This is a genomic window from Halomonas gemina (assembly GCF_023554995.1).
GTDB lineage: Bacteria > Pseudomonadota > Gammaproteobacteria > Pseudomonadales > Halomonadaceae > Halomonas > Halomonas gemina.
Window position 1 is genome coordinate 55,503 of record NZ_JAMJPK010000001.1, and the last position, 52,630, is coordinate 108,132.

At 65.5% G+C, this 52,630-nt stretch carries 62 protein-coding genes and 4 tRNA genes (1 of these 66 running past the window's edge); 22 read left to right on the forward strand and 44 right to left on the reverse strand.

The annotated features are described in order from the left end of the window. Nucleotides 1-400 precede the first annotated feature (400 nt). On the forward strand, nt 401-589 hold the full coding sequence (locus tag M8009_RS00280) for a hypothetical protein (RefSeq protein ID WP_250058770.1): 189 nt from the start codon (nt 401-403) through the stop codon (nt 587-589). A 27-nt stretch (nt 590-616) separates the two neighbouring features. On the opposite strand, the gene M8009_RS00285 is transcribed toward M8009_RS00280, so the two are convergent. The 8 genes from M8009_RS00285 to M8009_RS00320 form a co-directional block, all read right to left on the reverse strand. Next, a complete protein-coding gene (locus M8009_RS00285; protein WP_250059467.1) occupies nt 617-1,717 on the reverse strand; it encodes a pyridoxal phosphate-dependent aminotransferase in 1,101 nt (366 codons plus the stop codon). Nucleotides 1,718-1,771: 54 nt separating this feature from the next. Further along, nucleotides 1,772-2,215 (reverse strand): GNAT family N-acetyltransferase, encoded by a 444-nt coding sequence (locus M8009_RS00290; protein WP_250058771.1) that lies wholly within the window; start codon nt 2,213-2,215, stop codon nt 1,772-1,774. Continuing rightward, a complete protein-coding gene (locus tag M8009_RS00295) occupies nt 2,212-3,144 on the reverse strand; it encodes a DMT family transporter (protein ID WP_250058772.1) in 933 nt (310 codons plus the stop codon). Before M8009_RS00295 ends, M8009_RS00290 begins: the two co-directional genes overlap by 4 nt. A 6-nt stretch (nt 3,145-3,150) precedes the next feature. Continuing rightward, nucleotides 3,151-4,545 (reverse strand): FAD-binding oxidoreductase, encoded by a 1,395-nt coding sequence (locus M8009_RS00300; RefSeq protein WP_250058773.1) that lies wholly within the window; start codon nt 4,543-4,545, stop codon nt 3,151-3,153. A 23-nt stretch (nt 4,546-4,568) separates the two neighbouring features. Beyond that, nucleotides 4,569-6,185, reverse strand: a complete 1,617-nt coding sequence (locus tag M8009_RS00305) for an ABC transporter ATP-binding protein (protein WP_250058774.1) — start codon at nt 6,183-6,185, stop codon at nt 4,569-4,571. A 21-nt stretch (nt 6,186-6,206) separates the two neighbouring features. Further along, entirely contained in the window at nt 6,207-7,043 is an 837-nt protein-coding gene (locus M8009_RS00310; RefSeq protein ID WP_250058775.1) for an ABC transporter permease, read from the reverse strand. Beyond that, nucleotides 7,040-8,017: an ABC transporter permease gene (locus tag M8009_RS00315; protein ID WP_250058776.1), complete on the reverse strand. Its 978-nt coding sequence runs from the start codon at nt 8,015-8,017 to the stop codon at nt 7,040-7,042. The genes M8009_RS00310 and M8009_RS00315 overlap by 4 nt, the downstream gene beginning before the upstream one ends. A gap of 72 nt (nt 8,018-8,089) precedes the next feature. Continuing rightward, entirely contained in the window at nt 8,090-9,640 is a 1,551-nt protein-coding gene (locus tag M8009_RS00320; RefSeq protein ID WP_250058777.1) for an ABC transporter substrate-binding protein, read from the reverse strand. A gap of 164 nt (nt 9,641-9,804) precedes the next feature. Here M8009_RS00320 and M8009_RS00325 point away from each other — a divergent pair, with 164 nt between their 5' ends. The 12 genes from M8009_RS00325 to M8009_RS00380 all read left to right on the forward strand — a co-directional run bounded on the left by M8009_RS00325 (nt 9,805) and on the right by M8009_RS00380 (nt 21,742). Next, on the forward strand, nt 9,805-10,491 hold the full coding sequence (locus tag M8009_RS00325; RefSeq protein ID WP_250058778.1) for a GntR family transcriptional regulator: 687 nt from the start codon (nt 9,805-9,807) through the stop codon (nt 10,489-10,491). A gap of 88 nt (nt 10,492-10,579) precedes the next feature. Next, nucleotides 10,580-11,425: a helix-turn-helix domain-containing protein gene (locus M8009_RS00330; RefSeq protein WP_250058779.1), complete on the forward strand. Its 846-nt coding sequence runs from the start codon at nt 10,580-10,582 to the stop codon at nt 11,423-11,425. 83 nt (nt 11,426-11,508) lie between these two features. Beyond that, nucleotides 11,509-12,582, forward strand: a complete 1,074-nt coding sequence (dctP, locus tag M8009_RS00335) for a TRAP transporter substrate-binding protein DctP (RefSeq protein WP_250058780.1) — start codon at nt 11,509-11,511, stop codon at nt 12,580-12,582. A gap of 72 nt (nt 12,583-12,654) precedes the next feature. Next, nucleotides 12,655-13,200: a TRAP transporter small permease gene (locus M8009_RS00340; protein ID WP_250058781.1), complete on the forward strand. Its 546-nt coding sequence runs from the start codon at nt 12,655-12,657 to the stop codon at nt 13,198-13,200. Next, entirely contained in the window at nt 13,197-14,474 is a 1,278-nt protein-coding gene (locus M8009_RS00345) for a TRAP transporter large permease (protein WP_250058782.1), read from the forward strand. The genes M8009_RS00340 and M8009_RS00345 overlap by 4 nt, the downstream gene beginning before the upstream one ends. Before the next feature lie 12 nt (nt 14,475-14,486). Further along, the gene (locus M8009_RS00350; RefSeq protein WP_250058783.1) at nt 14,487-15,521 is read left to right on the forward strand and encodes a histone deacetylase family protein; all 1,035 of its coding nucleotides are present in this window, start codon (nt 14,487-14,489) and stop codon (nt 15,519-15,521) included. 26 nt (nt 15,522-15,547) lie between these two features. Continuing rightward, complete coding sequence (locus M8009_RS00355) at nt 15,548-15,904, forward strand: RidA family protein (protein WP_250058784.1); 357 nt, start codon at nt 15,548-15,550, stop codon at nt 15,902-15,904. A 1-nt stretch (nt 15,905) separates the two neighbouring features. After that, the gene (gene lhpI, locus M8009_RS00360; protein WP_250058785.1) at nt 15,906-16,847 is read left to right on the forward strand and encodes a bifunctional Delta(1)-pyrroline-2-carboxylate/Delta(1)-piperideine-2-carboxylate reductase; all 942 of its coding nucleotides are present in this window, start codon (nt 15,906-15,908) and stop codon (nt 16,845-16,847) included. Then, nucleotides 16,844-17,989, forward strand: a complete 1,146-nt coding sequence (locus tag M8009_RS00365; RefSeq protein WP_430886877.1) for a class II histone deacetylase — start codon at nt 16,844-16,846, stop codon at nt 17,987-17,989. Before lhpI ends, M8009_RS00365 begins: the two co-directional genes overlap by 4 nt. A gap of 46 nt (nt 17,990-18,035) precedes the next feature. After that, nucleotides 18,036-19,004 carry a branched-chain amino acid transaminase gene (locus tag M8009_RS00370; protein ID WP_250058787.1) on the forward strand — a complete coding sequence of 323 codons (969 nt, stop codon included), beginning with the start codon at nt 18,036-18,038 and terminating at the stop codon, nt 19,002-19,004. A gap of 81 nt (nt 19,005-19,085) precedes the next feature. Further along, nucleotides 19,086-20,105, forward strand: coding sequence for an Lnb N-terminal periplasmic domain-containing protein (locus M8009_RS00375; protein WP_250058788.1), 1,020 nt, complete (start codon nt 19,086-19,088; stop codon nt 20,103-20,105). Between the two features lie 287 nt (nt 20,106-20,392). Next, the gene (locus M8009_RS00380) at nt 20,393-21,742 is read left to right on the forward strand and encodes a Na+/H+ antiporter family protein (RefSeq protein WP_250058789.1); all 1,350 of its coding nucleotides are present in this window, start codon (nt 20,393-20,395) and stop codon (nt 21,740-21,742) included. 47 nt (nt 21,743-21,789) lie between these two features. Here the strand turns inward: M8009_RS00380 and M8009_RS00385 are convergent, their stop codons facing one another. The 4 genes from M8009_RS00385 to M8009_RS00400 form a co-directional block, all read right to left on the reverse strand. After that, nucleotides 21,790-22,527, reverse strand: coding sequence for an RNA methyltransferase (locus tag M8009_RS00385; protein WP_250058790.1), 738 nt, complete (start codon nt 22,525-22,527; stop codon nt 21,790-21,792). A gap of 220 nt (nt 22,528-22,747) precedes the next feature. Then, nucleotides 22,748-24,391 (reverse strand): chaperonin GroEL, encoded by a 1,644-nt coding sequence (gene groL, locus M8009_RS00390; RefSeq protein WP_250058791.1) that lies wholly within the window; start codon nt 24,389-24,391, stop codon nt 22,748-22,750. 63 nt (nt 24,392-24,454) lie between these two features. Further along, complete coding sequence (locus M8009_RS00395; protein ID WP_250058792.1) at nt 24,455-24,748, reverse strand: co-chaperone GroES; 294 nt, start codon at nt 24,746-24,748, stop codon at nt 24,455-24,457. A 209-nt stretch (nt 24,749-24,957) separates the two neighbouring features. Continuing rightward, the gene (locus tag M8009_RS00400) at nt 24,958-25,497 is read right to left on the reverse strand and encodes an FxsA family protein (protein WP_250058793.1); all 540 of its coding nucleotides are present in this window, start codon (nt 25,495-25,497) and stop codon (nt 24,958-24,960) included. A 208-nt stretch (nt 25,498-25,705) separates the two neighbouring features. Here M8009_RS00400 and M8009_RS00405 point away from each other — a divergent pair, with 208 nt between their 5' ends. Continuing rightward, nucleotides 25,706-26,467, forward strand: a complete 762-nt coding sequence (locus tag M8009_RS00405) for an SDR family oxidoreductase (protein ID WP_250058794.1) — start codon at nt 25,706-25,708, stop codon at nt 26,465-26,467. 63 nt (nt 26,468-26,530) lie between these two features. Here M8009_RS00405 and M8009_RS00410 read toward each other — a convergent pair whose 3' ends face one another. Continuing rightward, nucleotides 26,531-26,821 carry a ComEA family DNA-binding protein gene (locus M8009_RS00410; RefSeq protein WP_250058795.1) on the reverse strand — a complete coding sequence of 97 codons (291 nt, stop codon included), beginning with the start codon at nt 26,819-26,821 and terminating at the stop codon, nt 26,531-26,533. Nucleotides 26,822-27,036: 215 nt separating this feature from the next. On the opposite strand from M8009_RS00410, the gene pyrF reads away from it, so the two are divergent. Further along, nucleotides 27,037-27,738, forward strand: coding sequence for an orotidine-5'-phosphate decarboxylase (gene pyrF / locus M8009_RS00415; protein WP_250058796.1), 702 nt, complete (start codon nt 27,037-27,039; stop codon nt 27,736-27,738). Nucleotides 27,739-27,744: 6 nt separating this feature from the next. Here the strand turns inward: pyrF and lapB are convergent, their stop codons facing one another. From lapB to M8009_RS00430, 3 genes are read right to left on the reverse strand one after another with little or no spacing between them, the layout of a single operon-like run. Beyond that, on the reverse strand, nt 27,745-28,929 hold the full coding sequence (gene lapB, locus M8009_RS00420) for a lipopolysaccharide assembly protein LapB (RefSeq protein WP_250058797.1): 1,185 nt from the start codon (nt 28,927-28,929) through the stop codon (nt 27,745-27,747). A 1-nt stretch (nt 28,930) separates the two neighbouring features. Next, nucleotides 28,931-29,236 carry a lipopolysaccharide assembly protein LapA domain-containing protein gene (locus M8009_RS00425; RefSeq protein WP_106231565.1) on the reverse strand — a complete coding sequence of 102 codons (306 nt, stop codon included), beginning with the start codon at nt 29,234-29,236 and terminating at the stop codon, nt 28,931-28,933. Between the two features lie 51 nt (nt 29,237-29,287). Then, entirely contained in the window at nt 29,288-29,584 is a 297-nt protein-coding gene (locus tag M8009_RS00430) for an integration host factor subunit beta (RefSeq protein WP_040187190.1), read from the reverse strand. A gap of 201 nt (nt 29,585-29,785) precedes the next feature. Between M8009_RS00430 and M8009_RS00435 the strand changes: the two genes are divergently transcribed. Together M8009_RS00435 and M8009_RS00440 are read left to right on the forward strand one after the other, a co-directional pair. Beyond that, on the forward strand, nt 29,786-30,079 hold the full coding sequence (locus M8009_RS00435; protein WP_250058798.1) for an FAD assembly factor SdhE: 294 nt from the start codon (nt 29,786-29,788) through the stop codon (nt 30,077-30,079). After that, a complete protein-coding gene (locus M8009_RS00440) occupies nt 30,039-30,437 on the forward strand; it encodes a protein YgfX (protein ID WP_250058799.1) in 399 nt (132 codons plus the stop codon). Before M8009_RS00435 ends, M8009_RS00440 begins: the two co-directional genes overlap by 41 nt. A 28-nt stretch (nt 30,438-30,465) precedes the next feature. Here the strand turns inward: M8009_RS00440 and nadB are convergent, their stop codons facing one another. The 8 genes from nadB to uvrY form a co-directional block, all read right to left on the reverse strand. Beyond that, nucleotides 30,466-32,046: an L-aspartate oxidase gene (gene nadB, locus M8009_RS00445; protein ID WP_250058800.1), complete on the reverse strand. Its 1,581-nt coding sequence runs from the start codon at nt 32,044-32,046 to the stop codon at nt 30,466-30,468. Then, the gene (locus M8009_RS00450; RefSeq protein ID WP_250058801.1) at nt 32,027-33,187 is read right to left on the reverse strand and encodes an FUSC family protein; all 1,161 of its coding nucleotides are present in this window, start codon (nt 33,185-33,187) and stop codon (nt 32,027-32,029) included. Before M8009_RS00450 ends, nadB begins: the two co-directional genes overlap by 20 nt. 58 nt (nt 33,188-33,245) lie before the next feature. Then, nucleotides 33,246-33,332, reverse strand: a tRNA-Leu gene (locus tag M8009_RS00455). A 33-nt stretch (nt 33,333-33,365) separates the two neighbouring features. After that, nucleotides 33,366-33,439, reverse strand: a tRNA-Cys gene (locus M8009_RS00460). Between the two features lie 26 nt (nt 33,440-33,465). Further along, nucleotides 33,466-33,540, reverse strand: a tRNA-Gly gene (locus tag M8009_RS00465). A gap of 60 nt (nt 33,541-33,600) precedes the next feature. Then, nucleotides 33,601-34,152 carry a CDP-diacylglycerol--glycerol-3-phosphate 3-phosphatidyltransferase gene (gene pgsA, locus M8009_RS00470; RefSeq protein ID WP_133634969.1) on the reverse strand — a complete coding sequence of 184 codons (552 nt, stop codon included), beginning with the start codon at nt 34,150-34,152 and terminating at the stop codon, nt 33,601-33,603. A gap of 66 nt (nt 34,153-34,218) precedes the next feature. Further along, nucleotides 34,219-36,033 carry an excinuclease ABC subunit UvrC gene (uvrC, locus tag M8009_RS00475; protein WP_250058802.1) on the reverse strand — a complete coding sequence of 605 codons (1,815 nt, stop codon included), beginning with the start codon at nt 36,031-36,033 and terminating at the stop codon, nt 34,219-34,221. A gap of 67 nt (nt 36,034-36,100) precedes the next feature. Continuing rightward, nucleotides 36,101-36,748, reverse strand: coding sequence for a UvrY/SirA/GacA family response regulator transcription factor (gene uvrY, locus M8009_RS00480; RefSeq protein WP_250058803.1), 648 nt, complete (start codon nt 36,746-36,748; stop codon nt 36,101-36,103). Nucleotides 36,749-36,976: 228 nt separating this feature from the next. Here uvrY and M8009_RS00485 point away from each other — a divergent pair. Beyond that, a tRNA-Ala gene (locus tag M8009_RS00485) sits at nt 36,977-37,052 on the forward strand. Nucleotides 37,053-37,438: 386 nt separating this feature from the next. Here M8009_RS00485 and M8009_RS00490 read toward each other — a convergent pair. The 19 genes from M8009_RS00490 to M8009_RS00580 all read right to left on the reverse strand — a co-directional run bounded on the left by M8009_RS00490 (nt 37,439) and on the right by M8009_RS00580 (nt 50,475). Continuing rightward, nucleotides 37,439-39,688, reverse strand: coding sequence for a S8 family peptidase (locus M8009_RS00490; RefSeq protein ID WP_250058804.1), 2,250 nt, complete (start codon nt 39,686-39,688; stop codon nt 37,439-37,441). After that, entirely contained in the window at nt 39,689-40,819 is a 1,131-nt protein-coding gene (locus M8009_RS00495; RefSeq protein WP_250058805.1) for an AAA family ATPase, read from the reverse strand. It abuts the gene before it with no gap. A 234-nt stretch (nt 40,820-41,053) separates the two neighbouring features. Then, the gene (locus M8009_RS00500) at nt 41,054-42,235 is read right to left on the reverse strand and encodes a tyrosine-type recombinase/integrase (RefSeq protein WP_250058806.1); all 1,182 of its coding nucleotides are present in this window, start codon (nt 42,233-42,235) and stop codon (nt 41,054-41,056) included. After that, the gene (locus M8009_RS00505) at nt 42,235-42,447 is read right to left on the reverse strand and encodes a helix-turn-helix domain-containing protein (protein WP_250058807.1); all 213 of its coding nucleotides are present in this window, start codon (nt 42,445-42,447) and stop codon (nt 42,235-42,237) included. Before M8009_RS00505 ends, M8009_RS00500 begins: the two co-directional genes overlap by 1 nt. Nucleotide 42,448: 1 nt before the next feature. Then, nucleotides 42,449-42,970 (reverse strand): hypothetical protein, encoded by a 522-nt coding sequence (locus M8009_RS00510; RefSeq protein WP_250058808.1) that lies wholly within the window; start codon nt 42,968-42,970, stop codon nt 42,449-42,451. Then, on the reverse strand, nt 42,967-43,164 hold the full coding sequence (locus M8009_RS00515; RefSeq protein WP_250058809.1) for a hypothetical protein: 198 nt from the start codon (nt 43,162-43,164) through the stop codon (nt 42,967-42,969). Before M8009_RS00515 ends, M8009_RS00510 begins: the two co-directional genes overlap by 4 nt. Then, a complete protein-coding gene (locus M8009_RS00520; protein ID WP_250058810.1) occupies nt 43,161-43,985 on the reverse strand; it encodes a DUF4942 domain-containing protein in 825 nt (274 codons plus the stop codon). Before M8009_RS00520 ends, M8009_RS00515 begins: the two co-directional genes overlap by 4 nt. Further along, nucleotides 43,982-44,248, reverse strand: a complete 267-nt coding sequence (locus tag M8009_RS00525) for a hypothetical protein (protein ID WP_250058811.1) — start codon at nt 44,246-44,248, stop codon at nt 43,982-43,984. Before M8009_RS00525 ends, M8009_RS00520 begins: the two co-directional genes overlap by 4 nt. Continuing rightward, nucleotides 44,245-45,660 carry a DNA cytosine methyltransferase gene (locus M8009_RS00530; RefSeq protein WP_250058812.1) on the reverse strand — a complete coding sequence of 472 codons (1,416 nt, stop codon included), beginning with the start codon at nt 45,658-45,660 and terminating at the stop codon, nt 44,245-44,247. The genes M8009_RS00525 and M8009_RS00530 overlap by 4 nt, the downstream gene beginning before the upstream one ends. Further along, nucleotides 45,657-45,965, reverse strand: coding sequence for a hypothetical protein (locus M8009_RS00535; RefSeq protein WP_250058813.1), 309 nt, complete (start codon nt 45,963-45,965; stop codon nt 45,657-45,659). The genes M8009_RS00530 and M8009_RS00535 overlap by 4 nt, the downstream gene beginning before the upstream one ends. Beyond that, nucleotides 45,962-46,888: a recombination-associated protein RdgC gene (locus M8009_RS00540; RefSeq protein WP_250058814.1), complete on the reverse strand. Its 927-nt coding sequence runs from the start codon at nt 46,886-46,888 to the stop codon at nt 45,962-45,964. The genes M8009_RS00535 and M8009_RS00540 overlap by 4 nt, the downstream gene beginning before the upstream one ends. 10 nt (nt 46,889-46,898) lie before the next feature. Then, nucleotides 46,899-47,150: a hypothetical protein gene (locus M8009_RS00545; RefSeq protein WP_250058815.1), complete on the reverse strand. Its 252-nt coding sequence runs from the start codon at nt 47,148-47,150 to the stop codon at nt 46,899-46,901. Between the two features lie 10 nt (nt 47,151-47,160). Continuing rightward, on the reverse strand, nt 47,161-47,454 hold the full coding sequence (locus M8009_RS00550) for a hypothetical protein (RefSeq protein WP_250058816.1): 294 nt from the start codon (nt 47,452-47,454) through the stop codon (nt 47,161-47,163). Then, nucleotides 47,451-47,768 carry a hypothetical protein gene (locus tag M8009_RS00555; protein ID WP_250058817.1) on the reverse strand — a complete coding sequence of 106 codons (318 nt, stop codon included), beginning with the start codon at nt 47,766-47,768 and terminating at the stop codon, nt 47,451-47,453. Before M8009_RS00555 ends, M8009_RS00550 begins: the two co-directional genes overlap by 4 nt. Next, nucleotides 47,765-48,118 carry a hypothetical protein gene (locus M8009_RS00560; RefSeq protein ID WP_250058818.1) on the reverse strand — a complete coding sequence of 118 codons (354 nt, stop codon included), beginning with the start codon at nt 48,116-48,118 and terminating at the stop codon, nt 47,765-47,767. The genes M8009_RS00555 and M8009_RS00560 overlap by 4 nt, the downstream gene beginning before the upstream one ends. Further along, nucleotides 48,115-48,507 (reverse strand): response regulator transcription factor, encoded by a 393-nt coding sequence (locus M8009_RS00565; RefSeq protein ID WP_250058819.1) that lies wholly within the window; start codon nt 48,505-48,507, stop codon nt 48,115-48,117. The genes M8009_RS00560 and M8009_RS00565 overlap by 4 nt, the downstream gene beginning before the upstream one ends. A gap of 368 nt (nt 48,508-48,875) precedes the next feature. After that, entirely contained in the window at nt 48,876-49,601 is a 726-nt protein-coding gene (locus M8009_RS00570; protein WP_250058820.1) for a hypothetical protein, read from the reverse strand. Then, complete coding sequence (locus M8009_RS00575) at nt 49,585-49,959, reverse strand: hypothetical protein (RefSeq protein WP_250058821.1); 375 nt, start codon at nt 49,957-49,959, stop codon at nt 49,585-49,587. Before M8009_RS00575 ends, M8009_RS00570 begins: the two co-directional genes overlap by 17 nt. A gap of 45 nt (nt 49,960-50,004) precedes the next feature. Further along, on the reverse strand, nt 50,005-50,475 hold the full coding sequence (locus tag M8009_RS00580) for a S24 family peptidase (protein WP_250058822.1): 471 nt from the start codon (nt 50,473-50,475) through the stop codon (nt 50,005-50,007). A gap of 413 nt (nt 50,476-50,888) precedes the next feature. On the opposite strand from M8009_RS00580, the gene M8009_RS00585 reads away from it, so the two are divergent. The 3 genes from M8009_RS00585 to M8009_RS00595 are packed head-to-tail and all read left to right on the forward strand — an operon-like array spanning nt 50,889 to nt 51,800. After that, nucleotides 50,889-51,164, forward strand: coding sequence for a transcriptional regulator (locus M8009_RS00585; RefSeq protein ID WP_250058823.1), 276 nt, complete (start codon nt 50,889-50,891; stop codon nt 51,162-51,164). Between the two features lie 44 nt (nt 51,165-51,208). Continuing rightward, the gene (locus M8009_RS00590; RefSeq protein ID WP_250058824.1) at nt 51,209-51,511 is read left to right on the forward strand and encodes a hypothetical protein; all 303 of its coding nucleotides are present in this window, start codon (nt 51,209-51,211) and stop codon (nt 51,509-51,511) included. After that, nucleotides 51,504-51,800 carry a hypothetical protein gene (locus M8009_RS00595; protein WP_250058825.1) on the forward strand — a complete coding sequence of 99 codons (297 nt, stop codon included), beginning with the start codon at nt 51,504-51,506 and terminating at the stop codon, nt 51,798-51,800. Before M8009_RS00590 ends, M8009_RS00595 begins: the two co-directional genes overlap by 8 nt. On the opposite strand, the gene M8009_RS00600 is transcribed toward M8009_RS00595, so the two are convergent. Then, a complete protein-coding gene (locus tag M8009_RS00600) occupies nt 51,797-52,027 on the reverse strand; it encodes a hypothetical protein (protein ID WP_250058826.1) in 231 nt (76 codons plus the stop codon). The two genes, M8009_RS00595 and M8009_RS00600, sit on opposite strands and share 4 nt — an antisense overlap. 80 nt (nt 52,028-52,107) lie before the next feature. On the opposite strand from M8009_RS00600, the gene M8009_RS00605 reads away from it, so the two are divergent. Beyond that, nucleotides 52,108-52,630: the 5' portion of a DnaT-like ssDNA-binding domain-containing protein gene (locus M8009_RS00605; protein WP_250058827.1), read on the forward strand. It continues 497 nt past the right edge of the window; 523 of the gene's 1,020 nt are visible here — the first part of the coding sequence; it begins with the start codon at nt 52,108-52,110; its stop codon lies off the right edge, out of view.

Sequence of the window (52,630 nt, forward strand, 5' to 3'; positions counted from 1 at the left end):
GGATGGCTCCGTGTCTTATGGAATTGTTGTCTCGGTGACTCCCGCGACATGTCGCGGGAGTCACGGATACCCGAGCAATCGCCATGCCAGCAGTATTTACGCCGTATTATTTTTTAATGCCTTGTTTATACGAGAATCTTTATAGCAGGGGGACGAGGAGAGGGGGAGGGGAATGGCCAGGTGTCACGATCGATACACCGATGTCACAGCTGTCACATTACAGTCGTTACAGTCGGTCAAGACGTCAGGGTGGCGTTGTCGGCGGACGCAAGGTGCTCGGCCGCGTCCCGGTGGGCGGTTGTCGCAAAATGAAGACGGCGGTGTCGTTCCTGCACCACATGGGTAGGGCAGCCAGGGTCCGCTAGAATGCCCCCACACCATCTCGACATGGAGGTTTCCCATGAGCCGACGCCTGATGCTGCTGATCTGCCTGCTTGGCGCCAGCCTGTTGCTGGCCGGCTGCAGTTACACCCCCGCGCGCATCCAGTCCGAGCCACTGGTCGTCATCGACGACGACCGCGGCCATGCCCACTCCGACCGCGGCGGCGGCTTCTGCCCGCCGGGATTGCGGATGCAGGGCCGCTGCTGAGCACCGCTTTCCCGTCGAGCGACGCCCTCAGCGCAGGGCGTCTTCCAGGATTTGCAGTCGCCCGGGCACCAGGGCATCTTCCACGGCGGTGATGCGCAGCACATGGCCGAGGTCCGGGTGGGCCGGGCGCGCAATCAGCCGCCCGGCCTCGAGCAGTTCGCGGTTGACCCGCTCGGCGAGCTCGGCGCTGGGCAGCCGGATGCCGATGAAGTTGGTGGCGCTGGGCAAGACCTCGGCGCCGAGTCCGCGGAAGTGCTCGGTCAGGCGCTTGCGGCGCTTGAGCACCGCGGCGATGTGCTCGCGGGTCTCGTCGGGATGGTCCAGTACCACCTCGGCCGCGGCCAGGGTCAGGGTCGAGACCGCATAGTGGATGCGCACCTTCATCATCATCGCCAGGGTCTCGGGCTCGGCGATGGCATAGCCGATGCGCAGCCCCGCCATGCCATGGGCCTTGGAGAGGGTGCGCAGGCGGATCACGCCGGGCAGCACCTCGCGGGCGAAGGGGGTCTCGGCATCCTCGCGGAAGTCGTGGTAGGCCTCGTCGAGCAGCAGCCAGCAGTCGTCGGGCAGCGTCTCGCGCAGGCGGCGAACGGCCGTGTCGTCGTGCAGGTGGCCGCTGGGGTTGTCGGGATTGGCCAGGTAGACCAGCCGGGCCTGCTCGCGTCGGGCGGTGGCCGAGAGGGCCTCGAGGTCCGGGGCGAGGCGGCCCGGCGCCTCCTGGTAGGGGACCTCGACCAGCCGGCAGCCCTGGCCCCGCGCGAAGTAGCCGAAGGTAGGGTAGGTGCCGGCGGTGGCCACCACAGCGGTGCCGGGTTCGGCCACGGTGCGCAGGGCGAGGGCGATCAGGCTGTCGGCCCCGGCGTCGACCAGCAGCGCCTCGAGCGGGATGCCTTGCTGCTCGGCGAGCCGCTGGCGGACGCCCAGCGCTTCGGAGTCGCCATAGCAGTAGGCATGCTCGACCATGGCGTCGCCGAAGTGCGCGCGCAGGGCGCGGTGGGGCATGTCGAGTCCCTCGTTGGAGCCCAGGCGGTGGGGGATCTCGCGGCCCAGGCGGCGCTCCAGCACGCGGATCCCGGGGAAGGGATTGGTGGGGCCGTCGCCGGTCAGGTGGTCGGGGAAACGGGGCATCGAATCCTCCAGATAGGTCATGGACAGTGGGGTCGCCAAGGCTTTTTCCGAAAACTAGGCATCGAGCTGGTAGGTCACCCAATCGGTTCGCTCGGCGCAGCGGTCATAGACGCCCCGTGCACGATAGTTGTTCTCGCGGGTGATCCAGCGCACGAAGGGCCAGCCTTGCTGGCGTGCCTCTTGGCGCAGTGCCTCCATCATCTCATCGACGGCACCCGTGCCGCGATATGCCGGGTCGACAAAGAGATCATCCAGGAAGCCGACGGTGCTCCCGCGCAGTGGGGACGGCATGGCACGAAAGTGCATCAGCCCCACCGCCTGGCCGTTCGCGTCGCGTGCCAGGCGTCCCTGCAAGCGTGTGCCATCCTGGATCCAGTCCCAGACGGTGGTCAGCGTCGATTCGCTCATGGGCATGCCATAGTACTCGGCGTAGCCGCGGTAGAGGCGCTGCCAGTCGTCGTGATCGGTGGTGCCCGGAACGCTGATGGTCAGTGTCATGTGGAAGGCCTCCTGTGCAGCATGACGATCGCCACGGCTGCCAGCGTCAGCAGCAGGGCGATGAATACCTTGGCGCTCAACGGCTCGCCGAGCAACAGGATGGAGCTCGACACGCCAACGGTCGGGATGATCAGGGTCGAGATGGTGGCCTGGGCGATGGACAAGCGGTTGACGTTCATGAACCACAGCATCTGTGCGATGGTGATCGAGAACAGCAGGTGATAAGCCAGTGCCAACCAGGTCGTGGTGTGCCAGTCGCTCGGGCGAGGCATCGGCTCCATGGCGACCATCATCACGATCATGGGGATGGCACAGAGGGCGAACTGCCAGCCGGTGATCACGACCGCATGGCTTTGCCACGTGCCGCGGCGCTTGATCAGCACGGTGCCCAGGGCCCAGGAAAGTGCTGCCCCCAGCATGATCAAGGGCCCTGCCAGGCCCTGGCTGCCGCCTGCCAGGGCGGCCGGGCCGAGCAGGATCAGCAGGCCTGCCTGCCCGCATGCGAGCCCCGACCACTGACGCCGTGTGATGCGCTGATCGAGTAGCCCCCAGGCCATCAGCAATGCCCAGCACGGCATGCTGAAGGCGATGATCGCCGCCTGTGAGGTCGGCATGCGCAGCTGGCCAAAGGCCGTCGCCAGGTTGAAGCCGAGAATGGTGAAAACCCCGGTGACCGCGAGCCAAGGCCACTCCCTCGCCTCCACGCGAAGCGGTATGCCGCGCCAGCGGGCCCAGCCCAGCAGCACCAGCGCGCCAGCGGTAAAGCCGATGGCGCGCAGGGTGAAGGGTGGCAGGTCGCGGAGGATGAAGCGCACCGCCGGCCAGTTGCCGCCCCAGAAGAGCCCGATGGCGAGGATCAAGGCCAGCGAGCCGAGTGCCGGGCGGGCGGCGAGCGCGAGCGGCAGACGGTCGATGAGAAAGCGTTCCATCGAGCGTCAACCGTCCACCGGCGCGAGCACCTTGTGGCGGTTGAGCAACCCGTGCGGGTCAAGGGCTCGCTTGAGGGTGTGCATCAGCGTGATCTCCTCGACGGTGCGCGACAGGGACAGGTAGTCGCGTTTCTCCAACCCGATGCCGTGCTCGGCCGATACCGAGCCGCCAAGCTCGGCGAGCGGCGTGTAGACAAGACGTTCGACGGCGCGACGGGCCGCCGGGTCGGCACTCCCGACGGTAATGGAGATATGCAGGTTGCCGTCGCCCAGATGACCGAAGGTGACCATGCGGCCCCGAGGCCAGTCGCGCGCCAGGGCCGCTTCTAGGTCGACGATATAGCGATGCATCTCCGGAATCGGCAGGCTGACGTCGAAGGTGAACAGCGGTGAGAGGGCCTGTATCAGGCCCTCGATGTCCTCGCGAATCGCCCAGAGGGCCTGGCGTTGAGCGTCGGACTGGGCGAGGACCGCATCACTGATCAGGCCCTCTTCCAGGGCGCGCTCCAGGGCAAGGGCGAACTGGGCGCCATGGCTCTCCGGGTCGCTCCCCAGCGACTCGAGGATCACGTAGAAGGGCGCTTCGGGCGACAGCGGTGGCGTGTGCCGGCCGCTCTCCTGGGTTAGCAGCCGATAGTGGCTCTGCCACATCGCCTCGAAGGCGGCCAGGCTGCCACCGAGCTGGCGGCCCAGGTGGCCCAGCAGGCCGGTCAGGTTCTCGAAGGAGGGGCAGGCGACCAGCGCCGTCTGCACGTCCGGAGTGGGCGGCTGCAGGTGCAGCACCGCCCGGGTGACGATGCCCAGTGCCCCCTCGCTGCCGATGAACAGCTGCTTGAGGTCAAAGCCCGCATTGTTCTTGAGCATGCGGTTCATCGAGCTGACCACGGTGCCGTCGGCCAGCACGGCCTCCAGCCCCAGCACCTGCTGGCGCATCATGCCGTAGCGGATGACCCGGATGCCGCCGGCATTGGTGGCGATGTTGCCGCCGATCGTGCAGCTTCCGCGGGCGCCCAGGTCGAGGGCGAACTGCAGGCCCACCGCCTCGGCGGCCTGCTGCACGCTCTGCAGTGGCGCCCCCGCCTGGACGGTAAGCGTGGCGCTGACCGGGTCGACGGCTTCAATGGCTTTCATGCGCTCGAGTGACACGGCCAGTTCGTCGGGATCCGCCTCGGTTCCGTGCACCAGCCCGGTGAGGCCGCCGTGGGTGACCACCGGCTGGCGAGCGGCGTGACAGGCCCGCATCACCTCGGCGAGTTCCCTGGTCGATCCCGGTCGCACGATGGCCCCGGCACGGCAGGGCGCGCCGGTCAACCAGTCGACCCGCCGGGCACTGACATCGTCGCCGGTGAGGACGTTGCCGGCGCCGACGATGCGGGTGATCTCCTTCAAGAGGGCGTCCATGACAGGTTCAGGCTCCGGGTGGGTCAGGCAGTGGCCAGGACGTGCGCCCTGCCGGGGATGGCCTCGAGCAGTTCGCGGGTATAGGCCGCCTGGGGCGAGAGGAAGACCGCTTCCGCACTGCCGTGCTCGACGATGCGGCCGTGCTGCATGACGATGATGTGGTCGCAGATCTGGGCGGCGACGCGCAGGTCGTGGGTGATGAACAGCAGCGATAGCGAGAGCTTCTGCTTCAGGTCCTCGAGCAGTTCGAGGATCTGCGCCTGAATGGAGACGTCCAGGGCCGAGACGGCCTCGTCGGCAACGATCAGTTCGGGATTGAGCGCCAGCGCCCGGGCGATGCCGATGCGCTGGCGCTGCCCACCGGAGAACTCATGGGGGAAGCGTTCGGCCGCGGCGGCGCCCAGGCCGACCAGGTCGAGCAGGTCGCCGGCCTCCTTGAGCGCCTGTTGCCTGTCCACGCCGTTGGCGATGGGGCCCTGGGCGATGGCCATGCCGACCCGGGTGCGCGGGTTGAGCGAGGCATAGGGATCCTGGAAGATCATCTGCACCCGTCGGCGTTCGCGGCGCAGGGTCTCGCTCTTGAGGCTGGTGAGGTCGATGCCATCGAGGAGCAATTCACCACTGTCGGGCCGTTCCAGGCGGACCACGCAGCGTCCCAGTGTCGACTTGCCTGAGCCCGACTCGCCGACGATGCCCACCGTCTCGCCGCGCGCCATGGTGAAGCTGACGTCGTTAAGGGCGTGGACCTCACGCGAGGGCTTGAAGAGCCCTCCGCGGGAGCGGAAGACCTTCTGCAGGTGACGGACCTCGAGCAGCGGGGCCGTCTGGTCGACCTGTCGGGCGGCGGGCATGGCATTGCTGGGAATCGCCTCGATCAGCGCCCGGGTATATTCGTGCTGGGGGTTCTCCAGCACCTCCCGGGCCTCGCCGAGTTCGACGATGCGTCCCTCGCGCATCACACAGACCCGGGTGGCGATCTCGGCCACCACGCCGAAATCGTGGGTGATGAACATCACGGCCATGCCGTGGCGACGCTGCAGGTCGCCGATCAGGTCGAGGATCTGCGCCTGGGTGGTGACGTCCAGTGCCGTGGTGGGCTCATCGGCGATCAGCAGTTCGGGTTTCAGGGCCAGGGCCATGGCGATCATTACCCGCTGGCGCTGGCCGCCGGAGAGCTCGAAGGGATAGGCGCGGATGGCCTTCTCGGGCTGGGGAATGCCCACCTCGGTCAGCAGTTCCAGGGCACGGGCCTGTCGCCCGCTCGGGGTCAGCCGATTGTGGGCCTCGAAGACCTCGCCGATCTGGGCGCCGACCCGCATCAGCGGGTTCAGGGCGGTCATCGGTTCCTGGAAGATCATGCCGATGCGCAGCCCGCGAAGTTCACGATGCTGTTTCTCGGTAAGGCTCAGCAGGTCCTGTCCATCGAAGACCACCTCACCAGCGGTGGCCCGCACGCCCTTGGGCAGCAGACCCATCAAGGCGTTGGCGGCCATGGACTTGCCGGATCCGGATTCACCGACCACGCACATGATCTCGCCGCGTGCCACGTCGTAGCTGACGTCCTCCACCGCGAAGTCGCGGTCGGCTCCCTCGGGCAGGGCGATGGTCAGGTGGCGAAGGCTCAACAGGATGTCACTCATGGAGTTCTCCTTGGACGCCGTTCATGAGCGCTCGCGGGCGAGCTTGGGGTTGAGGGCATCGTCGAGGCCTTCGCCCACCAGGTTGAGCGCCAGCACGGTGAGCAGGATTGCCACGCCGGGGAAGAAGCTCAGCCACCAGGCCTGACGGATCACCGTGCGCGCCGCACCAATCATGTAGCCCCAGGACATCACGTTGGGGTCGCCCAGGCCGAGGAAGGAGAGGGCGGACTCCAGCAGGATGGCCGTGGCGACCATGAGCGAGGCCAGCACGATGATCGGCGACAGGGTGTTGGGCAGGATCTGGCGCAGGATGATGGTGGCATTGGTCTGGCCGACCAGGCGAGCCGCCTCCACGTACTCGCGGTGTCGCAGCGACATGAATTCGGCGCGCACCAGGCGGGCCACCGGTGGCCAGCTGACGATGGCGATAGCCAGCACGATCGAGGTGATGCTGGGTTGCATGATCGCCACCAGCACGATGGCCAGGGCGAAGTTGGGGATGGTCTGGAAGAACTCGGTGAAGCGCATCAGGGCGTCGTCGACGAGGCCGCCGTAGTAGCCGGCGATGGCGCCCAGCGGCACGCCGATGGCCAGGGCCACGGTGGTCGAGACCAGGCCGATCAGCAGCGAGACCCAGGCGCCGTGCATCAGGCCGGCCGCGACGTTGCGCCCCATGGTATCGGTCCCGAGCGGGAAGCCCTCCGTCTCGAGTGGCGGCAGGAAGGGGCGCTGGACCATGCGCCACGGCGATTCGGGAAACAGCAACGGGGCCAGGATGGCCATCAGGATGATCGCCAGCAGGATGATCAGGCCTACCAGGGCACCGCGGTTCTGGGCGAAGCGAGCGAAGAAGTTCATGACGCCTCCTTGATGCGCGGGTCGGCCAGGCGGTAGACGAGGTCGGTGATGATGTTGAAGACGATCACCAGGGCCGCGGAGAAGAAGAAGATGCCCAGCAGCAGGTTGTAGTCACGTTGTTGCAGGGCCTCGAACATCAGCCTCCCTATACCCGGCCAGGCAAAGACCGTCTCGGTGAGGATGGCCCCGCCAACCATCTGGCCCGCCTGCAGGCCGGCCAGGGTGATGATCGGCAGCAGGGCGTTGCGCAGGATATGGCGTCGCTGGATGACGCTGTTCTTGAGGCCCTTGGCGCGTGCCGTCTTGACGAAGTCCTGCTGGGCGGCCTCGAGCATCGAGGCACGCGTCATGCGGGTATAGATGGCCATGAAGAACAGCGCGAGCGTGGTGGCCGGCAGGATCAGGTGCTTGCCGACGTCCAGGGCGAAGGCGAACCCCTCCAGGCCGGCGCCGACTGTGTACATGCCATAGGCCGGTAGCCAGTCGAGATAGACCGAGAACAGCACCACGGCCATCAGCGCGACCCAGAACAGCGGGGTCGCGTAGAAGACCAGCGCCAGGGCCATGATGAGCGAGCCCGAGGGTTTCTTGACGCGCGCCGCGGCCAGCGAACCGGCGACGATGCCCAGCACCAGCGACAGCACGAAGGCGGTTCCGGTGAGCAGCAGGGTGGCCGGCAGACGGGCCAGGATCAGGTCGAGCACCGGCACCTGCTGCCGGTAGGAGAAGCCGAAATCGAGCATGGCCACCCCGGAGACATAGCGCCACAGTTGCACGTGGAGCGGCTGGTCGAGGCCGAAGCGCTCGGTCAGCTGGCGCAGGAACTCCGCATCGGTGGCCCCGGCCTCGCCGGCCAGGATGGCGGCCGGGTCGCCTGGCGCCATCTGGATGAGGAAGAAGTTGAAGATGATGATCATGAACAGCACGATCACGGCCTTGAACAGCCGTGACACGATCAGTCTGGCATAGAGCATGCCACTACCCCCTGGCGACGTGGGACGCTGTGGAACGGCACAAGGGCGGCCGCGAGGGCCGCCCCGCGTGGTTTACCTGTCGAGCCAGGCGTCCTTGAAGCCGTCATTGACGCCCACGCCCGAGGTCACCAGGTTCTTGACGTCGCAGCGATAGATGGTCGGGAAGCCGAGCTCCAGCAGCCAGCCCACCGGCACGTCCTCCTGGAGGATCTCCTGGACCTCGTGGTAGAGCGCCTCGCGCTCCTCATCCGGAAAGGCCGTCGCGGCCTGGTCGAACAGTTCGTCGACCCGCTCGTTCTCGTAGCCCTCGACGTTGTTCCAGGGCGATCCCTTCTCGATGTTGCTGGAGAGGTAGGTGCGCGAGATGCCCAGCGCCGGGTCGCCATATTGATAGAGGTAGGTGAAGGCGAGGTCATAGTCCCAGTCGCCGAGGCGCTGGTTCCAGCCGCCCACGTCGGTGGCCTCGGTGCGCACGTTGATGCCCACCTCCTTGAGGTTCTGCTGCACGGCCTCGGCCCAGCGTGTCCAGGTCTCGCCATAGGGCAGCGGCAGCAGGCGGACTTCCTCGCCGTCGTAACCCATCTCGTCGAGCAGCTCGCGGGCGCGGTCGGGGTCGTGGTCGTAGGGTTCCAGGTCATCGTTCTGGAACCGGGCGTTGGAGCCGAAGGCCCCCAGGGGAACCTGGCCCAGGCCATTCCACAGCACGTCGCGGGCAAACTCGCGGTCCATGGCGTACATCACCGCCTGCCGGAAGCGCTTGTCGGCCGTGGGCCCCTCGCGGTTGTTCATCCACAGCATGGCGAAGGGGCTGAAGTACTCGTGGCCCTGCTCGGTCACGCAGGTGTTGTCCAGTTCGGTGAGGCGCGGGATGTCGAAGTTCTCGACGGTGCCGTAGGGCAGCACGTCGACAGTGCCATTCTCGTAGGCGACCGCACGAGAGGCGCCATCGGGGATGATGTGCCAGTTGATGCCGTCGAGGTAGGGCAGGTCCTCCTCGTAGTAGTCCTCGTTCTTCACCAGCTGGATGACGGTGCCGCGGTCCCAGTTGTCGAACTTGAAGGGGCCGGTGCCGATGGGGTGGTTGTTGGCCTCGTTGTCGCGGAACTCGGTGCCCTCGTAGATGTGCTTGGGCACCATGGTGAAGGTCCCGGCCTCGAAGGAGATCAGGAAGGGGCCGAAGGGCTTCTCGAGAGTGAAGACCACGGTGTGGTCGTCGGTGGCTTCGATGGCTTCCACATGCTGCAGCACCGCACGGGCGCTGGGATTGAGCTCGCGGTGGAAGACATCGGCGGAAAACACCACGTCTTCGGCAGTGAAGGGCTCGCCGTCGTGCCAGGTGACGTCCTCGCGCAGGTGGAAGGTCCAGGTGCGACCGTCGTCGCTGACCTCCCAGGACTCTGCGAGCTGGGGCTGGGGCTCCAGGTCAGTGGTATAGCGCAGCAGGCCTTCATAGATGTTGCCGGCGACCGTGCGGGTCGGGGCGTTCTGGATCATGCCCAGCACCAGGCCGGGCGGTTCGGGCTGGATGATGGTGTCGATGGTTCCGCCGGCCTTGGGTTCCTCGGCGAAGGCCGAAGAGGCGGTGAAGGCGGCGGCAATGGCGATGGCCAGTGGTGTCTTCATGATGCTGTCCCTGTTGTGGCGATTGTTGTTGGCAAGTGGGCAGTCACCTGAATGAAGCTAGCAGGCGCCAATCAAGCTGTCGACAGTCGTCAATCGACGGTCGACAAACGATGCCCCTTGGCCATACTGGATAGGAAAGCCATCCCGACACGAGTCCCAACCGCATGCCGGCATCATCCGTCGCCACACCTTCCGCGTTCATCCAGCAGCGAAACCTGGTGGAACAGGTGGCCGACTACCTGACCCAGGCCATCATCGAACAGCGCTTCGCCCCCGGCGAACGGTTGTCGGAGGTGCAACTGGCCCGTGACCTGGGGGTGAGTCGCGCGCCGGTTCGCGAGGCAGCGCGTCTGTTGGAGAGCCGCGGCCTGCTGGTCTCCCAGCCACGGCGGGGCTTCTTCGTGCGGGCCCTGGATGCCGGTGAGCTCGCTGACATCTTCGACCTGCGACTCTGCCTGGAACGCCATGCCATGGAGCGGCTCGCCGGGGCCTGCCTGCCCGAGACCCTGGCCGCCCTGCGTCGCCAGGTCGAGATCCTGTGTGAGGCGTCGGGCAGCGGTGACGAGAGCCGGCGGATCGAGGAGGACCTGGCCTTCCATCGCCTGCTGATCGCCTCGGCGGGAAACCGTCGCCTGCTCAGGACCTTCGATGATCTGGCCCACGAGCTACGGCTGTGCATTACCTTGATCACCAAGACCCACGAGGCGCCGGAGTCCATCGCCGAGAGCCACCACCTGCTGCTCGACGCGCTGGCCAGCGGCGAGGGGCCACGCTGTCGCGAGGCCATCGATTACCACATCGGCGTGGCACGGGATTACGTGGTCCGGGGCATCGACGGGGCTCGCGAGTGAGCGACCGGCCGTGGCTTCCCGACTTGCTTTCCCCCCTGCGCCACGCCATGTTGACGCTGTCGATGGCGACTGTAAGGCGATGTTACCGATGACCTTCCTCGATCTCCGTGCCGCCACCCTGGGCCAGGCGCACGTGGCCCATGCCCATGACCACCACCAGCTCATCCTTGCCACCTGCGGCGCCACCGAGCTTGCCATCGAGGGACGGGGGGATCGTATCACCGGCAGCCGGGGCTGCCTGATTCCCTGTGGCCGCCACCACGACTATCGGGGCGATGGCCGCAACCGCACCTTCGTGCTCGATATTCCTGCCAAGAGCCTTCCGGCCCTTCGCGATGGCGAAGCCATCGGGCGACTGTTCGAGCGGCCGCGCTTCTTCGCGGTGCCGCCGCGCCTCAACCGCCTGGCGGCCAGCCTGATGCAGCAGCTGGAATATTGTCCGGCACTGCACAGCGAGATCGCCGCACTGCTGCTGCGGGCCCTCTATCTGCACCTCGAGGCCGAGCCACTGCCGGCGGATGTCGGCGCGCCCGCCGTCCGGGGCTTCAGCGAGCGCCTCGACCTGGCGCGCCTGGACGCCTGGATCGACCGTCATCTCGCCGACGAGATCCGTGTCGAGCAGCTGGCCGCGCTCTGTGCCTTGAGCGCGGGGCATTTCCATGCCTGTTTCCGGGAGCTGACCGGCATGACGCCACTCGCCTATGTCCAGCGTCGGCGCCTGGATCATGCCCGTACCCTGGTCACGCACAGCGGCCTGAGCCTCGGCCATATCGCCACCCTGGTGGGCTTTCGCGACCAGGGCAGCTTCTCCCGCGCCTACCGCCGACGCTTCGCCGTCTCGCCCTCCCGGGCGCGCCGTGAGGACCGGGCTTTCCCGAGTCCCGGGCAAGAGCATCGCAGTTCCGGGCAAGCAGGCGGGCCAGAGTCGACCTAGTCTGAAGGTCAGCTGTCTCGTTGTGTCCCTGCAGGGAGGGCGAGACAGGGCCACTACAATGACAAGACGACGCGAGGTTGACCATGAAAGCGAAGACTCTCCCCGGCGCCCTGGCACTGGCTGCGCTCCCCCTGGCCATCGCCAGCACCCAAGTGCAGGCCCAATCCATGGAAATGGCCATCTCCACCATCCTCCCGGAGAACATGAGCAACAACGAGGTCTACCCGGCGCTGGTGCACTTCAAGAACCTGGTCGAGACCCGGACCGATGGCGAGATCACCGTGTCGATCTTCGGCAACAGTCAGCTGGGGTCCGAGGTGGAGACCGCCTCCGAGGTCCAGGGTGGCCGTACCCTGCAGTCCACGATCATCACCACCGGGGCCATGTCGTCCTTCTATGACGACTACCAGCTGATGACCGCGCCTTTCATCTTCGACAACTGGCGCCAGGCCTGGACCTTCTTCGACAGCGAGTGGTTCGCCGACTTCATGTCGGGGACCATCGAGGAAGCCAACATGCGCTATCTCGGTACCTTCGATGATGGCGGCGGCTTCGTGGCTTTCACCAACAACAAGCGCCCGATCAAGACCGTGGAGGACCTCGAGGGGCTCAATATCCGCACCGAGGAAAACCCGGGACACGTCGCCATCATGAAGTCGCTTGGCGCTTCGGCGACGCCGCTGCCCTGGGGCGAGGTGATCACCGCCCTGGAGACGGGCCTCGCCGATGGGCAGTTCAACGCCCCGGTGCTCAATGTCACCTATAATTTCGACGAGGTGACGGACTACACCACGCTCACCGGTCACGTCTACAACAGTGCGGCCTGGCTGGTCAGCGAGGATTGGTTCCAGAGCCTGACCGAGGCCCAGCAGGAGGCCATTGTCACCTCCGCCCGTGAGGCTGTTGCCATCGGCCATGGCATGTCCGGTGCGCTGGCAACGGCCAGTTGGGAGGAGTCCTGCGAGCGCTTCGAGGAGTGCTACATCATGCCTCCCGAGGAGCGGGCGCGCATGGCGGAGATCGCCACCCCGGCGTGGAAGGATTGGATCGTCAATGACTTCGGTATCGACGAGGAGAAGGTCGATGCCTTCCTCGAAGAGGTGGCCCGTGTCGGTGAGGAGGTGAGCGAATCCGACGTGGCCGTCTATGGCCGCTGATCCGCAACCCTGATCCGCCCCGTCGACCCGCCGGTCCCGCCGGCCGGTCGACGCTGCCTGTGAGGTGACCCGATGGATCGACTTCAGCCCCTGCGCCGCCTGAGTGACGTGGTCAACCAGGTGGCGATCGTGACGTGTGTGGCCTGCGTGCTGATCATGCTGGGCATTTCCTTCACGGCCTTCCTCTACAAGCTGGCCACCGGCAGCACCCTGAGCTGGACCTACTCGCTGGCGCGGCTCTTCCTGCCCTGGATCGGCTTTCTCGCCATGACCATCTCGCTGCGCTATGGCGAGCATGTGGCCATGACGCTGCTGGTGCGCAGCCTGCCGCGCGTGCTGCTCAAGGTTGCGGCCGGGCTCTGTCTCGGCGTCATCGCGCTGTTTGCCCTGATGCTGGTCTGGTACGGCTGGGTCTTCTTCCAGGGGGCCTCCCAGGTCTACATGGTCTCCGACCAGATCCAGATCTCCGGCAAGTTCACCGCCATCGTGGTGCCGATCAGCGGGGTCATCATCCTGCTGCACCTGGTGCAGGGCTTCGACCTGCTCGAACACTTCATCGATGACGAGACCGTGATCGAGGAACTCATTGATGTCACTGATGGGGAGGAGCGCTCATGACCCCCGCGATCATCGTCTTCGTCGTGCTTCTTCTGATCGGGGCCCCGGTGGCCGTGGTGATGGCCATGTCGGGGCTGGCCGGCGGCTTCGCCATGGGCGGCGAGCGCATGCTCGGCATCATCGCCGACCGCATGTTCTCCGGTGTCTCGGGGTTCCTGCTGATCGCCGTGCCCTACTTCATCTTCACCGCCGAGCTGATGAACCAGGGCGGCCTGACCCAGAAGCTGATCGCCTTCAACAACGCCCTGTTCGGGCGGGTGCGCGGGGCGCTGTCCCACGTCAACGTCTCGGTGTCGGTATTCTTCGCCGGCCTGACCGGGGCGGCGATCACCGACACCGTGGCGATCGGCAAGATCATGATCCCGGAGATGAAGCGGCAGGGCTATGACGCCGAGTATGCCGCGGCGATCACCGCCTGCTCGTCGATCATCGGGCCGATCATCCCGCCCAGCGTGGTGATGGTGGTCTATGCGACCCTGCTGCGCGACATCTCGGTGATCGACCTCTTCGCCGGGGGGATCATCCCCGGCCTGCTGATGGCCGTGGCGCTGCTCGCGGTGAGCTTCTTCCTGGCCTGGAGGCGGGGCTACCCCAAGCAGGCGCCCACGCCGCTCAAGGCGGCGGCCGTGGCCTTCCTGGTGGCGCTGCCGGCGATGATCGTGCCGCTGATCATCCTCGGCGGTATCCTCTCGGGGATGACCACCATCACCGAGGCCTCGGGGTTTGCCGCCGTCTATGCCATCGCCATCGGGGTCGTCTTCTACCGCACCCTCACCTGGCGCAAGATCTGGCACGCGCTGGTGGTAACGGTGCGCTTCTCGGGGGTGGTGTTCTTCCTGCTGGCGACCTCGGCGGTGCTCGGCTGGTTCGTCACCCGCTCCGGCATCGCCCGGGAGGCGGCGGGCCTTATTACCACCTTCAGTGACTCGACCTTCCTTCAGCTGCTGCTGGTCTGCGCCCTGCTGATCCTGATCGGCACGGTCATGGACGTGCTGCCGGCGCTGGTGGTGGTGGCCCCGGTGCTGGTGCCGGCGATGATCCAACTGGGGGTGGACCCGCTGCACTTCGCCATCCTGATGATCGTGGTGCTCAACATCTCCAACGTCACTCCGCCGGTGGGGATGACGTTGATGACGGCGGCGAGGATCGCCAATGTGCCCTTCGAACGGGCGATCATCGCCTCGCTGCCATTCTATGTCGCCTTCATCGTGGTGATCCTGCTGCTGGTCATCTTCCCGTCGCTCTCCACCTGGATCCCCTCGCTGCTGGGCTAAGGAACCTCCCTCATGAAGCTCTTCTATCATCCCGACCAGGAACGTCATGCGCCGCCGACCTTCCTGCTGCGTGGCCGGCCGGTGGACTCCCCGGAAGGGCCGGTGCGGGCCGAGCTGCTGACCGCGGGGCTGGCGTCCCTGGGCCTCTCCATGACCGCGCCCACCGAGGTCGACAGTGCGCGGCTGAGAGACCGTCTGGGCAGGATCCATGCCCCGCGCTATCTCGACTTCCTGGAGACCATTCATGCCCGCTGGCGGGCGCTGCCGGATGCCGCGGAGATCGTGGCGCCCAATGTCCACCCCTGCGGGGGTGGGCACCACTATCCCCGGCACCCGGTGGGGCTGGTGGGCTGGCACATGCACGACATGGCCTGTCCGATGACCGCCGATAGCTTCGCCGGCATCCTGGCCAGCGCCGCCAGCGCCGAGGCCGCCGCCGATGCGGTGCTGAGCGGCGAGCCTTCGGCCTATGCCCTGTGCCGACCGCCGGGCCACCATGCCGGCCCCGAGCGGGCCGGCGGATTCTGCTTCCTCAACAACTCGGCGCTGGCTGCCACGGTGCTGCGCGAGCGCCACGAGCGGGTGGCGATCCTCGACGTGGACCTCCACCACGGCAACGGCACCCAGGACATCTTCTATCAGCGCGGCGATGTCTGGACCGGTTCGCTGCATGCCGACCCCGCCGATTTCTATCCCTTCTTCTGGGGCGGGGCCGACGAGCACGGCGAAGGGGATGGCCAGGGCGCCAACGTCAACCTGCCGTTGCCCCTGGGCAGCGACGGCGCGACCTTCCTGGCCACCCTGGACCGCCTGATCGAGTGCCTGGACGCCTTCCGTCCGCAGGCGCTGGTGGTGGCCCTGGGGCTCGATGCCCACAAGGACGACCCGCTGGCCGGCCTGGCCCTGGAGACCGACGACTTCACCGAGATCGGGCGGCGCCTGGCCGCCATCGAGCTGCCCACGGTGCTGGTGCAGGAGGGGGGCTATCCCACCGAGCACCTGGGCGATAACCTGGCCGCCTTGCTGGGCGGCTATACCGCAGCCTGACTGCCATCCCGACGAGAGACCTTGCCATGACCGTCACCCATCACGACAGCAATGCCCGCATGAGCCAGATCACCGTGCACAACGGCACCGCCTACCTGGCCGGCCAGGTGCCGTCCGACCCCTCCGCCGACATGCGCGGCCAGACCGAGCAGGTGCTGGCGCGCATCGATGACCTGCTGGCCAAGGCCGGCACATCCAAGCAGCACCTGGTTGCCGCCCAGATCTGGGTCACCAGCATGGCCGAGTTCGACCAGATGAATGCCGCCTGGGATGGCTGGGTGGTACCGGGTCGCCCGCCGGTGCGCGCCGCCGTCGAGGCCAAGCTCGCCAAGCCCGAGTGGAAGGTGGAGATCATGGTCACCGCGGCACTGCCGGAGGCCTGAGATGCGCATCATCACTGCCGAGGAGGTGTCGGCCTCGCTGGCCTGGCCGGCGCTGGTCGAGCGGCTGGCCACCACCTTCCGCGAGGGCGTGGAGTCGCCGCCTCGACACCACCACGCCATGCATCGCCCCGATGGCGAGGCCACCATGCTGCTGATGCCGGCCTGGGAGCGGGCCGGCTACATCGGCGTGAAGATGGTCAACGTCTTCCCGCAGAACGCCGACCACGGGCTGCCGGCCATCGCCGGCGTCTACCTGCTCAGCGAGGGTGCCCACGGGCGCCCGCTGGCCTGCATCGACGGCAGCGAGCTGACCCGGCGGCGCACCGCGGCGGCCTCGGCCCTGGCGGCCCGGGAACTGGCCCGGGACGATGCCTCGACCCTGCTGGTGGTGGGTACCGGCAAGCTGGCCCCCATGGTGATCGAGGCGCATGCCGCCGTGCGGCCCATCACTCGGGTGCGGGTCTGGGGGCGCAACCCCGCCAAGGCCGAGCAATTGGCGGCCGACTATGCCGACCGCTTCGATAGCGCCGCGGTCTCCGACCTCGAGGCGGCGACCCGCGAGGCGGATATCGTCAGCTGTGTGACGCTCTCTACCGAGCCGCTGATCCGTGGCGACTGGCTCGCCCCCGGCACCCATCTCGACCTGATCGGGGCCTTCCGGCCGACCATGCGCGAGACCGATGCCGAGTGCCTGGCCCGCAGCGAGGTGTTCGTCGACACCTATGCCGGGGCCCGGGGCGAGGCGGGCGACATCCTGCAGGCCATCGACGAGGGAGGCTTCGCCTTCGACGCCATTCGCGGCGAACTCGCCGAGCTGCTGCGCGGCGAGCGCCCGGGGCGTTCCTCGGGTGACGCCATCACGCTGTTCAAGTCGGTGGGGGCCTCGCTGGAGGACCTGGCCGCGGCCATCGAGGTCTGGGAACGGCAGGAGGGCCACCAATGACGCCGGCTGGCAGCTCAGCCTCGGCCGGCGGAACGCCGGCCGTGGGTTTCTTCTGGCACGAGCGCTGCTTCTGGCATGACCCGGGGGCCATCGGGGTCTTCTCGGCCCCCGGCGAGTTCCTGCAGCCGCAACCGGCCTCGGAGAGCCCGGAGAGCAAGCGGCGGCTGAAGAACCTGCTGGAGGTCTCCGGGCTGATCGACGCGCTGGCGGTTCGCAAGCCGCCCCCGGCTCGCCGCGAGGATCTCGAGCGCTTCCATACGCCCCGCTACCTGGAGGCGCTGGAAGCCGGCGACCGGGGCCGCGGCGGTGACGGCGGCGATTGCGCCCCCTTTACGCCGGGCAGCCTGGCCGCCGCATGCCAGTCGGCGGGGCTGGCCATCGCCGCGGTTCAGGCCGTGGCCAGCGGCGAGCTGGCGCGTGCCTACGCCCTCTGCCGCCCTCCCGGGCACCACGCCGAGGCCGATCGCGGCCGGGGCTTCTGCCTGCTGGGCAACATCCCGGTGGCCGTGATGCGGGCGCGTGCCTTGGGCCAGGTAGGGCGCGTGGCGATCCTCGACTGGGACGTGCACCACGGCAACGGCCAGCAGGCGGCCTTCTACTCGGACCCCGAGGTGTTCACGGTCTCGATCCACCAGGCGGGCAACTACCCGCTGGACACCGGCACCTTCGAGGAGCAGGGGGAAGGAGCAGGCGAGGGCGCCTGCCTCAACCTGCCGCTGCCGCCTGGCTGCGGCCTCGGGGCCTACGACCACGCCATGACCGAGCTGGTGCTGCCGGCGATCGAGGCCTTCGCGCCCGAGCTGATCGTGGTGGCCTGCGGCTATGACGCCTGCGCCAAGGACCCACTGGGCAAGATGCTGCTCAACAGCGCGGCCTTCGCGCGCATGACCCGCCAGCTCCGCGAGCTGGCCGAGCGACGCTGCCAAGGGCGGCTGGTGATGGTCCACGAGGGCGGCTATTCGGAAGGCTATGTCCCGCTGTGCGGCCACGCGGTCGTCCAGGCCCTTGCCGACAGCGACATCACGGTGCCCGACCCCCAGGACGAGGAGATCGCCGCCTGGCCCTACCAGGCCCTGCAGCCCCACCAGCGCGAGCTGATCGACGGCTGGCGCGCGGCCTGGTCCGCTGCCGGCCGGCTGTGACCCCGTTTCCGATGACCGACCCTCTTCACGACAGGAACGCCTGCCCATGACACCGCTCTTTGACCGCGACGGCTGGATATGGCATGACGGCGAGTGGCTGCCGTGGCGCGATGCCCGCACCCATATGCTGACTCATAGCCTGCACTACGGCATGGGCTGCTTCGAGGGCGTGCGCGCCTATGAGGGCCCGCGGGGCACTCACCTGTTCCGGGTGGCGGAGCATACCCGCCGGCTGCTGGATAGCGCCCATGCCCTCGATATACCGTTATCCTTCGTCGCCGACGAGCTGATCCAGGCCCAGCGCCAGTGCCTGGCACGCAATGACCTGACCAACGCCTATCTCAAACCCACGGTCTACCTCGGTGCCGAGGGCCTGGGACTGCGGGCGAAGGGGCTGACCACCCACCTGATGATTCCCGCCTGGGACCTGGGTGACTACATCTCCCCCGAGGCGGCCGCGATCGGCCTGCGCGCGCTGACCTCCTCCTGGGCGCGCCACCACGTCAACATCAGCCTTTGCCGGGCCAAGACCAACGGCCACTACGTCAACTCGATGCTGGCGCTCAACACCGCCGTCAAGGCGGGCTTCGACGAGACGATCATGCTCGACCCGGAAGGCTATGTCGCCGAGGCCTCGGCGGCCAACGTCTTCCTGCTGCGCGACGGCGTGCTGCATACCCCGGAGGTGACCTCCTGCCTGCAGGGCATCACCCGTGACAGCGTGATCCGCCTGGCCCGGGAGGTGCTGGGGATCGAGGTGCGCGAGCGGCGCATCACCCGCGACGAGCTCTATATCGCCGACGAGGCCTTCGTCACCGGGACCGCGGCCGAGCTGCTGCCGCTGCGCGAGCTCGATGGCCGGCACATCGGCGCCCGGGCCGGGGCGCCGCCGCCGGACAAACCCATCGCCGAGGCGTCGCTGACCGCCCGGCTGCAGCGGCTCTACCACCGGGTCACCCGGGGCGATCTCGGCGATGACCTGCAGGGCTTCGCCGGCTGGCTGACCGAGGCCTGAGCCGCCGGCCACCCAGGTTGACATCCGGCCCTGCCGGTCGTGGTAGCCTCGCGCTATCACGCTCGCAAGGACGACGATGACATGGCCCTGCTGGATGGCATCCTGCGCCTGGCGCTGCTGCTCGCCACCCTCTGGGGGGCGCTGGCCCTTGGCCATCGCCTGGCGTTTCCGCGGCCCGGGCGGTGGCTGGTGGTGGGGCTCTGGCTGCTGGCGGGTGGCGTCTGGCTGTGGCTGGCCGGGCAGGGCGCGCGGCTGGGGCCGCTGGCCGCCATGGTGGTGCAGATGACCGCGCTGCTGGCCTGGTGGCGACGCCTGACGCCGGCGAAGGACCTGGCGTGGGCCGAGGACGTCGCCCACCTGGCGACGGGCGACGTCGAGGGACACCGGCTGACCCTGCACCGGATGCGCCACTTCGACTGGCAGACCCCGAACGATGCCCGCGGAGGCTGGGAGCGGCGGGTCTTTGATCTGCGTCGGCTGGACTCTGTCGACCTGTTCGTCTCGAGCTGGGGCCGGCCGGGGATCGCCCATGTGCTCGTCTCCTTCGGCTTTTCCGGCGAGGTGCCGGGCGAGGACGACTTCGTGGCCTTCTCGGTGGAGGTGCGGCGTGAGCGCCACGAGCGCTTCTCGGAGATCGGCGGCTTCTTCAAGCAGTACGAGCTGGCGATCATCGCCGCCGACGAGCGCGACGCCGTGCGCCTGCGCAGCAACGTGCGTGGCGAGCGGGTCACCCTCTACCATGTCACCCTCCCGCCCGACGCCCGTCGTGACCTGCTGCTGGCCCTGGTGGCGGCTGCCAACGACCTGGAGCGCGAGCCGCGCTTTTACCACACCATCACCGCCAACTGCACCACCCTGGTGTTCGCCATGATGCGCCGGATCATCGAAGGGCTGCCGCTGGACCATCGCCTGCTGCTCAGCGGCCTGCTGCCGGGCTACATCCATGACCATGGCGGCCTGGTTTCCGGCTACTCCCTGCACGAGCTGCGCCGGCGGGGGAATATCACCGAGCGTGCCCGGCAGGCCCATGAGGCCCAAGACTTTTCCCGCCGCATACGCGAGGGCGTTCCCGGCTGGGAGCCTGCGGAGCGTCGCCCATGAAAAACGCCACGACGCGTGCGTCGTGGCGGCATCTCGCTCCTCCCTGGGCATCCTCCCGATGCCGTTCTCCCTGAGCGGCGTCCAGCCCCCTCGCGTCCCTGGCGACATGTCCGGCAGTGTCCCTTGCCCGTCCCCGATGTTATCGCCGATCCCCGTGACAGCGACGTGATGGCCGGATGACGGTGGCATGACATCCGGAGGCGAGCCGTGCCGGCAGGCAGGGCCTGCTTCTGGTAGAATCCCGCGCCGTTTCGTCTCACTCCAACTCCTTTTTCGGGAAGACTGTCATGAATGCAGTAATCATTGCGGTGCTGGTGATGGTGGGCCTGTCGCTGGCACGGGTCTCGGTGGTCTTTGCGCTGGTGGTCGGTGCGCTGGTCGGGGGGCTGGTCGGCGGGCTCTCCATCGAGGCCACCCTGGCGGCCTTCAATGACGGCGTGGGCGGCGGCGCCAAGGTGGCGCTGGCCTATGCGACCCTCGGGGCCTTCGCGGTGGCGATCTCGCGCTCCGGGCTGCCGGACCTGCTGGCGCACCGGCTGATCCGGCTGCTCGGCCAGGAGGCCTCGGCGAGTCGCCAGGCCACCGTGAAGTACCTGCTGCTCGGTGCGGTGCTGTTGGTGTCGATCTCCTCCCAGAACCTGATTCCGGTGCACATCGCCTTCATCCCGATCCTCATCCCGCCGCTGCTCAAGGTGATGAACCAGCTGCGCCTGGATCGCCGGGCCGTGGCCTGTGCCCTGACCTTCGGCCTGACCGCGCCCTACATGCTGCTGCCGGTGGGATTCGGGGCGATATTTCTCAATGACATCCTGCTGGCCAACATCAACCAGGCCGGCGAAGCCCTGGGGCTGGAGATCAGCCGTGGCATGGTGCCCCTGGCCATGGGCGTGCCGGTGGCCGGCATGGCCGTGGGCCTGGTGGTGGCGCTCTTCGCGAGCTATCGCAAGCCGCGCGATTACGAAGCGCTGGACGTGGCCACCAGCAACGTGCCGCACCACCATCCCGAGGTGCATGAGCCGCATGCCCTGGGGCTGGTGATGTCGCTGGTGGCCATCGTCGCCGCGCTGGGCATCCAGCTCTATACCGGCTCCATGGTGCTGGGTGGCCTGGTGGGCTTCGCGCTGCTGTCGCTGGGCGGCATCTTCAAGTGGCGGGAGGCCGACGACCTCTTCACCAGCGGCATGCGCATGATGGCGCTGATCGGCTTCATCATGATCTCCGCCTCAGGCTTCGCCGCGGTGATGACCGCCACGGGGCAGATCGAGACCCTGGTGGCTTCCAGCGTCGAGGTGATCGGCGACAACCGCGGCCTGGCGGCATTGCTGATGCTGCTGGTGGGGCTGTTCATCACGCTGGGCATCGGGTCGTCGTTCTCCACCATCCCGATCATCGCGGCGATCTTCGTGCCCCTGGCGGTGCAGTTCGGGTTCTCGCCGCTGGCCACGGTTGCGCTGGTGGGAACCGCCGCGGCGCTGGGCGACGCCGGCTCGCCGGCCTCGGACTCCACCCTGGGGCCGACCTCGGGGCTCAACGTCGACCGCCAGCATGACCATATCTGGGACAGCGTGGTGCCGACCTTCCTGCACTACAACATCCCACTGATCGCCTTCGGCTGGCTGGCCGCCATGACCCTGTAGGCAGCTGACTAGCAACCACCGACGGCGGCCTCCGGGCCGCCGTGTTGCTATTTCTCTTCGGGCAGATGGCTCTCCAGGGAGGCCAGCAGGCCGCGCAGCAGCGAGAGTTCGCGGCGTGAGGGCTGGGCCCGGGCGAACAGGGCCTCGAGTTGGTCCTCGGTGCGGGCGTGGGGCTGGGTGATGAAGCCGCTGCGCTGCATCACCCGGCTCAGGTGGTCGTGGAAGTGGCCGAGTTGCTCGCGCGTCGGCTGGCGCTCCTGCGACGGCCGAGGTGGGCGGTAGCCGCTGCCAGGGCGGCGCCGCCAGGCGGTGAAGAGCTCGTGGGCCAGGACCTGCACCGCCTGGGAGAGGTTGAGGATGCCGTAGTCGGGATTGGCGGGAATGCTCACCTGGTGGCTGCAGCAGCGGATCTCGTCGTTGGTCAGGCCGAAGCGCTCGCGGCCGAAGACCAGCGCCACCGGGTCGTGGGCGGCATGTTCCACCAGGTCCCGGGCCATCTCGTCGGGCTCGTCGAAGTGGGGCAGCGGAAGGCTGCGCAGCCGCGCGCTGGCCCCGACCACCTGCACGCAGTCGCTTACCGCCTCCGCTAGCGAGCCGACCACCCGCGCTGTATCCACCAGGTCCTCGGCGCCTGCTGCCAGTCGCGAGGCCTCGGGGTCGGGGAACTGCCGGGGCGTAACCAGCACCAGGTCGGTCAGGCCCATGGTCTTCATGGCCCGGGCCGAAGCGCCGATGTTGCCGGGGTGGTAGGTCTGGACGAGGACGATGCGGATGTTCGATAGCATGGGGCTAGGACAGGCCTGGTGGTGAGGTGGACAAGGAGGACATTTTACATTGCCAAGCCGCCAAGCCGCCAAGCCGCCAAGCCGCCAAGCCTTACTCTGGGTTCCTTGGCGCCTGTGGCTCGGTGCTTGGCGCTGACAACAAAAAACCCCGCCGGCTTTCACCGGCGGGGTCTGTCTCAGGCCTTGCTTGGAAGGGCAGGGCCTGGGGCAGGGGGCTGGCTTACATCATGCCGCCCATGCCACCCATGCCGCCCATGCCACCCATGTCAGGCGCGGCTTCCTTCTCGTCCGGGTCGTCGGCGATCATGGCCTCGGTAGTGATCATGAGGCCGGCAACGGAACCAGCGGACTGCAGGGCAGAGCGGGTCACCTTGGCCGGGTCCAGCACGCCCATCTCGAACAGGTCGCCGAACTCGCCGGTCTGGGCGTTGTAGCCGTAGTTGCCTTCGCCTTCCTTCACCTTGTTCAGGATAACGGAGGCTTCCTGACCGGCGTTGGTGACGATCTGGCGCAGCGGCGCTTCCATGGCGCGCAGCGCCAGGGCGATGCCGTGGTTCTGGTCCTCGTTCTCACCCTTGAGGCCGGAGAGCTTGGTCAGCACGCGAACCAGGGCAGTACCACCCCCGGGCACCACGCCTTCCTCGACGGCGGCGCGGGTGGAGTGCAGGGCATCCTCGACGCGGGCCTTCTTCTCCTTCATCTCCATCTCGGTGGCTGCACCGACACGGATGACGGCCACACCGCCGGCGAGCTTGGCAACGCGCTCCTGGAGCTTCTCGCGATCGTAGTCGGAAGAAGTCTCCTCGATCTGGGCGCGGATCTGGCCGACGCGCGCCTCGATGTCACCGTCCTGGCCGGCGCCGTCGATGATGGTGGTGTTCTCCTTGGACATGGTCAGGCGCTTGGCCGTACCCAGGTGGTCCAGGGTCGCCTGCTCGAGGGTCAGGCCTACCTCTTCGGAGATCACGGTGCCGCCGGTGAGGATGGCGATGTCCTGCAGCATGGCCTTGCGACGGTCACCGAAGCCCGGCGCCTTGGCAGCCGCGACCTTGACGATGCCGCGCATGGTGTTGACCACCAGGGTAGCCAGTGCCTCGCCCTCGATGTCCTCGGCGATGATCACCAGCGGCTTGCCGGCCTTGGCGACGGCTTCCAGCGTCGGCAGCAGCTCGCGGATGTTGGAGATCTTCTTGTCGACCAGCAGGATGTAGGGATCTTCCAGCTCGACCGCCATGGTGTCCTGGTTGGTGACGAAGTAGGGCGACAGGTAGCCACGGTCGAACTGCATGCCTTCCACGACATCCAGCTCGTCCTCGAAGCCGCGACCCTCGTCGACGGTGATCACGCCTTCCTTGCCGACCTTCTCCATGGCCTCGGCGATGATCTCACCAATGCGCTTGTCGCCGTTGGCGGAGATGGTGCCGACCTGGGCGATGGCCTTGGAGTCGGTGCAGGGCACGGACAGCTCCTGAACGCCCTCGACGGCGGCTGCCACGGCCTGGTCGATGCCGCGCTTGAGGTCCATCGGGTTCATGCCCGCGGTCACGGCCTTCATGCCCTCGGTAACGATGGTCTGGGCCAGCACGGTCGCGGTGGTGGTGCCGTCGCCGGCAACATCGGAGGTCTTGGAAGCGACTTCCTTGACCATCTGGGCGCCCATGTTCTCGAACTTGTCCTTGAGTTCGATCTCCTTGGCCACGGAGACGCCGTCCTTGGTCACGGTCGGTGCACCGAAGGACTTCTCGATCACCACGTTGCGGCCCTTCGGCCCCAGGGTAACCTTGACGGAGTTGGCCAGGAGGTCGACGCCGCGCGCCATGCGCTTGCGGGCATCATCGGAGAACTTGACTTGTTTTGCTGCCATTTTCGTATGCTTCCTGTGAGTTCGTGAACGTCAGTATCGAGCAGTTGCGGGTCGTGTCCGGGGTCAGCCTTCGACCACGGCCAGGATGTCGGACTCGCTCATGATCAGCACTTCCTCGCCGTCGATCTTCTGCTTCTCGACGCCGAAGCCATCCTTGAAGATCACGGTGTCACCGACCTTGACGTCGAGCGGGCGGACGTCGCCGTTATCGAGGATCCGGCCGTTACCGACGGCCAGGATCTCGCCACGCGTCGGCTTTTCCTGGGCATTTCCCGGAAGCACGATGCCGCCAGCGGTCTTCTGTTCTTCTTCAACGCGACGGATCACGACGCGATCGTGCAAGGGACGGATGTTCATTGCTCACGTTCTCCTGATGGTTTGCTGTGCCCGGGCATTGCCGGGCGGTTTTCATCATCTACCCGCAGTCATGCTGCGGGGTGGAGGCGGGGTTCGCCTTCCTTGTCGATGGCTCGGGCGTCAACCCGTGCCGAATCCTGATGCTGTCGGATAAGTGGGGCTCGGCATTGGGCTTTCAAGGCCCCGCCCGAAAATTTTTTGTGCCCCGTTCAGCGCCTGTCGTCACGCGAGATGAACTCGCCTTCGATAGGCGCGTCCTGTCGGTCGCCCTGCGGCTCCTTGTCCTGCCCGTTCGCGCCCCGCTCGTCGCGTGATTCCCCGCGCGGGCCGGCCTGCTGCCAGTCGGCATCGGTGCCCCGGCGCGGGCGATAGCTCCCGGCATGCAGGTGCAGGCCCTTCATGCGCACGCCCACCCAGCCCAGCAGCCTGGCCAGCAAGCGCCGCGCATTGGGGATCAGGCACATGAAGCCCAGGGCGTCGGACAGGAAGCCAGGGGCCATCAGCAGGGCACCGCCGAAGATCAGGGCCGCCCCGGTCAACAGTTCGCCCGAGGGGATCTCTCCCTGGGCCATGCGCTCCTGGGCACGGGCGAAGGTGGCCACGCCTTCCCGGCGGATCAGGTGCAGGCCGATGAACCCGGTGGCCAGGACCAGCAGCAGGGTGCTCAGCAGGCCGATCTGGCTGCCGACCGAGAAGAGGATGACGAAGTCCAGCAGGGCGAAGAGGGTGAAGAGGACGAGAAAGGGCATGATGACTCCGCGTGTGACAGTTGCGCAGGTGATGGGGGCAAGGCAGGAGAATTCAAGCCGTCGCCGCGCCGTGCGGGAGTGATGGAATCTCCTTCCATGATTCGCTATGGTGATGGTGCAGTGCACCATAATAAGGTTATATCGACAGCCGGTCCCTCGGCCGGCAACCGCGCCGAGAGCGCGATTTCCCATCCCCGGAGAAGCGACCATGAAACTCGACAATACCGTTATCGCCATCACCGGCGGCGCCCGTGGCCTCGGCCTGGCCATGGCACGGCGGCTCGGTGGTCAGGGGGCGAGGCTCGCCCTGATGGACATGGATGGCGATACCCTGGACAGTGCCGTCTCCGCCCTTCATGCGGAGGGGCTCGAGGCGCGCGGCTTCGTGGTCAACGTGGCCGACGAGGCGTCGGTGACGCAGGCGTTCCGCGACATCGCGTCATCGCTGGGTCCGATCCACGGCCTGGTCAACAACGCGGGCATCGTGCGGGATGGCCTGCTCGTCAAGGCCAGGGAGGGCAAGGTGGAGAAGACCCTGCCGCTGGCGCAGTGGCAACAGGTGATCGACGTCAACCTGACCGGGGTCTTCCTGTGCGGGCGCGAGGCGTCGGTCCAGATGATCGAGGCCGGTCACCATGGCGTCATCGTCAATATCTCGAGCATCTCGCGGGCCGGCAACATGGGCCAGAGCAACTATGCCGCGGCCAAGGCCGGCGTGGTGGCGCTGACCACGACCTGGGCAACGGAACTGGCACGCTACGGTATTCGCGTGGGGGCGGTGGCGCCGGGATTCATCGAGACGGACATGACCGCCGCGATGCGCCAGGACATGCTCGACAAGCTGACGGCGGGGGTGCCCCTCAAGCGGCTGGGCCAGCCCGAGGACATCGCCGAGAGCGTGGCCTTCATCATGTCCAACGACTACTTCACCGGTCGCGTGGTCGAGTGCGACGGTGGCCTGCGCCTCTGACCCGCCGCCGCGGGGAGAGGGGAATGACGCCGGCCGCGCGGCCGGCGTCGTCGGCCGACCCGGTCAGAAGGTCACCTGGTCGGCGAGTCCCTCCATGGTGGACTCGCCGATGCCGCTGACCCGCGTCAGCTCCTCGGCGCTCTCGTAGGGACCATTCGCCTCCCGGTCCTCGACGATGGCGGCTGCACGTGTTTCCCCGATCCCGGGCAACTCGGTCAGCAGCTCGGCGTCGGCGCTGTTGACGTTGATCGGCTCCATCTCCTGGGCCAGCACCTGGCCGGCGGTGAAGGGGGCGAGGCCGAGCAGCATGACCAGCAGCAGGCCGGGCAGGCGTCGCTTGATGGCGGTCTTCATGATCATTCTCCTTGTTCCTGGGTGGTCGCGGCCGACACCGCGCAGCGTCGGCCTGCCCCTTTCAAGCTAGTGGGCCCCCGGCAGAGCCAGTGTCATCGAATGCGGTCGTATCATGTCAGCGATTGCAGGAAGGGGGGCGGCGACTTCGTGGACATGCGCCGTAGGCCATGGCTGATATACTTGGCCGGCCCACCCATCCCGCCAGGAGCCTGCCCGTGCCCACCGACTCCCCCCTGATCATCGCCCTCGACTATGCCTCCCTGGACGCCGCCCTGTGCATGGCCGATCGCCTCGATCCCGCGCGCTGCCGGCTCAAGGTGGGCAAGGAGCTCTTCACCCGCAGCGGGCCCGAGGTGCTCGATGCCCTGCACGGCCGCGGCTTCGAGGTGTTCCTGGATCTCAAGTTCCACGACATCCCCAATACCGTGGCCGGGGCGATCCAGGCCGCCGCCGAGCAGGGCGTGTGGATGGTCAATGTGCATGCCAGCGGTGGCCGCCGGATGATGGAGGCGGCCCGCGAGCGTCTGGATCGCCAGCGGCTGGCGACCCGGCTGATCGCCGTGACGGTGCTGACCAGCATGGAGGCCGCCGACCTGGCGGAGGTGGGCATCGAGGCGTCGCCTGCCGACCAGGTCGAGCGCCTGGCCGTGCTGGCCCGTGACAGCGGCATGGACGGGGTGGTCTGCTCGGCGCAGGAGGCGTCGCGCCTGCGCGAACTGTGCGGCAGCGACTTCCTCAAGGTGACCCCGGGTATCCGGCCGAGCTTCGCCGTGGCGGGCGACCAGCGTCGCCTCATGGCCCCGGCCGATGCCCTGGCCGCCGGCAGTAGCCACCTGGTGGTGGGGCGCCCGGTGACCCAGGCGGAGGAGCCGATGGCCGCCCTGGCCGCCATCGAGAGCGAGCTTTCCGGCGGCTGAGCCCGGCTACTCGCCCTCGATGCCGGTGATGGGCTTGGTGGTGCCCCAGTTGCGGCAGCGGGGGCACTGCCAGTGGAGCCGTTCGCCGGAGAAGCCGCAGCGCCGGCAGCGGTGGCGGGGCAGGGCCTGTACCAGGGTGTGGGTGTGGCGCTGCAGCAGCGCGAGGCGCTCGTCCTCCTCGCCGCTTGCGTTGTGTCGATAAAGGGTCAGCAGGTAGTGCATCGCGCCCAGGCTCGGGGCACGGTCGAGCTGCTCGGTGACCAGCGCCAGGGCCTCCCGGTCATCGCCGTGATGGTGGCGCAGCGTCTCGGCCAGTCGGGTGATCACGCTGGTACAGGGTGCCTGCTCGAGAAGCTCCTGCAGGCAGCGGATCAGGCCCTCCTCGTCATCCAGCAGCCGATAGGCGCGGGCCAGGGGCTCGAGGATGGTGGGGGTGAAGGCCGGGTCCTGGTCGGGAATCCGCCTGAGCAGCCGGATGGATGGCTTGTACTGTCCGGTATCGTGCTCCATGGCGGCCAGCAGCAGGTTGGCGCGCACGCAGTGCGGGTCGGTGGCCAGGGCCTGGCGCAGATGGCGCCTGGCCAGTACGGGGCTGGCCGAATGGCGCTCCTGTTCGGCCAGCTCGCAGAGCCAGTGGGCCGCCGCGCGGCGGATGTCGTCGTGCTGGCGGACCAGCCTGGGCAGGGCGACATCCAGCGCGGCCTGCCATTCGCCTTCCCGCTCCAGCAGGTCGGCCAGCAGCCGCCGTGCCGTGTCGCGCAGCTCGTCATCCTGGCTGTCGCGTACCAGGCTCTGCAGCAGGCGCTCGGCGCGGTCGAGCAGCCCCAGGGCGAGGAAATCGCGGGAGAGCTCGAGCTGGACCCTGTCGCTCTGCCCGGCGGTCAGCGTCGGGCGGGCGAGCAGGTTCTGGTGGATCTTCAGGGCCCGGTCGGCCTCGCCCCGGGTGCGGAAGAGGTTACCCAGCGCCAGGTGTGTCTCGATGGTGTCGCTGTTGACCTCCAGCGCGCCGATGAAGGTCTCGATGGCGCGATCCTGCTGGTCATTGAGCAGGTAGTTGAGGCCGACGAAGTAGTCCCGCGACAGCGCCGGTGGCTGCGATCTCCTGCCGGCACCCTGGCGCTCCCGGCGGCCCAGCCACCAGCCGATGGCGACGGCCACCACCAGCAGGGCCAGCAGGAAAACATCGGGCATTCTAGGGGAGTTCCTTCATCTCCTGGACGCGCAGGCGGTCGAGCTCCTTGCGCTGCTGCTGGTTGTGCCGCTGGGCACGGGTCAGCAGGGTGCGCAGGCGCAGGTAGACGCCGCTCATGGCGAGCATGCCCAGCAGCACGCCCACGGCCAGCGAGGCCAGCAGCCAGACGGAGAGCGAGGCTGCAGGCAGCTCGATCCAGATCAGGTTGAGGGGCAGGGCCTGCTGGTTGTTGACGGCAAAGAGGATGCCGATCAGCAGCACCGCCAGCAGGATGATGGCCAGGATCAGGCCTTTAAGCCAACGCATGTGCTTGTTCCCATGTCGGTTGAAGGAGAGGCGGCGGTCGTGGAGCGCCGCTCAGTAGCCGAGCGCGCGGCTGGCATCCACCTGTTCGCGCAGCTCCTTGCCGGGCTTGAAGTGTGGCACGAACTTGCCGTCGAGTGCGACAGGTTCCCCCGTCTTGGGATTGCGACCCACCCGGGGCTCCCGATAGTGCAGCGAGAAGCTGCCGAAGCCGCGGATCTCCACGCGTCCCCCCTCGGCCAGGGTGTCGGTGATATCGTCGAGGATCAAACGTACCGCCGCCTCGACCTCCTTGACCGACAGCTCCGGCTGTCGCATGGCGATCTGTTCGATCAGTTCGGACTTGGTCATCGGCTCTACTCCATGCGGTCCTGCCTGGGTCGACGCGATCCCGGCGTTGTTGTTTTCCCAAAGCATACTGTGCAAGTCTCGAGAAAACAACGCACTACGACCTTTTCTCGAGACGGCGGGGAGCGCGGAGGCGACGGGCTGCCGGCGGGACGGGGCTCGGGTATACTGACACCACACTCATCCGACCCAGCGAGGCCCACCTTGAACGACGATTCGTCTCCGGAAGCCACCCTGCGCAAGCGCCTCTACTGGCATTCGCGTCGCGGCATGTGGGAGCTTGACCTGCTGCTGATTCCCTTCCTCGAGCAGTGCTATGGCGACCTGGCCGAGGCGGACCAGGCGGCCTTCCAGTCACTGATCGAGGAGGAGGACCAGGACCTGTTCGCCTGGCTGATGCGCCGCGAGTGGCCCGAGGACCCGTCGCGGCGGCGCATTGTCAAGATGATCGTCGAGCATGCCGAGACCACCGACAACGATCGCTATCGCAACCTCTAGGCTGTCGCTGGCTGCCCATGGGCTCAGCGCCGCGGCGGTTACCGGCCTGGTGGCGGGGGTGGCCCCGCCCTGGGCCGGCGTGCTTGCGGCAGGGGTGCTGGGCGCGGCGCTGGTGACGCTGGCCCGGCAGCGCTCGAGTGGTGATCTGCGGGGCACGCCGAAGGCGGCGGGCGGCATGGAGTGGTCCTGGCGTGACAGCGCCGCCCAGGCCTGGCACCCGGTGAGCCTGCGCTGCGACTACCTGGGGCCCTGGCTGATCGGGCTACGGGTAGAGGGGCGGCGCCTGTGGCTGTGGCCCGACAGCAGCGACGCCGAGTCGCTGCGTCGCCTGCGCCGTGAGCTGCTGCCGCTGCCCTGAAGGCCTCGTTACCCCAGGGTCCGCGGGATCAGGTCGCTTGGAGGTCCTGCAGGCGGATCCGCGAGGGTTGCGGGCTTGCCTCGCCGTGGACCGGGCAGTCCGGGTTGAAGTGCAGGCCGCGGGACTCGCGCCGTGCGCGGGCGCAGGCCACGGTGAGGCGCGCCAGGCGCAGCGCGTGCCAGAGGTTCGCCAGGGCGGTCGAGGGCGCGGCGTCCTCCATGCGGGGGGCAAGCCGCCGGTGCAGCTGCGCCAGGTCCCGCGCGGCTTCGTCCAGCCCCCGGTCGGTGCGCACGATGGCCACGCGGGCACTCATCAGCTGGCGCATCGCCTCGCGGATCTCCTCGATGTCGTCCAGGTCGACCGGCTGCCGGCCCCAGTGCGCCGGGGTCGGCTCGGCAGACGACGGGGATTCGGCGGCGCGCAGCCGCCGGGCACAGCTGCGGGCGAAGACCAGGCACTCCAGCAGGGAGTTGCTGGCCATGCGGTTGGCCCCGTGCAGGCCGGTGCAGGCCACCTCGCCGATGGCGTGCAGCCGCGGCACCGTGCTGGCGCCCCCGAGGTCGGTGGTGATCCCGCCGCAGCTGTAGTGGGCGGCCGGCACCACCGGTATCGGGTGGTGCACGATATCGAGTCCACGGCTGGCACAGTGGGCATGGATGGTCGGGAAGTGGTGGCGGATGGCGGCCTCGCCGAGGTGGCGGATGTCCAGGTAGACATGGTCGCTGCCGGTGCGCTGCATCTGCGCGTCGATGGCCCGGGCGACGATGTCGCGGGGTGCCAGCTCGGCGCGGGGGTCCACCGCCGGCATGAAGCGCTCGCCCGCGGCGTTGATCAGCAGTCCACCCTCGCCGCGTACCGCCTCGCTGACCAGGAAGGCAGGGCCCTCGGGGTCGTAGAGGCAGGTGGGATGGAACTGCTGGAACTCCAGGTTCATCAGTTCGGCGCCGAGTTCGGCAGCCATTATCATGCCCTCGCCGCTGGCCGGCAGGGGGCTGGTGGTATGGCGATAGAGGCCGCTGGCCCCGCCGGTGGCGAGCACGGTGTCCTCGGCCAGCAGCTCGTGCAGCCGGCCATCGGCATCCAGGCAGCGTGCCCCGCGGCAGTGGCCCTCACCGTCGCCGATCAGGCCGATGGCGGTCAGCTCGCCGCACAGCCCGATGTTCGGGTGCGCCTCCACGTGCTGCCTGAGGGTCTCGACGACGGCACGGCCGGTGGCATCGTCGGCGTGGATGATCCGCCGCGCACCATGGCCGCCCTCGCGGGTGAGGTGGTAGGGGTAGCCGGCATCGGCGCTCGCGTCCGGCGTGAAGGGGACGCCCAGCGACACCAGCCACTCGATGGCCGATGGTCCCTGCTCCACGGTGAAGCGCACCGCCCGCTCGTCGCACAGGCCGTCGCCCGCCACCAGGGTGTCGGCCACATGGGCCTCGATGTCGTCCTGGGGGGAGAGCACGGCGGCGATGCCGCCCTGGGCCCAGCGGCTGGCACCCTGGTCGTCGCTGGCTGGGCGCAGCAGCGTGACCCGGCGATGGTCGGCCACCTCCAGTGCCAGCGCCAGCCCGGCGACCCCGCCGCCGATGACCAGCACCTCATGCTTGCCGTCTGTCATCTGCCTTTCCTTCTTGCGTGGTGGCTCGCGCGACCGCCGAGGCGTCCTCGGTGAGCCCGTGGTGGGGGGCCCGGCGACGCAGCCGCCGGCTGGGCAGGCGTTCGAGGCCGCCCAGGCATTGGGTGAGGTCGGCGGTCAGGCGCGCCAGCTCCCGATTGAGCCACAGGTAGCCGCTGGGGCTGAAGAGCATTCTGCCATCGGCGGACCGGGCATTGCCGGCCAGTTCGGCGTGGCGCTGCAGCTCGAAGGGGGTGATGGTCACGTCGACCGGTCGGCCGGTGCGTACCTGGAAGGCCAGGGTGCCGATGCCGCGGGCCAGGGTATGCTGCTCCTCGCGGAGTCCGGCCATGGCGTCGATGCGCTCGTGCCCGTCGCGGCTGCTCCAGTGGGTCTGGAGCAGCAGCTCGATGGTGGAGAGCATGCGCCGCTGCAGCGAGATCAGGTCGTCCAGCTCGTGGCGGCTCAGCCGTCGCTCGCGATGGATGGCATCCACCAGGCCGCGCTGCTTGACCAGCAGGCTGCTGGTGGCCTTGAGCATCTCGCGGGTATCGATGCCGGGGGCCGCCGTGGCCGCGGTGTGCGCATGGTAGAGGCGGCCCATGCGGTCCAGGTTGTCGGCCAGCATGAAGCGCATCATGTCGGTGGCCTTCTGGGGCAGCACCAGCACCGTGACGGCGATGCCCACCAGGGTGCCGAGGAGTACGTCGAAGGCGCGCCACAGGGCGATATCGAGTTCCCGGGTGCCGTCGCCGACCACCAGCAGCAGGCTGATGGCGAACATCAGGCCGCTGTAGCCGTGCCGGTTGCTGAAGGTCAGCCAGGTGGCGACGGCGATGCCGGCAAGGGTGGCCAGGGGCACGAGCGGCGGCCAGGGCAGCGGCAGCAGGATCAGCAGCAGGCCCCAGCCGGCGCCGAGCAGGGTGCCCAGCAGGCGCTGGCGTCCCTTGTCCAGCACGCCACCGATATGCGGCAGGTTGCCCATCACCATGATGGTGCTGACAAGTGCCCAGCCGCTGTGCTGGATGGCGAAGAGCTCGATGATGGCGAAGGTGAGGCACAGGGCCAGCACGATGCGCAGCACGTGCAGCTTGCGCCGATGCTGATAATTGAAGTAGGGGTCGCGCAGGCGCGGCAGGATCATGTCACGGCGTCCCGTTGGAGGGTCGCGCCCGACGCGTGCCGGAAGGGTGCAGGAAAGCTGGTGCCCGGAGCCGGGCTCGAACCGGCACGGTGTTACCACCGAGGGATTTTAAGTCCCTTGCGTCTACCAATTTCGCCATCCGGGCGGCACGGTTGCGAGCGGGCAGCTAGGGGAATGATGGAGGCTGGAGTCGGAATCGAACCGGCGTACACGGAGTTGCAGTCCGCTGCATAACCACTCTGCCATCCAGCCTCATGAGTCGTGCCATTCGTGGGGAATGGAGCGGGAAACGAGATTCGAACTCGCGACCCTCGCCTTGGCAAGGCGATGCTCTACCACTGAGCTATTCCCGCCTGACTCGAGAGCGAATTATACGGATAAGTCGGTGACTGTCAAACACTTTTCGCCACCCTTCAGCGCATTGAACTGCTCAGGTGCGGCCAGGCCGCCTTGAGGTAGAGAAACATCGACCAGAGGGTCAGCAGGGCCGCCACGTAGAGGGTGGCCACGCCCAGCAGGGCCACGGGGGTGCCGGGGGCGAAGGCCAGCAGCACCAGCAGGGCGACCATCTGCAGGGTGGTCTTGACCTTGCCGATCCACGAGACCGCCACCTGGCCACGCTTGCCCATCTCGGCCATCCACTCGCGCAGGGCCGAGATGACGATCTCGCGGCCGATGATCACCAGCGCCGGCAGGGTCAGCCAGATGGCCTCGTAGCGCTCGATCAGCAGGGCCAGGGCCACGGCCACCATCAGCTTGTCGGCTACCGGATCGAGGAAGGCGCCGAAGGGCGTGGACTGATCCCAGCGCCGGGCCAGGTAGCCGTCGAGCCAGTCGGTCACCGCGGCGAGCGCGAACAGGGCCGCGGCCAGCGGCATGCTCCAGGCGAAGGGCAGGTAGAACAGCACCACCAGCAGCGGGATGAAGAGGATTCTGGCCAGGGTGAGCAGGTTGGGTATGTTCATCGGGAGGTGCGGTCCTTGCCTTGGGAGATACCGGAAACCCCCTCATTCTATCCGTCGGGGCCTGACTCATCCATGCAGGGCGCGATGAATCGTCTCGGCCAGGGTGGCACTGATGCCGGGGACCCGGGCCAACTCCTCGCGACTGGCCTGCCTGACTCCCTGCAGGCCACCGAAGAAGCGCAGCAGCTCGCGGCGGCGACGCGGCCCCACCCCCGGAATGTCCTGCAGGGTGGAGGTGCGCCGTGTCTTGTCGCGCCGTGCCCGGTGGCCGGCGATGGCGAAGCGGTGGGACTCGTCGCGGATGTACTGGATCAGGTGCAGGGCCGGGGAGGCGCCGTCGAGGTCCAGGCTGCGGTCGACGGTCTCGACGAACAGCGTCTCGAGCCCCGCCTTGCGGGTGGTGCCCTTGGCCACGCCGAGCAGGGTGACGCCGCTGACGCCCAGCTCGGCGAACACCTCCCGGGCCATGTTGAGCTGCCCCTTGCCGCCGTCGACGACCAGGATGTCCGGGCGTTCGCCTTCACCTTCGGCCAGGCGCTTGAAGCGACGGGTCAGGGCCTGATGCATGGCGGCATAGTCGTCGCCGGCGGCCACGCCCTCGATGTTGAAGCGGCGGTAGTCGGACTTGCGCGGCCCGTTCTCGTCGAACACCACGCAGGAGGCCACGGTGGCCTCGCCATGGCTGTGGCTGATGTCGAAGCACTCCAGGCGGCGGGGGATGTCCTCGAGCGCCAGGGCCTCGCGCAGGGCCGCGAAACGCTTCGAGAGCTGGGTCTGACTGGCCAGCTGACTGGCCAGCTGCTGTTCGGCGTTGGTGCGGGCCAGCTCTCGCCACTGGGCGCGATGGCCGCGGACCTGGTCGGTCAGGCGAATGCGCTTGCCGGCACGTTCCCCCAGCGCCCGGGCGATCAGGTCGGCGTCCGGTACCGGGTGGCTGGTGATCACCTCCGCCGGGATCTCCCTGGCCTGGCCCAGGTAGAACTGACTGATGAAGTCGCCGAGCAGCGCCTCGGGGCCCAGGTCGAGCCCGTTGGCCGGGGCATGGTGCCGGGCCCCCAGCAGGCGGCCCTGGCGCACCGTGAGCACCGAGATGCACAGCGCCCCGGGGCGGCTGGCCAGCGCGAAGACATCGGCATCGCCGCCACTGGTGTCGACGAACTGGCGCTGCTGCATCTGGCGAAGGTGCTGGACCTGGTCGCGCAGCCGGGCGGCCTCCTCGAAGTCGAGGCGGGCACTGGCCGCCTCCATGGCCTCGGTCAGCTCGCTGGTCACCGCCTCGCTTCTGCCCTCGAGGCACATCACCGCATGCTCGAGGTCACGCCGATAGTCCGCCTCGCTGATATGGCCCACGCAGGGGGCGCTGCAGCGCTGGATCTGGTACTGCAGGCAGGGGCGAGTACGGTGGGCGAAGACGCTGTCCTCGCAGTTGCGGATGCGGAAGATCTTCTGCATCAGCGACAGGCTCTCGCGCACGGCGCCGCTGCTGGGGTAGGGGCCCAGGTAGCGGCCATCGTTATGGCGCACCCGGGCGCGCTTGTACTCCAGGGCGGGGAAGGGGTGGCGGTCGCTGACGAAGACGAAGGGGTAGGACTTGTCGTCGCGCAGCAGGATGTTGTAGGGCGGGCGCAGCTCCTTGATCAGCGTCTGCTCGAGCAGCAGGGCCTCGGTCTCGCTGTTGGTCACCGTCACCTGGATGTCGGCGATGCGGCCGACCAGGGCCTGGGTCTTGGTGTTGAGCGCACCGCGGAAGTAGCTTGCCAGGCGCGCCTTGAGGCGACGCGCCTTGCCCACATAGAGGGTCTCGCCGTGCTCGTCGAGCATGCGGTAGACCCCCGGGGATTCGCTGACGCTGCCGAGGAAGTCGCGGGAATCGAAGCTCATGGAAACGGCGTGCCGGGATCGGGAAGCGGAGCCCCATTCTACCAGATCGTGACCCTCGGCAAGGCGCTCAGTCGGCGTCGGAGAAGCCGTCGACCAGGCCGTGGCGCAGGCCGAGGTGGGTCAGCTCCACATCGGAGGTCACGCCGAGCTTCTCGAAGATGCGGTAGCGGTAGGTGTTGACGGTCTTGGGGCTTAGGAACATGCGGTCGGCGATGTCGGCGACGCGCTGGCAGTTGACGACCATCATCGCCACCTGGAGCTCGCGCTGGGAGAGCTGGTCGAAGGGATTGTCCGGCGCATCGATGCGCGACAGCACCAGTCGCTGGGCGATCTCGGGGCTGACATAGCGCTTGCCGCCGAACACGCAGTGGATCGCCTCGACCATCTCGTCGTGCTGGCAGCCCTTGCTGATGAAGCCATGGGCCCCGGCCTCGAGCAGGCGCTGGGCGAAGGTCTCCTCGATGAAGGCGGTCAGCACCAGGATGCGGATGTCGCTGGCGAAGCGGTTGATCTTGCGGGTGGCCTCCAGGCCGCCGATCCCGGGCATGCGGATATCCATCAGCACGATGTCCGGTTCGAGCTTGCGCGCCTTGGTGATGGCCTCCTCGCCATCGGCGGCCTCACCGACCACGCGGATCCCGCGCTCGGCATTCAGCAGGTGGGCGATGCTGGTCCGTACCAGGTGATGGTCATCGGCGACGAGAACCCTGATCAACGCTGACGCTCCTGAAGACGTGGTGGGGTGAGTGTCGTCCCGAGACGGGGCCTGGCTATAGAAGATGCCAACATGTCGACCGGCTCGGTATCAGTCTCTGTAGGGTGGCACATCACGTCCCTAAGGGGAATTGGCACAAGGCAGAAGAGTGAAATTGCCCTCATGGGGTTGACGCCTATGGGGAGGCTGCGTACTATTTGCCTCGTTCTCGCAAGACGGGAACGATGTGGGGCCTTAGCTCAGCTGGGAGAGCGCAACACTGGCAGTGTTGAGGTCAGCGGTTCGATCCCGCTAGGCTCCACCAACAAGACACATCGAATCAGCCGCTTAGCGCACCCCGCTAGGCGGCTTTTTCGTGCGCCCGTAAAAAACCCGAAAAACTCCCGAAAAATTCGCCATGCCCAAACCTCTAGGAAACCCCTGAACAAATCTCAGTGGAACTGCCCGAGTGCGTCTGGCGGGGTAAAATGGCAGCCTCTCCCCGTCTTTTTCCCAAGCTCATCAGGCAAGCGAGGTACAGCTGTTCAGCCTGTTTGTTAGTCTTGGCCATTGAGACTGCCGACGAATTGACGGGGGAGTGTGTCTTGAATTTTCCCTGGCAGCCGAGTTATTCGTCTGCCAGGGCCAGCAGGCCACATGGGGTGGTCATGTATAACAGTCGAGGCTCCAGCTCGCTTGTCAGCCGGATCCTTATGTAGATATTTGTACTGGGACCTCGATTTTTGGTTCTATAGGCAGGAGTGTTGTTATATATTTTTCCTGAACTTTTTCGTAAAGATCGGGTGTGTTTTTATTGTAAACGCTAACTACTAAGGCAAAGTGTATTTTTTCAGCCTCTTGGGGGGCAGCATTATTTCCGGGCTCCCTAGCTATATAGTGTATATCAAACACAGGTCGGTCTAGCGAGGACCCTCTCTTCCTTATAGAGTTCTTCCGAACAGTATCCCACTTGTGACCATCAGTCCGTAGGTCTGCCTCAGAAGCGAACTCCTGTTTTGTAAAAAAAGACTCAGTATCTGGGAATTGCGGGTCGATCCTTCCTTTTCCTTCTTTCTTAATTCTTGCCTCTGTCTTTTTAAATTTTCCTTTGTGAGGTCTAAATCTTATATCGAGGCCAGCGCGGGTATATTCTCCCGGTGTGTGCGGATCAGTGTTGCATGTGTAGCAGAAAGTTGCGCAGATTTCTACGTTTCCTCTGAGTTGTTCGTCTGGTAAGGGGATAGGAGCACGCATAACCTTTCCTGGCTCCAGCCTTCCTTTGTAGAGAACTTTAATTTCTCCATCTTTGCAAGTGATTGTTTCAACCACATCACTTACCATTCCCCAGCCAACTTCATCAATTGAGTGGCTGCTTGATGAAGCCGAGTGCACCATCAAGGCGCGAATGGCAGTAGGTGTCAAATCAGATCCTAGGTAAGATTTTAGCCCCGCTGCTATACGCATGGCGTAAGGTGTGGAGAAGCTTGTTCCTCTGCTTTCAACAATGCTAAGTTGTGGGGAGATGAAATGGAATGCATTACCTTCTACTCCTCCAAAAGCTACGACATCCGGCTTAATTAAGCCTGGGTTTCTGCCTGGGCCAATTGAGCTGTATGGAGCTCTCATCCAGCCTTCAGTCATACTGTCAGTAGCACCTACTGATAAAGCATTAACGCAGTCGCTAGGTACTTGTATTCTGGATTTCGGCCACGGCTCTTCTCCATCGTTACCAACAGCAATCCCACCGAGACATTGACCACTACCAAGATGGTCATCTAGCATGGCTGTCCAAGCTGTAACGTCGTCTCCAGCAACTTCATGTGGGCCAATGCTGAATGATATGATTGGATAATTCGATTGAGAAAGAACCTCGTCAATATAAATCAAAACGTCATATAAGCTAGAGTCGGTCAAGCCATCACCAAGCACTCTATAGTGATCAACGGAAGCATATGGTCTTTCTAAGTTCCCTGGTTCAACATGCCCAAATAAAAATGCCGAGGTTACCAAGGCTCCATGATTGACGAAGTTGTTAATTGGCCCGCCTATGTTTGCTCCGTCTGAAGGCTCTATATAGTTTACCCATCGGCCATATGGATGTTCCGGCGGCAAACCGCCGTCAAAAATAGCTACACGGTAACTTTCATCCAAAGGGGGGGTAGTCGGAAAAGAAGCCGCAGAGTCAAAATGTTGAGCTTTTATCAGCGTCGGCTCGTCGATAGTGCGAAGCTTTGGCATAGGCCTAATCATTCGGATAAATGAAAAGTCTGCCAGTTCCTCTACGTCTGAGCGTCCACCTCGAGCAGGTATAAAAAGCAGTCCTCTGCTTTGATATGACCTAGACATTCCAAGATCGATATTGTGCTTGCCTGCAAAGTCTACGAAGGAAGGCTCCCAAGAGACATCCTTGGCACTATCAAAATGCAAAACGACTTCAACGGATTCGTTTTCATTGCTAAAATTCCCTGCCATTTTTTCGTTACGATTAGGCAGCGTGGCAGCTTCTAATTTTAAAAAGTCTTCAGCTAAAGCTGTTCCATTTTCAATGCTAGAGAGTTTCTCTCCAAGGGATTGAATAACTTCTTTCTTTCCAGACAAGAAAAGAAATGTCGAAAGAGCTCCGTTCTCATCATCACTCCCCTTTCCTTTAATTGGCTTTATTTTTGTTGATCTGCTGCCAAGTAACCTTAAATTAAGCTGATTTATCAGTCCTTCGGGGAATGCTGAGCGCGATATATATTTTGGGTGTAGCGTAATTCCGATTACAGCATTCCCACCTGCCAGCTTATCATCTGGAATTTCTTCCAGCTGAGAAGAAATAGTTTCAAAATAGCTTTTGAATCTATCTTTTTGAAAGCCTAGGTCATAGAGAGGGTCAGATTCATTGTACCCGCCTCTGTAGCGTACTGTGTCAGTGAGCTTTTCCCCGCGCCCAAAAAGGAATCTTTGTTTGTTTGCCATTCAGACTGCCTCCAATGCGTTCTTCAGAGTTCCTCTTGCTATAGATGTTATACGGCTTGCTGCTCGTTGAGACAGCTTGCTCTCACGGACGAGCTTAACAGCCATTAGCTTCCTTTTATCCTTGTCAAACTTGTCTGAATTTCTCTCGAGGAGCGATCTCATATAATCTTGAGCTCCATCCTCGCCATATAAAAAGCAGCTCTTTCTTAGATTGTTTACTTCTCTCTGAAAGTCGCTATATGATGTCCCTTCCATTATTAGAGTGAGAAAAATAATCCATTCTTTCGGCATGTCGTCTCTGCCCTTTATAAGAGCCATTCCGACTTTTCTAAGATCATCACTGCTCGGTCTGCGAAAATCAATGATCTGGTCAAATCTCCTGTGTATTGCCGGATCGAGTAGGTGGGAGTGATTAGTTGCAGCTATTAAAATATTTTCGTTCCCCCATTGGTCCAACTCTTGCAGTAGTACTGTGACAAGCCTTTTGGTCTCACCAACGTCTGAGCTGTCATCTCTCATTTTAGCCACAGCATCAATCTCGTCAATCAGTAAAACGCAAGGTCTTTCCCTCGAAAAATTGATCGCAGATTTTATGTTGTTACCAGTTTTTCCTAGCAAGCTACTTACAACTGTTGCTAGGTCAAGTGTCAGAAGTGGTCTTTTTAACTGCTGGGCTATGTATTTTGCACACACTGTCTTTCCGACACCAGGAGGGCCAGTAAACAATAGCTTGCTAGTAGGGGTGATTCCAGCAGCTAGCATTTCTTTTAATTTTTTTCGCTCACTCAATACGAGGTTTATTGGCCCTTTTACTTCACTAGATCCTATAAAGCCAGCGGGCAACGTAACTGGATCCTCTACGTTGAGAAGCTCGCTACCTGACTCCTTATCGATAGGGGGGGGAGCATTCACCCCTACCCCAGAATCTTTAACCTTTCTAATGTAAGGTTTTTCTGCTTCTCCCGCCTCGCTGAACATCGCGCTTTTCAGCCGATCCGCGAGAGGATGCCTTTTTGCTTGAAGCGTGCGGATGAGCCTGAGAGCCTGAATTTTGACCTTCTCGCTATCCCCCTTCGCTCCAAGGGCAGCCAGTTGGATCATTTTCTCTGAAATGTAGTCATAATCGTCCATTTGGCTCGTAACCTACTGAATCCTAATATTTTGATGATGGCACAGTTTTATTATGGCATTGCCTCGACAAGCCCACAAGTGGCAGTCTGTAACGATGGATCATGCCCTCAGTCCACCTCTGGGATGGTCCGCCACCCAGGTCACAGCTGGGGCATCCTTTGAATCGAGCCTCTGGATCAGCAGGCTCCATATTAGGACCATGTGTTTTGGTCAGCCTCTTCAGGCGTTTCAGAATCAGACGGGAGTATGCCTAGCTGTAGAAGAAAAACATCGCGGGCTCAGCCCACATTCCCCTAGCAGGGCGGGCATCCCTTGGTTTGGGCCCTTGGCTTCCTGCCAGCGGATACCGTGGCCGTCTAGGTAGATCTCTGTGGTGTCGGACTCGGCGTGCCCCATTAGGATTTGAATGTCCTCAAGGCTGGCGCCCTGGTCTTCGAGCAGCTTGGAGCCGAGCGAGCGGATCTCGTGAAAGGTGGGCCGTTGCCGCGGTTCCAGCCTGGCGATCTCCGGCACATTGTCGCGCAACCGAGCGAACGTCTTGGAAAGCATGTCGTCAGTGACGCGGCTCCAGTGGTCGCGGGCCCGGGTCTCGGCGGTGATGCGCTGATGGACCCGATGGACGATGTAGGGCGACACCGGCGGCACCAGCCGCGAGCGCTGGATGATGTCCTCGATGGCCGGCGTCAACTCGATCGCCACGTAGGCGGTATGGCTGCGCGTGCGGGTCTTCTTCCTTATATAGCGAAGCCGGCCGTCGACGATGTGGTCATACCGGGCGGCGGCGACCTCGGCCCGGCCGAATAGGCAGACCAGGGCGAGCTCCATGGCCACCTGAAACCAGGGCTCGGCCTGATCATAGATGGCCTGGAACTGCCCGGGCGTGAGTCGGCGACGCTGCTTGGTGTATCCGGTATCGCTCTTGCTGGTGGGCTCGATGGGGTTGTCGTCCATCCAGCCCTTGGTGCGGGCGAACTGGAACACTTGGGCGAGCAGGGCCCGGTGGTAGCGGTAGGGCTCTCCTTTATAGTGCTCGTCCAGGTACTCGGCGCACCACCGGGTGGTGATCTGCTCGAGGGGCATGTCGCCGCGATCCTTGGCCAAGCGCGCGAGGGCGTAGCGCTTGTTGGCCCGGGTGCCCGGGGCGAGCTTGCTGGCGCTGTCGACGCGATCCTTTTTGAAGGCTTCGATGGCTGTGCCCAGGGTGATGCCGCTGGTGCCCTCTACCCGGGCCACCAGGTCGGCGCCCTTGGCCAGGCGCGCATTGAGCACGCGTGCAGCGGCTTGGGCCTTGGCCTTGTCGCTGCCCATCCCATGGCGCTTCCCGGTTCTCGGGTTGCGGTAGATGTAGGTGCCGCCCGACTCATAAAGGTTGGGCTCCAGCCCTCGGTGCTTGCGCGTGCGCGGCCTGGCTGCCATCAGCTGTTCTCCATCTCCTTGAGCACGCTGTCGGCGAGCTCGTTGCCGGTCATCACCTTCTCTGCGTCCAGGTCGATGAACCAGGCGCCGCCGATCTTCTTAGCCGGCAGCACTCCCTCCCGGCACCACTTGCGAATAGTCGACATGGCCGGCGGCGTGCCTGCGAAGCGCGCCTTGCGCCACTGATCCGGATCCATCAGCTTTCCCATCATTCTAGTCTCCCGTCATCCTGCCGCCGCCGGGGCCCTTTCCGGGGCCTTCCCGCCAGCGCTGTTCCCGAGCCACCCAGTCGTCATCCTGCTGACGCTGGCGCTTTGCCTTGTGCGCCTCGATCGCCGCCCTCACTCCGGGCACCGCCATTGCCTGCCGGCGTTGCTCGAGCTCCTGCTTCTGGCGCTGGATGATGCCGAGCGCCACCTCGGCCAGCTCCCACTCGCCCACAGGCTTCTCGCCGGCCTGCTTCACCTTCCCCAGCCCGTAGCAGCCGCCGCACGGCTTGTGCTTGGCGCCCTTGATGTGGTCGTGGCCGGTGCCCATGCAGACGGTGCAGGTGTCCGGTGTGATCGGCTGCCAGTTCTGCTCCCAGTCCTTCGCCGTGGTGGCGGTCTCGATCTCGCGGTCGATGTCGCGATAGACGACGATCATCTGTGCGCCGAGCGTGGTATCGCCGTTGTAGTGGGCAACCATGGCGAACCGTCCGCCGTTCTCCTTGTGGGTATGGGTGGGCTGGGTCACGACATCCCTCCGATCATCCAAGCACCCATCCTCACCAGGGCGTAGAACATCGCCGCGATGCCGAGACCAGCGATGAAGCCGATGGCCGCACCGAGCGGTCGGTCACGGCCGTGGCTGAAAGCCCTGTCGGTGGCGAGCCACATCGTGAACAGCACGACGATGGCGGCACAGATGGAGGGTAGCCATGTCGTCATGATCTTCTCCCGGCCAGCGTGGCCCCGTAGTGCTCGGCGATGATCTCGTTGATCGCCGCGATGATGGTGTCGTCCTGCATCCAGATGTGCAGGCTGCCGTTCTTGAACCAGCGGAACTCGACCGGGCCGGCCTGGTAGCCGGTGGCTCCGCCACGCCGCTGGCGCTCGATCGTGTCCGACCAGCGAGCCTCGGGCGGGTCGCGCTCCTGGATCAGGTGGATGATCCGTTGCAGGTCGTCGACCTGGTCGTCGGCGTGCCTGAAGAAGTTCCAGCCCCCGTGGGCCGTGGCGAAGGCATTGGGCACGATCATCCGCAGACCGACCTTGAAGGCGTCGTGGCTCTTGTAGCTGCCACGCAGGCTGGCGAAGAGCTCGACCACGCCCCGGCGCCAGGTCGCTTGCCGGTTGCCGAAGAGATCCACAAAGGTGGTGGTGACGTTCTCCCGGGTGAGCGGCGGCGGGTTCTTCTGCAGCTCCTTGTAATAGGCCTCCTTGTCTTGCTTGCTCATCAGCTCCGAGAGGTGCGAACGGCGCAGCAGATAGAGCCAGCCGCAGCGGTCGAACTCGTCCAGGCACTTGCGCAGCAGGCGCTCCCGGCTCTCCGGCTTGTCGATGCCGTACCAGTCCTGGCTGCGCAGCTCGGATGCCAGCCCGATTCGTGACAGGCCGCCATTGCGGTCAGGCGTCAGGCCGTTGGCCTCGGCGATCATGTCGATGGCCTGGGTCATCAGCGCCTCGGCGCGCTCGCGGCGCTCGAGCAGGCTGTCGAGTTCGCTGGTGGGCGGCGAGACGCCGCGGGTGGCGGTGGAGAGGTCGGTCATGAATCCAGCTCCTCTTCCTCGTCGACCTGGCCGCGCAGGATCCTGAACAGCGCGCCCAGGAGTTGCTCGCGGTCGTCGTAGTCTGTGGGGCTGAGCCGGCCGATCGCGGCGAGCTTGGCCTGAAGTTCCTCGGCATGGTCAGTACCAGTTGCACCGCCGGCGATCCGACTCATCTCCCGCCAGAATTCGTCGTCGGTGTAGAGGCTCAGGTCGCGTATCAGCACCTGAAGCTTCTGGCGGGCGTAGTCGTGGTCCATGTTCATGCCACGGCCCTCGCGGTTGCTGGCGCCGGCATGAACCGGCGCTCGTGGGTGAAGTTGGCCTCGACGATGGCGCGGGCCATCGTCGGACAGACGCTGTTGCCTATCAGGCGCACCTGCTGGTACTTGGGCACCGGCCGCCCCTGCACCCGGGCGAACTGGTAGTCCTCGGGGAAGCCCTGGGCCATGGCGAGCTCGTGGGGCTGGAGCATGCGCATGCCGATGTCGGTGATCACGTACTCTTCGCCTTCGATGGTCACGGTCACCAGCCCGAAGCGGTCCCGTGTGGGCATGGTGTGCAGTGGCTCGCCGCACTCCTGCCCGATGCCGCGGCCGTAATACTTCACCAAGAAGGCGGCGACCGATTCGGCATGGCCATGCCCGGGGCCGCTGGCCTGCTGCAGGGTGACGGCCACCGGTGCGCTGTGATCGGTGGCGGTGATGGTGGGCAGGGGCTTGCGCAGGACGGCACCCACCACGCCACCGTAGTGCTTGGCCAGGAAGGCCGAGACGAGGGCGAAGCTGCCACCCTTCGGCCAGGCGGTGATGGTGCGCAGCGGCTCGCCGATGGCGTTGACCAGCTCCGAGCCGTTGCCGTAGTTGGCGATCGGCACGATGAAGGGCTCGCCGCTCTCAACCACGTAGCGCATCACGCCCTTGGCGATGCGGCGGAGGGTGGCCTCGGCCAGGGGGCGCCGGCGCTCGAAGATGCTGGGGCAGGGCAGCGACCAGTCGATGCAGATGGCGGCGGTGCGCCAGGCAGGGCGCTTTCCCCGGCGGACGTCCGGCGAGGCCGGGTCAACGTGGGTCGGCTTGGGCCAGGCGATCGGCAGGCCGTCGCGACGGGCGATCAGGAACAGCCGCCGGCGGATGGTCGGGGCCCCGAAGTCACACGCGCGCAGGATCCGCCAGTCCACCTGGTAGCCGTGGCGCTTGAGGGTGCGCACGAAGCCGCGGAAGGTCTGCCCCTTGCGCGCAGGGTCCGGCACGATGCGGCCCTGGCTGTCCTTGATCAGCGGGCCCCAGTCGAGGAACTCCTCCACGTTCTCGAGCACGATCACCCGCGGCTTCACCTTGGCCGCCCAGCGTGCCGCCACCCAGGCGAGGCCGCGCACGCTCTTCGACACCGGCCGCCCGCCCTTGGCCTTGCTGTGGTGTCGGCAGTCTGGCGAGAACCAGGCCAGCCCCACCGGCATGCCGTGGGTCGCCTGCTCGGGGTCGATGTCCCAGACGTCGGCCACGCTGTGCTCGCTGCTCGGGTGGTTGGCGGTGTGCACGGCGATGGCGGTCTCGTCGTGGTTGATGGCGAGATCCACCGGCCGGCCCAGTGCCTGCTCGATGCCCTCGCTGGCGCCACCGGCCCCGGCGAAGTTATCGACCACCAGCTCGTGGCCGAAGAGGTTGAGGCTGGTCATGCCGACTTCCCGTAATTCCGGAACAGGGTGGAGGCCAGGCGTCCGTCAGGAGTGGAAAGCACCTCCTGGGCAATCTGCTGGCGCGAGGGCACCGGCTGACGGATGCCGCCTGTCTTGCTGTTGCGGCCGCCGACCTGGTAACGCGGGTCGGGCTTCTTCACCAGGGCCGTGCCTGTCTTCCCCTCACGGTTGCGGCGCTGCACCGTGGGGTAGGGAATGCGGTGCCGGCTGGCCAGCTCCTTGAGGGTGACCCACTCGCCGGTGGCGGGATCTTCAACTCGGTAGATGCTTGCGTCGTGATTCATGAGGCCTCCCGTACCTGGCCGGCCTCACCGCCCAGCCACTGGAGCAGCGTATCGACGCTGGTGCCGAGCACCTGGGCCATCAGCACGAAGTCGGTTTCCAGCCTCACCAGGGCGTCGTCGCCGTCGTCGGCCTGGGCGGCTTCATCGAGGGCCGCATCGGAGAAGCGGATGCCCTTGATGGTCAGGTCGTCGTGGAGGACGAAGCTCATCACGCCTTCAATCTGCAGGGCGAGCTTGCTGGCCTGCCGGCCGCTCTCGAGCAGCTGCTGCATGTCGTCGCTGTCGAGATCCACCTGGCGGCCACGCACCACGCCGTCATCGCCCTTCGCCTTGAGCTCCACCTGGTCACCGATGATTAGGTCGGCCGGCCGCGCGCCAGTGTCGGCGAGCCATTGGGTCATGGCGCGCATGGGCAGCGTCTGACTGGCCAGTGGGGTGACCTTGAGGCTGCCCAGTGTCTCGCGCAGCAAGTCGAGCACCTCCTCGGCCCGCTTGCGGCTGGCGCAGTTGACGCCGATCAGCTTGCGCGAGGCGTCCCACCACAGATCGATGCGCTGGCTGCTCACGAAGGCCCGGGGCAGTAGTTCCTCGAAAACCTGCTCCTTGAGGGTGAGCCTCTCCTGACGACGCAGCTTTCGGCCCTCGCTGGTCTCGATGGCCTCGGCACGCTCCTCGACTTCCTCGCGGACCACGCTGGTGGGCAAGATCCGTTCCTGGCGCACGGCGGTGAGCAGGCGGTGGCCCTGTAGCTCGTGCAGTAGCTGGGTGTCGGTGCGGCCGGCGGGGGCGGACCATCCCAAGCGGCGTGCCTCGCTGCCACCCAGGGGGCGGAAGGCCTGCTCGCCTAGCACTTGCTCGAGGGCGGCGGCATCCAGCTGAGGCGCGTCGTGCAGGCGGTACAGGTGGAGGTTGCGGAACCACATAGGTCTCTCCTCAGATGATCCGGCCCAAGGCCGCATAGATGAGTCGGTCGACAAGCTCCAGGGCGCGGGCGTCATCGCCTCGCCGACGTGCTTCGAAACAGGCTTCTGCCAGGCCGACGGTTCCTTTCCCTTCAACGGGGTCATACCCGTCGGGCAGTTCTTCACTCTGCTGCCCTCGGCTTCTCAGCTCTCGCTCGAGGTCCTCGGTATCGAAATCACTGAGCACGACGTCGACATCAACGGTGACTGTTGTGAAAGGCATGCCGTCTCCCTCAATTCCGCGCCAGCTGGCGCTCGTAGGTGATGGCTGCGCCGGCCAGCCGCATCCCGGGGCAGTCCTCGGCGGCCCTGTCGTGGTAGTCCGGGTGCCCGGTGCGGCGATTGAGTGGCACGCCCCGGGCGGCCTCGGCGCTCCACACGGCAACGCCGGTGCAGTAGGCCTCGAGGCTGGCGCGCTCGACCTGCCGATCGGTGGCCTCAAGCCAGCCCGAGAGCTGGGCGAGGGCGACCAGGACAGCGGCCACGGCGAGAACCTGGAGAGCGCGGATCAGGGCGTGGCGGATCATGCGGCGGCCCTCCCGCGCAGGGTGATGCTGCCTTCGGTGGCCATGGCGGTGAGCAGGCTGCTCAAGCACTGGCGGGCCTCATCAAAGGAGGCGTGCGGCGCGGCGGTATGCACCACGACCAGGGTGCGGGTGGCCGGCACTCGGATGGCGGGGCGCCAGGCCACCCGGTTGTTGGTGGTCAGCACCGGTACCGCGAGCAGCTCGGTGGCCGGGTCGACGCCGGTAGCGGTCATGGCGTAGGAATTCCAGGCGGTGGCGAGGTCGTGCACCGGCACGCTGTGCAGGGCTTGGCTGTCGGCAACTTGGCGGTTCATTGGGCGTCCTCCTCGAGCAGTTGCATCAGTTCGGCGGCGGCATTGCCGAGCTGTACCTGAACCTCGCCCAGCACGGTGGCGTCGCCCCCGGCGGGGATCTCGATCAGGTGGCGGGGTGTGCGCTCAATACCTGGGCGCCAGTGGCTGTCTCGCCGGCAGCCCGCGATGGTCAGCTGTTGAACGCCATTGCGCTGGCCGAACAGGTCGAAGTGGATCAGGTGCTGGCCCTGCAGGTTGATGGCCAGTGCGAGCTCCTGGAGGTGCTGAAGCTGGACAAGCATGGCGCTGGTGATGCCGTTAGCGGCGAAGGTGCCGATCATGCGCTGGGCGGTGGTGGTTTGCGGGATCATGCGTAGACACTCCCTGTATCTCGGCGGGTGACAGTGCGGCTGGCGCTGACCTGAGCCCGCGTGCGGGTAGGTTGGCGGATGCGGAGGCCTTCGCCGGAGTGGTCGGCCAGCATCAGTGCCAGTGCCAACGGAGCAATCCAGCCGCGGCGCATGGCGCGAGCCACGGCATCAGTGGCGCGATTGGCCCGCAGCCGGTAATAGGCGGCTTCGGCGGTGCTCTTGATCGTGGCGGGGGAGACGCCGCGCAGCTTGGCGATCTCCTTCTGGGTCATCCCGGCGGCCAGGCCGGCGAGGAGCTCGGCCTCGCGTCGGGTGGGCAGGCCCATGTCGCGGGTGCCGATCCGGCAGCGCCAGCCGGCGAACTCGATGGTGGTGGGTGCGTTGTCCATTTGTTTTCCCCTGTGCGTTACCTCTGAGGTAACTATTACCCATGGGTAAATGTTGGTCAATACCTACAGGTAAATTATTTCGAGGCAGGCACAAAAAAACCCGCCTCGGTGGGCGGGGACGCACATGTGCTGTGGTCGATGGATTACAGGCGGAGAGGGCGGGCAGCTACATCAGAGCGCTATGGGCTGCGCCATGCTGACGGCGTGACGCATGCCGCACGCGGCACTGCCGCCCATGGAGGAAACGTCGCGTCACACCTGCCCCCGCGCCCTGGCCATGGATGGCCGGGGCGTTTTCGTCTGTGAGGGGCAGGGCAGAAACGAAAAACCCGCCACAGTGGGCGGGTTGGAAAGATAGTATCGGGTGCCTACTGAGATTCAGGCGAGGGGAGGCGATCAAGAATGGTCTGCTGCGTGGACTGGATGTCACGCATCACGTCGCGGATTTCGCCACGCTCGTCGGCAGCCTGCTGGATTTCTACTTGGGTCTCACCGTATGACTTGGCGTAGCTGCCTTGCTCGGCAATCCAGCCGACGGCGATCGCGATCACGATCGCGAACCCTGCAAGCACGCCCCCGACGGTGGCCCAGGCGGTTGTCGTGGAGTGCCGGCGCGCTGAATCGAACTGAGAGTCGAACTTCTGAGACAGCAAGGAAACCTCAGCGCTATGGCGCTCGGATGACCGCTCGAAACGCTCCTCTGCCTTGTTGAAGCCATTTTCCATCCTGGCCACCAGGTCCCGCATGCCGTCGATCTTGGCATCGAGCTCTTTTTCGATGCCATAGAGACGTGCTTCTACGTAAGGATCCTGAGTGCTCATGGCTGGTTCACTCTTAGTGGAGCTGTTGGACGATTGAGCCTCGGCGGCTGGATCTGGCCTATGCGGTGACGTGTCTGCTGACTGCTCAGGCCTCCGGAGGGTGCCATTCTCTAGATCAATGATGCATCCGTCTACCCGGTGCAGATGCTTGGGGTCATGGACGAAAAGCATGCCAATGGCGCCGTGCTCGTCATCCAGCGGGACACCCTCGTGAATCTCAGTGTAGCTGAAGGGGTCCTGCGTGTACGAGGCGGTCTTATCCTTTGTTGTCATGCGACTTTTTCCACTTCACTACAGGATTGACCATGAAATAGTTGAGATGTCCGCATTTTTGACAGCTCGTCACGAAGCATGGCGTCTTATAGGTTGCGCCTGTCTCTGGATATTCATGGAGCGGCATCCCGACGATGGCAGGCTGCTCCAGGAATTCTTTTTGACCGGTCTCTTCATCATACTTAATTGCAGCCATGATACTGATATCATGCTTGCAGACTGGGCAGCACGCTTCTGGATCCAACTGCTCGAAGAACTCAAGCAATTCCCCACCAGTAACATCAAGCACCTCTTGCGGGAAAGCCTGACCCACCTTCTTCTGCGGGCTGTCTTTCGACTGCTTTGATGCGTCAGTCATAAAATACCTATATATCAGTATGTTGTGAAGAACATGCTGGCGCGATCAATCAAACACCTCCCACCAGAACACGCGGCCGATGATCCGAGGGGCGTCCTCGCCCATCAGGCTGCAGATCTCCTCGGGGTACTCGTCGGCGTTGTCGCTGACCAGGCGGACCTTGCCCAGGGGCAGCTTGTAGAGCCGCTTCACACGCAGCATGCCGCCATGGTCCAGGGCGTAGATCTTGCCGTCGATGACATGCCGGCAGCCCTTGTCGATGGCGATCGGTGAGCCGTCGGCGATGGTGGGCTCCATCGAGGAGCCAGACGCCGTGGCGCAGGCGCCGTTCTGGGGCTGCACGCCGGCCCGTGCCAGCCGGGGCAGGCTGAAGCGAACAGAGTTGCCGTGGTTCTCTATCACCTGGGTGCGGCCGTCGCCGGCGGAGAACTCCACCTCCCGGAAGCAGGGCAACTCTACCTCGTCGGGGCGCAGCGGGCCGTCATCCTCCACGATCTCGGTGTCGTGGAGAACCATGTCGTCTCGTCGGGGAGTGGCAGCCCCAGCGGCGCCGCCAATGGGGGCAGTCACAACCTTCTGTGAGTCAGCGCCGACAGCGGGCTCGGGAGGTGCCTTGTCCATCCAGCCTTCCGGAAGGCCTAAGGACCGCTCAATGTGCCTGGCGAAATCCTCCCCGATGTTCTTGCGGTGCGCCTTGTCGCTGAGGCAGCGCGAGATGTAGCTGGGCTCACGTTCTATGGCATGGGCCAGCGATGCCCTCTTCCCCTGGAAGCGTTCCTCCAAGAGCTGGCGCAGGTTTTCGCGGCGACGGTCCGAGATTTTCATGAGCTTATCATCAGCCACCGTTACTAATAGGTAAATTACCCAGAGGTATTGACTGATATTTACCCATGGGTAATGCTTGTGTGCAGAGCACACAGGAGCCCCCCATGAAAACTCGACATGAAGGCTTGCTGCGTTGGCTGCGTGACGCGACTGACGAGCAGGTTTCATCCACTGGCACCACGCGTGCCTACCTCAAGCAGATTGGCTATGGCCACAAGCCGGCATCACCGGAGATTGCCGTGCGCGTTGAAGCAGCTACTGAAGGCGCTGCGACCCGTAGATCCCTCCGTCCTGATGATTGGCATGTTCTGTGGCCAGAGCTCCTCACCTCTGACACCCCAAAGGTTACACCCGGCCGGGCCACGGCAACGACGCCCTGACCGGGGTGGTAATGCATACAGGTATTCAGGAGCAGGGGGATTTCATGGAAGTAGCACAGCACATGGCGACCGACGACCCGAGCTGGCACGACCTGATCACCGCGGCGAGCCGTGCGGCCTTCCAGATCGAAGCCGCCGAGCTCCGTGGCGATGCCCGGGAGGAGGTCCGCCAGCGGGTGATCTACCACACCGCCCAGGCCGAACTGCTGGCGAGGACCCTGGCCTATGACCGGGCCGCGCAGGCGCAGATCGCCAAGAACCAGCAGGACCACCGGTGCAAGGCCGAGGCCTACCAGCGCGAGCTCGACAGGCTGACGGAGACGAAGGGAGGGGAGCGCGATGTTTGACTTCTTGAGGCGAATCCGCGCCATGCAGCGCCTAGCTCGCGATGACCGTGGTGAGGAGCTGGATCGAGTCCTGAAGGCGATGGAGGAGGGGGGCACCTTCACCGGAGCCAAAGGGATCATGCTGCTCTCTCTGGCGAGTGACCGACGCTGGATCGAGATGAACATGCGCATGAATCACCACCACTACCTCTCCGACCATCTCTTGGGCGAGGCATGGGCACGCCGCCTCGATAAACACATCCAGGCGACGCGGACAGAGGATCTCACCGAGATCCTGGAGAAGCGCTAATGATCCTGGAATGCGCTGAACTTGCGAATGATGGGTTGCAGGCTTTGCCAGATCTCCTCTCCGAAGTCGCTATCAGCAATGTACTCCATGGCGGCGAGGGCCTCTCCACGGGACTCGTTTGCCCAGCTTTGGTCGACACCTATGTGTCGCTCAATCGAGTCGAGGCGCCCCAGGATCTCGGTCTGCATCATCAGAACGCTTTTCAAGAGCTTATCGGTTTCGGCCATGTCGTTGCTCCAGTGGGGTGTGTGAGAGCTCCCAGCGTAGCGGGTGACGCCATGGCCTTCTATCAACGCGGAGGTGGGGCATGACCTGCATCACCGCTGCCATGTTGCCGAGCCTGCTGGGCCGCCCTGTGGCCTACCAGCCGGTGTTCACCCGCCTGCCCGGGGTGACGGTGCAGGGCGCCATCTTCCTGAGCCAGGCGCTGTTCCTGTGCGGCACGCCGACTGCCCGCAAGCGGGATGGCTGGTTCTGGAAGGAGCAGCAGGGCGACCACGACAGCTGGGAAGCCGAGACCGGGATGAGCGCCAAGCAGCAGGTCACTGCTCGCCGCCAGCTGGTGTCGATCGGGGTGCTCGAGGAGGTCCGCAGGGGCGTGCCGGCGAAGACCTGGTACCGGGTGAATACCGAGGTGCTGGCGCTGCGTCTGGCCGAGGTGCTGGCCGAGGAAGAGGTGCCGGAACAGCCCACAGCCCCCGCCACTGGCCACAATCTCCCATCAGGAGAATCTGAAAACGCCCAACCGGAGAATCAAGAATCGCCGGAAGGGAGTGCACAGAACCGCCCGAATGGAGATTTCTTACAGAGACTACAACAGAGAGGTACCC

Coding starts and splice junctions, on each gene's coding strand:
- M8009_RS00570 (WP_250058820.1), bottom strand. CDS start 49,601: ATGACAACAAAGGATAAGACCGCCTCGTACACGCAGGACCCCTTCAGC.
- M8009_RS00440 (WP_250058799.1), top strand. CDS start 30,039: ATGCCGAGACCACCGACAACGATCGCTATCGCAACCTCTAGGCTGTCG.
- M8009_RS00600 (WP_250058826.1), bottom strand. CDS start 52,027: ATGGCCGAAACCGATAAGCTCTTGAAAAGCGTTCTGATGATGCAGACC.
- M8009_RS00315 (WP_250058776.1), bottom strand. CDS start 8,017: ATGCTCTATGCCAGACTGATCGTGTCACGGCTGTTCAAGGCCGTGATC.
- M8009_RS00595 (WP_250058825.1), top strand. CDS start 51,504: ATGTTTGACTTCTTGAGGCGAATCCGCGCCATGCAGCGCCTAGCTCGC.
- uvrC (WP_250058802.1), bottom strand. CDS start 36,033: ATGAGCTTCGATTCCCGCGACTTCCTCGGCAGCGTCAGCGAATCCCCG.
- M8009_RS00535 (WP_250058813.1), bottom strand. CDS start 45,965: ATGAATCACGACGCAAGCATCTACCGAGTTGAAGATCCCGCCACCGGC.
- M8009_RS00450 (WP_250058801.1), bottom strand. CDS start 33,187: ATGATCCTGCCGCGCCTGCGCGACCCCTACTTCAATTATCAGCATCGG.
- lhpI (WP_250058785.1), top strand. CDS start 15,906: ATGCGCATCATCACTGCCGAGGAGGTGTCGGCCTCGCTGGCCTGGCCG.
- dctP (WP_250058780.1), top strand. CDS start 11,509: ATGAAAGCGAAGACTCTCCCCGGCGCCCTGGCACTGGCTGCGCTCCCC.
- M8009_RS00305 (WP_250058774.1), bottom strand. CDS start 6,185: ATGAGTGACATCCTGTTGAGCCTTCGCCACCTGACCATCGCCCTGCCC.
- M8009_RS00300 (WP_250058773.1), bottom strand. CDS start 4,545: ATGGACGCCCTCTTGAAGGAGATCACCCGCATCGTCGGCGCCGGCAAC.
- M8009_RS00405 (WP_250058794.1), top strand. CDS start 25,706: ATGAAACTCGACAATACCGTTATCGCCATCACCGGCGGCGCCCGTGGC.
- M8009_RS00575 (WP_250058821.1), bottom strand. CDS start 49,959: ATGACTGACGCATCAAAGCAGTCGAAAGACAGCCCGCAGAAGAAGGTG.
- M8009_RS00350 (WP_250058783.1), top strand. CDS start 14,487: ATGAAGCTCTTCTATCATCCCGACCAGGAACGTCATGCGCCGCCGACC.
- M8009_RS00425 (WP_106231565.1), bottom strand. CDS start 29,236: ATGCGTTGGCTTAAAGGCCTGATCCTGGCCATCATCCTGCTGGCGGTG.
- M8009_RS00560 (WP_250058818.1), bottom strand. CDS start 48,118: ATGATCCCGCAAACCACCACCGCCCAGCGCATGATCGGCACCTTCGCC.
- M8009_RS00555 (WP_250058817.1), bottom strand. CDS start 47,768: ATGAACCGCCAAGTTGCCGACAGCCAAGCCCTGCACAGCGTGCCGGTG.
- M8009_RS00545 (WP_250058815.1), bottom strand. CDS start 47,150: ATGCCTTTCACAACAGTCACCGTTGATGTCGACGTCGTGCTCAGTGAT.
- M8009_RS00285 (WP_250059467.1), bottom strand. CDS start 1,717: ATGCCCCGTTTCCCCGACCACCTGACCGGCGACGGCCCCACCAATCCC.
- M8009_RS00500 (WP_250058806.1), bottom strand. CDS start 42,235: ATGGCAGCCAGGCCGCGCACGCGCAAGCACCGAGGGCTGGAGCCCAAC.
- pgsA (WP_133634969.1), bottom strand. CDS start 34,152: ATGAACATACCCAACCTGCTCACCCTGGCCAGAATCCTCTTCATCCCG.
- M8009_RS00590 (WP_250058824.1), top strand. CDS start 51,209: ATGGAAGTAGCACAGCACATGGCGACCGACGACCCGAGCTGGCACGAC.
- M8009_RS00325 (WP_250058778.1), top strand. CDS start 9,805: ATGCCGGCATCATCCGTCGCCACACCTTCCGCGTTCATCCAGCAGCGA.
- M8009_RS00495 (WP_250058805.1), bottom strand. CDS start 40,819: ATGGACGATTATGACTACATTTCAGAGAAAATGATCCAACTGGCTGCC.
- groL (WP_250058791.1), bottom strand. CDS start 24,391: ATGGCAGCAAAACAAGTCAAGTTCTCCGATGATGCCCGCAAGCGCATG.
- M8009_RS00295 (WP_250058772.1), bottom strand. CDS start 3,144: ATGGAACGCTTTCTCATCGACCGTCTGCCGCTCGCGCTCGCCGCCCGC.
- M8009_RS00330 (WP_250058779.1), top strand. CDS start 10,580: ATGACCTTCCTCGATCTCCGTGCCGCCACCCTGGGCCAGGCGCACGTG.
- M8009_RS00550 (WP_250058816.1), bottom strand. CDS start 47,454: ATGATCCGCCACGCCCTGATCCGCGCTCTCCAGGTTCTCGCCGTGGCC.
- M8009_RS00585 (WP_250058823.1), top strand. CDS start 50,889: ATGAAAACTCGACATGAAGGCTTGCTGCGTTGGCTGCGTGACGCGACT.
- M8009_RS00365 (WP_430886877.1), top strand. CDS start 16,844: ATGACGCCGGCTGGCAGCTCAGCCTCGGCCGGCGGAACGCCGGCCGTG.
- M8009_RS00410 (WP_250058795.1), bottom strand. CDS start 26,821: ATGAAGACCGCCATCAAGCGACGCCTGCCCGGCCTGCTGCTGGTCATG.
- M8009_RS00355 (WP_250058784.1), top strand. CDS start 15,548: ATGACCGTCACCCATCACGACAGCAATGCCCGCATGAGCCAGATCACC.
- M8009_RS00505 (WP_250058807.1), bottom strand. CDS start 42,447: ATGATGGGAAAGCTGATGGATCCGGATCAGTGGCGCAAGGCGCGCTTC.
- M8009_RS00385 (WP_250058790.1), bottom strand. CDS start 22,527: ATGCTATCGAACATCCGCATCGTCCTCGTCCAGACCTACCACCCCGGC.
- M8009_RS00310 (WP_250058775.1), bottom strand. CDS start 7,043: ATGAACTTCTTCGCTCGCTTCGCCCAGAACCGCGGTGCCCTGGTAGGC.
- M8009_RS00520 (WP_250058810.1), bottom strand. CDS start 43,985: ATGACCGACCTCTCCACCGCCACCCGCGGCGTCTCGCCGCCCACCAGC.
- M8009_RS00430 (WP_040187190.1), bottom strand. CDS start 29,584: ATGACCAAGTCCGAACTGATCGAACAGATCGCCATGCGACAGCCGGAG.
- M8009_RS00515 (WP_250058809.1), bottom strand. CDS start 43,164: ATGACGACATGGCTACCCTCCATCTGTGCCGCCATCGTCGTGCTGTTC.
- M8009_RS00525 (WP_250058811.1), bottom strand. CDS start 44,248: ATGAACATGGACCACGACTACGCCCGCCAGAAGCTTCAGGTGCTGATA.
- M8009_RS00580 (WP_250058822.1), bottom strand. CDS start 50,475: ATGGTTCTCCACGACACCGAGATCGTGGAGGATGACGGCCCGCTGCGC.
- M8009_RS00540 (WP_250058814.1), bottom strand. CDS start 46,888: ATGTGGTTCCGCAACCTCCACCTGTACCGCCTGCACGACGCGCCTCAG.
- M8009_RS00395 (WP_250058792.1), bottom strand. CDS start 24,748: ATGAACATCCGTCCCTTGCACGATCGCGTCGTGATCCGTCGCGTTGAA.
- M8009_RS00290 (WP_250058771.1), bottom strand. CDS start 2,215: ATGACACTGACCATCAGCGTTCCGGGCACCACCGATCACGACGACTGG.
- M8009_RS00375 (WP_250058788.1), top strand. CDS start 19,086: ATGGCCCTGCTGGATGGCATCCTGCGCCTGGCGCTGCTGCTCGCCACC.
- nadB (WP_250058800.1), bottom strand. CDS start 32,046: ATGACAGACGGCAAGCATGAGGTGCTGGTCATCGGCGGCGGGGTCGCC.
- M8009_RS00565 (WP_250058819.1), bottom strand. CDS start 48,507: ATGGACAACGCACCCACCACCATCGAGTTCGCCGGCTGGCGCTGCCGG.
- M8009_RS00400 (WP_250058793.1), bottom strand. CDS start 25,497: ATGCCCTTTCTCGTCCTCTTCACCCTCTTCGCCCTGCTGGACTTCGTC.
- M8009_RS00490 (WP_250058804.1), bottom strand. CDS start 39,688: ATGGCAAACAAACAAAGATTCCTTTTTGGGCGCGGGGAAAAGCTCACT.
- M8009_RS00320 (WP_250058777.1), bottom strand. CDS start 9,640: ATGAAGACACCACTGGCCATCGCCATTGCCGCCGCCTTCACCGCCTCT.
- M8009_RS00370 (WP_250058787.1), top strand. CDS start 18,036: ATGACACCGCTCTTTGACCGCGACGGCTGGATATGGCATGACGGCGAG.
- M8009_RS00380 (WP_250058789.1), top strand. CDS start 20,393: ATGAATGCAGTAATCATTGCGGTGCTGGTGATGGTGGGCCTGTCGCTG.
- lapB (WP_250058797.1), bottom strand. CDS start 28,929: ATGCCCGATGTTTTCCTGCTGGCCCTGCTGGTGGTGGCCGTCGCCATC.
- M8009_RS00530 (WP_250058812.1), bottom strand. CDS start 45,660: ATGACCAGCCTCAACCTCTTCGGCCACGAGCTGGTGGTCGATAACTTC.
- M8009_RS00340 (WP_250058781.1), top strand. CDS start 12,655: ATGGATCGACTTCAGCCCCTGCGCCGCCTGAGTGACGTGGTCAACCAG.
- M8009_RS00345 (WP_250058782.1), top strand. CDS start 13,197: ATGACCCCCGCGATCATCGTCTTCGTCGTGCTTCTTCTGATCGGGGCC.
- M8009_RS00280 (WP_250058770.1), top strand. CDS start 401: ATGAGCCGACGCCTGATGCTGCTGATCTGCCTGCTTGGCGCCAGCCTG.